Source organism: Emcibacter sp. (assembly GCF_048269205.1).
Taxonomy (GTDB): domain Bacteria; phylum Pseudomonadota; class Alphaproteobacteria; order Sphingomonadales; family Emcibacteraceae; genus Emcibacter.
On the sequence record NZ_JBLXJC010000003.1, the window covers coordinates 172168 to 229838 of the forward strand.

The following is a 57671-nucleotide window of genomic DNA, read 5'->3' on the forward strand; positions in this document are numbered from 1 at the left end:
ACGGCCTTCAGGAACTCCTCTTCCGTGCGGCATCCGGCAACCTCGCACTGCCAGTTGCCCAGCAGGGCTTCCATACCGATCAGGATGGAATTGTCGTTATCCAGGCAAACCACCCGCCTGCCGGCGAAAGTGTCCCACCCGGGCTGGGCATCACTTGCTGTCCCGGCAGTTATCGCGTCTGCACACCCCAGCGGCACAGTCACGGAAAAAACACTGCCCCGTCCATGTACTGACCGCACCCCTACATCATGTCCGAGCATACCGGCCATGCGCCGGACGATGGCAAGTCCGAGGCCAAGGCCCTTTTCCGTATTGCGGTCCAGGAAATCAAGACGCTGGAACTCTCCGAAAATCTGTTCCTGATATTCCTCCGGAATCCCGCTGCCCGTATCCCAGACTTCGATGCGCAGGGCATTCTTTCCTGCCCGACGGCAGCCCATCAACACCTTGCCTTCCCGGGTATATTTCAGGGCATTGGACAGGAAATTCTGCAAAATACGGCGCAGGAACTGCCGGTCGCTGTGCACCACATAAGCTGTATCCGGCAGGCGCAGGTCCAGCCCTTTGTGCGCGAACTGGGGCTGGAATTCGGTTCTCAGACCCGCAAAGACATCTTCCAGGGCAAAGTCGGCAATTTCCGGCCGGATGGCGCCCGCTTCCAGCTTGGAAATATCCAGCACCTCTTTCAGGATTTCTTCCACCGAATTAAGAGAGGTATCCAGGTGATCGATCAGATCCTCGGTCTTGTTGTCGTATGACTTCTGGTCAAGGGCGGACGTAAATATACGTGCCGCATTGAGCGGCTGCAGAACGTCGTGGCTGACAGCGGCCAGGAAACGGGTCTTGCTGCGATTGGCCTCTTCCGCTTCCGCCTTGGCCGTGGCCAGTTCCCGGGTGCGTTCCGCCACCCTTTGTTCCAGGGTCTCGTTGGCTTCCTTGAGCGCCGCTTCCGCCCTTTTAAATTCGGTAATATCCGTATAGCTGGTGACAAACCCGCCGCCAGGCATGGGCTTGCCGCGCATTTCAATCACCGTGCCATCCCTGCGGAACCGCTGGAAAGTATAGGCGGACCCGCCTTCCATATACTCGATGCGCTTCCTGATTTCCTCTTCCGGGTCACTACTCCCGAAATCACCCCGGTCGGCACAGAAGCGGATCAGCTCCGACACATGCCGTCCTTCATAAAGAAACCCTTCCGGATAGCCGAGCATCTCTTCATAGCTTTTGTTCCAGGCCACCATGCGCAGGTTATGATCCACCACGCTGATGCCCGGGCTTACATTGTCCATGGAAGACTGCAGCAGATCACGGTTATATTTGAAAACGCTGGAGGCCTCGTCGACGATACTGACAAAATCATCCAGTTTGATATTGCGGCCCTCAAGCGCCATTTTCAGGACCACCCGGGCCGAGGCCGAACCAATTGCGCCCGCCAGCAGCCGTTCGGTAAACAGGATAGTGGCGCCGTCCGCCTTGTCAGACGGCAGCAGGGCCAACCCCTTGTCACCGGCAAATTTGCGGAAGGCCTCCCGCGCCGCCTCCTCGCCGATGAAACGCTCGGCCAGGATCTGAAGATCGCCGTTATTGACCACTTCCCGAAACTGGCCCAGATCCTCCACTGCGCCACTCTGGTCCTGATCGGTAAAAGTGGCGGCCTGGATATGTTCCAGCAGGTTGGCCCGGGACCTCATCGACACGAATATATAGAGGCCCGTATTGAACAAAAGGCTCCAGAACAGGCCATGACCCACCGTATCCATGAAATCGGCCCCGAACAGCGCCTTGGGTCTGAGCCAGCCCTGTCCGAACAACCCGTGCTCGACTATCTCCTCCGCCCAGATGCCGGAACGGGCAAGTTCGGGAATCAGCAGGGTATAGAAGCAGATGGCAAACCCGGCGGCAAGGCCGGCCATCACACCGCGCCGATGACCCTGTTTCCAGTACATGCCGCCAACCAGTGACGGGGCGAACTGGCCAAGCAGGGCCATGGACAAAAGGCCGAAGCTGGCAAGCTCCGCATAACCGGTAAGCAGGCGATAATAAAGATAAGCCAGACTGATGATCAGCACGATGGAAAGCCGGCGCACCAGAGGTACGATGACGGAAAAATCACGCATCCTGTCCCGGCCGAAAAACGGCAGCCTCAAGAGCAACGGCATGACCACATCGTTACTGACCATGATGCTGAGCGCCACGGTGGAGATGATCACCATGCTGACCGCTGCCGCAAGTCCGCCAAGATAAACGAGTACAGCGAGAAGCGGATGACCGGTGCTGAGCGGCAGGTTCAGGATAAACATGTCCGCATTGGCGTCCACGGGCAGAAGAAGCAATCCGGCACTGGTGATGGGCCAGATAAACAGGCCGATCAGAAACAGAAAAGCGATGAAGATCCAGCGCGCGATCTTGAGATCCTCGACCCGGGTGTTTTCCACCACGATCACGTGAAAGGAGCGCGGCAGGCAGAAAATCGCCAGCGCGCCGAGAAAAATGGAGGATAGAAAGCTGTATTCTGTGGACCGGGTTTCCGCCACGCGGTCATATATTCCGGCAAGTGCCGCCTCATCGATCAGGTCGCCAAGTCCGTCAAACAGCCCGTAAGTGACAAAAAGGCCCGCCCCGATAAAAACCATCAGCTTGAACAGGGAGAGAAAGGCAATCACCAGCATCAATCCCTCGTGCCGCTCGGAGGAGACGATCCGGCGCGTACCGAACAGGATGGAAAAAAGCATCATCAGCACCGCTACAAACAGTGCCGTATCCCGGCCGAACGGGAGTGAGGAAGAGGGCCAGTTCTGTTCCGCAAAACCACCTGTCAGCACATTGAAGCTGCCGGCAAGCGCCTTGAGCTGCAGGGCGATATAGGGGGTAACCCCGACAATGGCGACCAGGGTTACCAGAATGGCCAGCGACTGGGACTTGCCGTAACGGGCGGAAATAAAATCGGCGATGGAGGTGATATTTTGCCGGTGCCCGACAGTGAGCATTTTCTCCACGAAACCGATTGCAAACAGCATCACCAGAATGCCGCCCACATAGGTGGGGCCGAAGATCCAGCCGTTCTGGGCCGACTGACCGATGGTGCCATACATGGCCCAAGTGGTGCTGTGCACCGCGAAACCAAGGCCATAGATCACCGGACGCCAGCGGGACCGGTTGAGGGCCTCCGCCCGCCGGTCCCCGAGCCAGGCCATGAAGAACAGTCCCCCCATGAAGACAAGGGAAACCAGAATGATGCTCCAGTTACTCAGCAGGTCTGCCAACTCGGATGCGCCCTCCCGTCAGCCTGTTATATGCCCTTATTGACCCGGCTATTCTGGTACCGTCAGGCGACTGCCGTCAAATGTAATTTCCATTTTCCCCGGCGTGGCGGAGATGGCGGGCAGTTGCTCTGTGGATAACGGCGGTACCGTCCCGTCCGGGGCCATGCCCCGCTCACCCGTATTCACAAGCTGGTTCGGTGGCAGCGGGGCGCCCTTCTTCAGGTGGTCCCACATCAGGTCCAGGGCCTGCTCGAAATAATAATGCATGGGCACCACCCGGGCGGCGAAACCCGGAAGACCGGCCAAAGCATCGAAATGCTGACCATTGCGGATTTCGTAATAATGCAGATTTGCAGCAGTACCCTCCCTCAACCTGTTGAGGGCCAAATAGGGACGGGAGGAAAAGTTGACATGGATAACACTGTCCCGCCGGCCATGCACAATGATTGCCGGACGGCCGCCAAGATCGCCGCTGTTCCGGACTTCGTCCATGCCTTTGCGGACGGCAGCATCCTCCCGGACCATACGGTCGAGGCACAGGGCGCCAGTGGCATCAAAATCCATCAGACCTGTTTCCGCATTGGGCACAAACATCGCCCGCATCCATCCGGTCGGGGCCTTTCTAACCCAGTTAATGTCATTATTGGGAATCATGCCTGTATTTTTGGCGAAGTTTACATGCCGGCGCTCCATCGGATAGGATTCCTGCAGTCCGGTCTTCGAGGTGGCCGCAATGGCGAGACCGCAAAGCCGGTCTTCGACTCCGAAGCGCCCGTATGCCGCGGCGTAGTCCCCCACCACCGAGGGTCCCACTTCGAGCAGTACGGAAAAGCCGTCCATCAGGCTGCTGTCCTTGAGAATGCCGTAGGCTTCAAGCTGAGCGCGCGCATCCCTTGATTGCGCCTCGGCAGTTTCTCCCTCAACCAGCCCCTTATCTTTCAGGGTCCGGCAACGGTTGCCGAGCGCCAGATCGCCAAGCGGAATAAAGGCCCTGAGCGGCACATTTGCCGGTTCGGTGAGCAGGGCACAGGCCAGCAGCACATTCAGTTTATTGCTGTATTCCAGAAACTGCCGGCCCTCTGCCTGAAGCTCCCGATCACCCCAGGCGATGGAGACCGGTCCCACACCGGCCATATCCGGGGACAGGTTGGGTTCCGAGACCACAATGGCGTCGATCAGCCCGTCCTCATCCTGTTCCGCCGCCTTGAGGCTGCTGTATCCTCCGTTGGATATACTGGACGCCATCACCGTCACAGTGTCTTTGTTATAGTCTTTTCCGCCCTCTTCGGGGCGGTGATATTTATTGAGAATGTAAAAGGCGACCCGGATCGATTCGAGCACGGTCCGGCCCCAGTCCTTCATGCTGTTGTCTTTTGAATGGGCATGTTTCAGGGCGATATGATCCGGATTTTCTTCTGCATAGGCTTTAAGTTCATCCGTTTCCTCAAGCTGGAAGGGCGTGTCTCCCTCCCCGGCTTTGACCAGACGGCCACGCATGTCATAAACCTGCCTGTCGCCAAGAAACTCCATGCCGATGCCGGTGGCCTTGTCCACATAGGCGACAGCACAGCCTTTCGGCAGGGCCCAGCTACCCACGGTGCCCACAGCACCGTAAACCGAACGTCCGCCGGAAGACGGCGCCGTCACCAGACAGGGCGCGGCGGGGTCGAAATGATCAGGCACCTGCACCATATAGGTCACGGGATGATTAAGGCCCTCAATTCGCCCCATGACCAGATATTCATAGCCAGCCACCTTGCCGTCCCCTTCCGGCCCGTACAGGCGGCCGTAACCACCGGCCTCGCTCACATCCACAAGGGCGCGGAAGTTGGCATAAATGGTGAGTCGGCGAATTTCCTCTACTGTAGGCTTTAGCAGATCGGCCGGAAGCGGCTCCACCCCGCGCAGCCCGGCTGTGCCGAGCCCCGCCGTCAGAAGATCATTGTCGGTGCCATCATAATAGGTCCGGGTTTCCGTCCCGATCAGGGAAGCAGTTTTCTGCGATGCTGCCTCCTCCCGGGCACAGGAAGAAAGGATAACAACGCCCGCCAGGCAGGCGAGACGTGCGGTCATCTGGGTCAGTCGTCGGTTCAGCAGCATGATCATTCTCCCTACAGGATAAACAGGGCTATGGCCATTATCAGCCCGATAGTCGGCACAATAACGGTCAGCGCGCCTAGCGGCGCATAGGCGTTTTGATGGGTTTCCTTGCAAATGGCGTGGATCGTGGTCACCACATAGCCATTATGCGGCAGGCTGTCGAGCGCTCCCGAGGCAATGGCCACGACCCTGTGCAGGGCTTCGGGATTAACACCCGCCTCAAGATAATGGGGCGCCAGCAACGGTAAAGCGATGGACTGCCCGCCCGATGCCGAACCGGTCAGGCCGGCGATCACCGTGACCGCCACCGCGGCCCCAACCAGCTCGTTCCCCGGCAGGTTGGTCATGAAGGTCACCGCATCAGCAAAGGCCGGTGTCGCCTGGGCGACGGTACCGAAACCCACCACCGCCGCCGTGTTGGCAATGGCGATAACCGCCCCTGTCGCGCCAATGGCGCAGGTTTTCTGAAGATTGTCAAAGCGGCGGAAGTTCAGAATTATCCCCATCAGAACCCCGCTGAGCAACGCCACAATAAGGGCGGATTCTTTTAATGTATCGTGGAACAGGAACGAGACCCCAAGCACGGACAGAAGCGGCAGCAAACTCAACAACGGATGCGGTTTGGAGGAATAGCTGCGCTCGAACACGTCATCTTCACGGATTTCGAATTTTTCCCCGTTGCGCACGGCCCTCTTCACCATGAAACTGAGCCACCAGTAGCCAAACAACATCATAAACAGCGCCACCACCAGGCTCACCTGCCAACCGGCAAAATGGGTGGTGCCGAGAAATTTGATGGGAATCCAGTTCTGAATTTCCGGCGAACCGGCGGAGGTCATGGTGAAGGTCACTGACCCGAAGGCAAGTGTTGCCGGAATAAAGCGGCGTGGCAGGTCGGCTTCCCGGAACAGACTGAGAGCGATAGGATAGACAGAGAAAGCGACCACAAAGACACTGACCCCGCCATAGGTGAGAATGGCACAGGCCCCGACCACCGCCAGAACCGCATTGCGTTTGCCGAGCTTGCCAATGACCCAGTCGGAAAAACTGTAGGCGGCGCCGGAATCCTCCATCACCTTGCCGAAGACGGCACCAAGCAGGAACATGAAAAACCAGCTGAAGATAAATCTGGTGAAGCCTGACATATAGCTGCTGATATAATTGGCCTCTTCCTCCCCGGCCCACTGGGGCATCAGGGAAAGATCCCCGCTCAATGCCACAATCAGGGCGCAAAGAGGGGCGGCAATCATGATGCTCACCCCCCTGATGGTGAGGTAAATAAGAAGAAGAAGTCCGCCGACCAGACCTGCCATACTCAGCATGATTTTAGTTCAACCTCCCAGTCTATATTTATAACTACTTGATTTTTATCGATTATCATAAAATTGACTCGCATTCTATGAGACGACAGCGGCAGATGGGTATATGGACCTAGGTCTATAGGGCGCAGCCATAAAAGCTGTGATAGGTTTCCAGTCGTCGAGCGGGAAATAATCAAGAAACCCGTCATGCGTATTGGGTTGATGTCTACTTCATCGACCGGGAACCAAAACACTTCTGGGAGGTACTTCTGATGAACAGAACACCGATTAAATCGAAATTTTTACATTCCGTTTCCCTGGCGAGTATCCTTGCCGGTGCCGTCGCTGTGACAGCGCCCGGCTGGGCCAGCGCCCAGGAAGCCGACGAAGGCTTCATGCTTGAGGAAATCACGGTTACGGCCCGTCGCCGGTCGGAAAGCCTGCAGAGCGTCCCTGTTGCTGTAACCGCTTTCAGCGGTGACAGTCTTGACCAGATCGGCGCGCAGGATATCACCTATCTGGCACAAAGCGTGCCCAACACCACACTGGAAGTTTCCCGCGGCACCAACACCACCATCACCGCCTTCATGCGCGGTGTGGGTCAGCAGGACCCGGTGGCAGGTTTTGAATCCGGTGTCGGTATTTATCTGGATGATGTTTACCTGAACCGTCCCCAGGGCGCAGTTCTGGAAATCTATGACGTGGAGCGGATCGAGGTTCTGCGTGGCCCGCAGGGCACGCTCTATGGCCGCAACACCATCGGCGGCGCCATCAAATATGTCACCAAACGCCTGGGTGATGAAACAGAAGTGCGCGTCAAAGGCAGCGTCGGGACCTATATGCAGCTGGACGGCCTTGTTTCCGCCTCCACCCCGATCAGCGACAGCTTTAAAATCGGCGGGTCTGTGGGATATTTCAGCCGCGACGGCTTCGGGGAAAACCTGACCAACGGCAAAGAACATTATGACAAGAACCTGCTCGGTACCCGTCTGACCACCGAATTCACCCCGACTGATAACCTGTTCATCCGGATTATGGGGGATTACAGCAAGGATACCTCCAACGAGAAATCCGGTCACCGTCTTCAGGTCGGCAATCTAACCGGTGCTCCTGTCCTGGATGATGTCTTTGACACCCGGGCCGGGATAGTGGGCGAACAGAAGGTCACCCAGGGCGGCGTCTCCGGCCTGATCGAATGGAACTTCAACGAAGAAGTCACCTTCAAATCCATCACTGCCTATCGTGAAGACGACACCACGACACCCATCGATTTTGACAGCCTGCCGGCTGCCGATCTGGACGTGCCGGCCATCTACAAGAATGATCAGTTCAGTCAGGAACTGCAGGTCCTTTATGAAGGCGAGAAACTTCAGGGTATGGTCGGCTTCTATTACCTGAAAGCCAATGCCTACCACAGCTTCGATGTGGTTCTTGGCGGCCTTGGGGTAACGGCCTACACCCTTGGGGATGTGGATACAGACACATGGGCCATCTTTGCCGACGTCAACTATGACATCAACGAAGAATTCAGCATCAACCTCGGCGGCCGTTATACCAGCGACAAACGCAGCGCCCAGGTACTGCGCCAGACCTATCTTGGACTCAACTCCCCTGCTTTTGGCAATGATGATACGGTCCTGATCGCCCAACCTGCCGATTTCGACAGAAGCCGCACCGATGAGAAATTCACGCCGAAAGTAACAGTGAAATGGCAGCCCGATGAAGACATCAATGTCTATGCGTCCTATTCCCAGGGCTTCAAGGGCGGAAGTTTCGATCCGCGTGGCGATGACCGGGCTGCAGAAGGATTCAAGCCGGAAATCCTGTCCAGCTATGAGTTGGGCGTCAAGTCAACCCTGGCAGACGGTCGCGTCAACATGAATGTGGCCACCTTTTTCAGTGACTACAAAGATGTCCAGATCCCGGGCTCCGTTGCTATCGATACCGACAATGACGGTACAAACGACAGCTTTGTCGGCACCGTGACCAACGCCGGTAAGGCGGAAATCTGGGGTATGGAATTCGAGATGACGGCCCTGGTGTCAGAAAACCTTACTGCAAATGTCGCCCTTGGCTATATCAATGCCGACTACAAGGAGTGGCTGGTTCAGGGTGTGGACATTTCCGATGACAAAGTATTCCAGAACACGCCGGAATGGACCATGAACTTCACGCTCAATCATGCCTCCGACCTTGGCATGTTCGGTGAAGACGGCACCCTGAACATCATCGGCGCCATCTCCTACAAGAGCAAGATCTATCAGTTCGAGGATCCCAATCATTTGCTGGATCAGGAAGGCATTGCCCTGCTCGACACAAGCATCGTCTGGACCTCGGCTGACAGCGGTCTCCGGATCGGGCTACATGGCAAAAACCTGACAAACGATCACTATAAGGTGGCGGGATATAACTTCCCGACCCTTGGCCTCGAAGGGTCCGTTACCGCCTTTTACGGCAACCCGCGGACCTTCACTCTTACGGCAGAATATGCCTTCTAGAACGTTCCTCCCTGAACGATCCGGGAAGGCATGACCCTCCCGGACATCAACCTTCCGATTCTCCGGGGCCCTGTGGCCCCGGTTTTTTTATGTCCTAGAAGGTGCCCGGATAATCGCCGCCGTCAATCAGCAGGTTCTGGCCGGTGATATACCCCGCCCGCGCGCTGCAGACAAAAGCGCAAAGGGCACCGAACTCGTCCGGATCGCCAAGCCGCCCCGCCGGAAAGCTATGGGCAAACATATCAATGGCTTCCTGTTCGGAAATACCGTCCCGGGTCGAAATCATGTCCAGAAGCGACGTCATACGGTCGGTGGCAAAAAGACCGGGCAGGATATTGTTGATGGTCACGTTATGCGCCACGCCGTCCCGGGCAATGCCGGCGACAAAGCCGGTAAGACCGGCCCGGGCCCCGTTTGAGAGACCAAGCGGCTTGAACGGCGATTTGACCGCGGCGCTGGTGATATTGACGATGCGGCCGAATTTGCGATCGATCATGCCGTCAAAGGAGCGGCGTATCATTTCAATGGGCGCCAGCATGTTGCCGTCAAGCGCCAGGTGCCAGTCCTCCCTGTCCCAGTCCCTAAAGTCACCGGCTGGCGGGCCGGCGGCATTATTGACCAGAATATCCGGCGCCGGACAGGCGGCAAAAATCTCGTCCTGACCGTCCGCCGTCGTCACATCCGCCGCAACAGGCGTAACCTTCACAGCATATGTGTCACGAATATATTTTGCCGTTTCCTCCAGCGGCCCCCTGGTCCGGGCATTCAGCACCAGATCCACACCGGCAGCCGCCAGATGTTCCGCGCAGGCCCGGCCCAACCCTTTGCTCGAAGCGCAGACAATGGCCTTGCGGCCCTTTATTCCAAGATCCATCACTCAATCTCCCTGCTTTTCCTGCTATTCATATCAGATCACATGCGGCAGAGAAACATACTCCTGTCAACCGTCTGATTTCCACCCGGTTGACAGAAAAATTAAATTGTGCACAATTTAATTTTTAAACTGCACAGAGGCCACCTGTCATGTCAGAGATCTACAGCATTCCCGTAATACAGAAGAACGGCGAGGAAACCACCCTGGAACCATACCGGGGCAAAACCCTGCTGATTGTCAATACCGCCAGCAAATGCGGCTTCACGCCACAGTTCGAGGGATTGGAAACCCTGTACCAGACCTGGCAGGACGAGGGGCTTGAAATTCTCGGCTTTCCCTGCAACCAGTTCGGAAACCAGGACCCGGGCAGCCAGGATGAAATCGAAAGTTTCTGCAAGCTGAACTATGGCGTGACGTTCCCCATTTTCAAAAAAATTGACGTAAACGGGGAACATGAAGCGCCGCTTTTCGTCTGGCTCAAGTCGAAAGCTGCAGGCCTGTTCGGCAGCCGCAAGATCAAATGGAATTTCACCAAATTCCTGATCGATCCAAGCGGCACCATCGTCAAACGCTATGCCCCCATGACAAAACCGGAAAAGATTTCGGCCGATATCAAGAAGTTCCTGGGTCAGACCAAATGACCGGACTGCCTGAAGACGATAGACTGCTCAAACTGGAAAACCAGACCTGTTTTCGGCTTTATGCCGCTTCGCGCGCTATCACAAAAGTCTATCAGCCGTTACTGGAAACCATCGGCCTGACCTATCCCCAGTATCTGGTGATGCTGGTTCTTTGGGAAGAAACCGGAGGAATCACCGTTCGTCACCTCGGACACCGGCTGATGCTTGATTCAGGCACCCTGAGCCCTGTCCTGAAGCGTCTCGCCACCAGGGGACTGCTCTTGAAATCACGGGGGAAGAAAGATGAAAGGGAGGTTTGTCTTACACTTACCGAAGCCGGAGAATCCCTGAAGGAACAGGCCCGCGAAATTCCGGAGTTCCTGCTATGTCGGGCCATTGAAGGTCAGCTGCCCCTGCAACAGATCAATGAACGGCTCGACGAGCTTCTGGACTTCCTCGGCCGCGGCGGCAGAAAGCAAGCCGTCTGAAAACAAAAAATGCGGCAGGATTTCCTGCCGCATTCTCTTCGAAACAAGTCCGCTTCTTAACTTGCAGAAATTTTCCCTGCTGCCATCCGGCCGTTACGGCCTTCTTCCAGTTCGTAGGTAACTTTCTGACCTTCGTCCAGAGACTCCAGTCCGGCCTGGTGAACAGCGGTGATATGTACAAACACATCTGAGCCGCCATCATCGGGCTGAATGAAACCAAAACCTTTGGTGGGGTTAAACCATTTGACAGTACCAGTTGCCATTTATTCGTCCTTCATATTGATCGTCTATTAACTTCTATGCGCAATACACGCACTTGATTCTCCCCGGTTCATTCCGGGAATATATTAAAAATCAGGAAGTTAGCGTATCTTCAGAAAGCGAATTTTGGCTTATCTTCACTGTATTTTCATACCTGTTGTACTTTTTTTAAACGGTTTTGGCAACCGATCTTAACGCACAAGCCCTTAATAACCCGACGATTTTCACAAAACAGACAAATATTTTTAACAAAAACCGGAAGAACGGGCCGGGATAATTTCCCGCCCGTTCCGGATTTTCTATTCTGCGATATGCCGCGTCTGTTCCGTAAACTCGTCGTAATGTTCCTGCCAGTCCGACCGCTTGTTGGTCCGGCGTATCTGCACCGCTGTCACTTTGTATTCCGGACAGCTCGTCGCCCAGTCACTCAGTTCAGTGGTCACCACGTTGGCCCCGGTGTCTGGCATATGAAATGTGGTATAAACCACACCTGGCTGCATCCGTTCGGAAATATGGGCGCGAAGGGTAGTCTCTCCCATCCGGCTTTCAAGACTGACCAGATCGCCTTCGGCAATATTTCGTTCTTCCGCATCATGGGGATGGATTTCCAGGACATCCTCGTCATGCCAGATGTTGTTCTTTGTGCGGCGGGTCTGTGCGCCCACATTATACTGGCTGAGAATCCGGCCGGTGGTCAGCAGCAGCGGGAAGCGCCGGGTGACTTTTTCCTTGGTCGGCACATATTCGGTAACCACAAAGTTACCCTTACCGCGGACAAAGCCGCCCACATGCATGGTCTCGGTGCCTTCCGGCGCCTTGTCATTGCAGGGCCACTGAATGCTGCCAAGCCTGTCCAGTTTATCAAAGCTGATCCCAGCAAAGGACGGTGTCAGCCGCGCAATCTCATCCATTATTTCAGAAGCGGAATTATAGTGCATGTCATAGCCCATGGCCCGGGCAATGCGGCAGGTGATTTCCCATTCATCCATGCCCTGACCATCCGGACCATTCTTCGGCTGCATGGCCTTGCGGACCCGGCTCGTGCGCCGTTCCGCATTGATAAAGGTGCCGTCCTTTTCCAGAAAGCTGGTGCCGGGCAGGAAAATATGGGCGAAACGGGCGGTCTCGTTCAGGAACAGGTCCTGCACGATCAGGCAGTCAAGGTTTCGGAGCGCCGCTTCCACATGGTGGGTATTGGGATCGCTCTGGGCCACATCCTCGCCCTGGATATACATGGCCTTGTAGCTGCCCTCCACGGCCGCATCGAACATGCCCGGAATCCTGAGTCCCGGCTCGTTATCCAGTTTGACACCCCAGTCCTTTTCGAACAGGCCGCGGGTGGCGTCATCAGAGACGGGACGATACCCGGGGAGTTCATGGGGGAAAGAGCCCATGTCGCAGGAGCCCTGCACATTGTTCTGACCGCGCATGGGATTGACCCCCGCGCCTTCAAAACCGATGTTGCCGGTGGCCATGGCGAGATTGGCCATGCCCATCACCATTGTGGAGCCCTGGCTGTGCTCGGTCACGCCAAGTCCGTAATAAATGGCGGCACGGCCCTCTTTGCCGTCATGGGCGGAAGCATAGAGCCGGGCCGCGGCACGGATGTCCTCGGCAGGCACGCCGGTGATTTCGGCCATGTTCTCCGGGCTGTTTTCATCCCGCAGGACAAATTCCCGCCAGGCCTCATAGGCCTCCATATCACAGCGTTCGCGGATATAGTCCGTCTGTTCCAGACCCTCGCTGACAATGACATGGGCCAGCGCATTGATCATGGCCACATTGGTGCCGGGCCTCAACGCCAGGTGATAGTCCGCCTTGACATGCGGTGTTTTGACAAGCTCGATGGCCCGGGGGTCGACGATAATCAGTTTCGCGCCCTGGCGAAGCCGCCGCTTCATCTGTGAGGCAAACACCGGGTGGGCATCCGACGGATTGGAGCCGATGATCATGATCACATCCGCTTCCATCACACTGTCGAAGGCCTGGGTGCCGGCGCTGGTCCCCAGTGTCTCCTTGAGACCATATCCGGTCGGGCTGTGACAGACACGGGCACAGGTGTCCACATTGTTATTGCCAAACGCGGCACGAATCAGCTTCTGCACCACATAGACTTCTTCGTTGGTACAGCGGGAGGAGGTAATACCGCCAACAGACTTGCGGCCGTATTTCTCCTGCACTTCTTTCAGGCGCTTCGCACTATAGTCGATGGCTTCGTCCCAGCTGACTTCACGCCAGGGATCGGTGATCTTTTCCCGGATCATGGGGCTGGTGATGCGGTCCTGATGGGTGGCGTATCCCCAGGCAAAACGACCCTTCACGCAGGAATGGCCATGGTTGGCCTTGCCATCCTTCCAGGGGGTCATCCTGACCACTTCGCCGCCCTTCATTTCCGCCTTGAAGCCACAACCTACACCGCAATAGGCGCAGGTGGTGATGACGGAATGCTCGGGCTGGCCCATTTCAATGACACTGTCTTCCATCAGGGTCGCGGTCGGGCAGGCATCCACACAGGCGCCGCAGGACACACAGTCACTTTCCAGGAAGGATTGCTCTGCCCCTGCAGAAACATGACTGTCAAATCCGCGGCCGCCGATGGTCAGCGCAAAGGTACCCTGCACTTCCTCACAGGCCCGCACACAGCGGGAGCAGACAATGCATTTGCTGGGATCGAAGGTGAAATAGGGATTGCTTTCGTCCTTTTCAGCCTCGAGATGGTTTTCCCCGTCATAGCCGTAACGCACATTGCGCAGGCCGACCTGGCCGGCCATATCCTGAAGCTCGCAGTTGCCGTTGGCAGAACAGGTCAGGCAGTCCAGAGGATGGTCGGAGATATAAAGCTCCATCACCCCACGGCGTACCCGGGCCAGCTTTTCGTTTTCAGTGGTGACCTTCATGCCTTCTTCCGCCGGCAGGGTACAGCTTGACGGCAGGCCGCGACGGCCGTCCACCTGCACGACACACAGCCGGCAGGACCCGAATGATTCCAGCTTGTCGGTGGCACACAGCTTGGGAATATTGACCCCCGCCTCCGATGCCGCCCGCATGACCGAGGTGCCTTCGGGCACGCTCACGCTGCGCCCGTCAATTTCCAGCGTCACCTGCTTGTCGCTGGTGCGCGCCGGGGTTCCAAAGTCCTTGTCCCTGATCAGAGTCATCTTATCTCACTCCGTTTGTGTCCGTGGTGACCGGAAGTCTTCCGGAAAATACTTCATTGCCGATTTCACCGGATAGGGAGTCATGCCGCCCATGGCGCACAATGACCCGTCTTCCATCACTTCACATAAATCCTCAACCAGTTGCAGATTCTGGTCTACATGTTCGCCGCGGAGGATCTTTTCCACGGTTTCCATCCCCCGGACCGACCCGATCCGGCAGGGGGTGCATTTACCGCAGGATTCCGCCGCGCAGAATTCGAAGGCAAAGCGGGCCTGTTCGGCCATGTCCACGCTGTCGTCAAAGACCACAATGCCACCGTGGCCGACCATGGCCCCTTCCGCGCTGAAGGATTCGTAATCCATCGGCAGGTCAAACTGCTGTTCCGGCAGATAGGCGCCGAGCGGACCGCCCACCTGGACTGTACGCGCGGGTTGACCAGTCAGGGTACCACCGCCGAAGTCTTCCATCAGTTCCCTGAGGGTGACACCGAAAGCTTTCTCCACAAGGCCGCCCTGACGGATGTTGCCAGCCAGCTGGAATGTCATTGTACCACGGGACCGGCCCATTCCAAAATCCGCGTAGGCTTTTCCGCCGTTCGACAGAATCCAGGGTACAGAGGCCAGGGTGATCACATTGTTGACCACCGTAGGTTTGCCGAACAACCCTTCCAGAGCCGGAAGCGGCGGTTTGGCTCGCACCAGGCCCTTTTTGCCTTCAAGGCTTTCCAGCATGCTGGTTTCCTCGCCGCAGATATAGGCACCGGCGCCCTTGCGCACTTCCACGTCAAAGGATTTACCGGAACCCTGAATATCGTCACCCAGATAACCGGCGTCCCGCATCACCTGCAGCGCCTCGTTCAGGATTTCATGGCACAGAGGGTATTCGCTGCGCAGATAGATATAGCCTTTGGTCGCGCCCACAGCCAGCCCGGCAATGGTCATGCCTTCCAGCAGACAGAAGGGATCGCCCTCCATCAACAATCTGTCGGCAAAGGTGCCGCTGTCGCCTTCATCCGCATTGCAGGCAATATATTTCTGGTCGGCTTGCGCCCCCAGTACCGTGTTCCATTTGATGCCCGCCGGAAAGGCCGCCCCGCCACGGCCACGCAGGCCCGAGTCGGTCACTTCCCTGACGATATCGGCCTGATCCATCCCCAGCGCCTTTTCCAGGCCGGAGAGCCCGCCATTGGCACGGTAATCCTCCAGATCAAGTGGATCAATCAGCCCGACTCGGGCAAAGGTCAGCCGTTCCTGTTTCTTCAGGTAGGGAATCTCCTCGGTCAGGCCCTGCTTCAATGGATGGTCGCCGCCCTCAAGAAAATTCGCCTCAAACAATGACTTTACGTCCGATTCCGTTACGGGTCCGTAAGCAACCCGCCCTTTAGCGGTTTCCACTTCCACCAGCGGCTCCAGCCAACTCAGGCCCCGGCTGCCGTTGCGAATCATTTCCACCTCAAGCCCCCGGTCGGTGGCCTGGTCGAAAATAGCCACAGCCGCCTCGTCGGCGCCAAGGGACAGTGCTGTAGTTTCCAGCGGGATATAAATCTTTACCACGTCACTCACAGCTGAGCCTCCTTCAGCAGTGATTTCAGACGATCCGCGGTTACCCGGCCATATACCCGGTCGTTCAGCATGACGTTGGGGCTGACGGCACAGTTGCCCAAGCAATAGACCGGCGCGAGGGTCACTTCACCGTCTTTGGTGGTTTCCCCGAAATCAATGCCCAGCATGTCCCGGACTTCTTCGGTAAGCTTGCGGGACCCCATGGCCTGACAGGCCTCTGCCTGGCAAATTTTCAAGACTCGCTTGCCGGTCGGATGGTCATGGAAATCATGATAAAAACTGACGACGCCGTAGACTTCAGCGCGGGAGATATTGAATCCATCGGCCAGAGAGGTATAGACGGCCTCGTCAATATAGCCGAACTCAGCCTGAAGCGCATGCAGCGCCTCAAGCAGCCCGCCGGCTACTTCGCTATATTCTTCAATGATTTGGCCTGCTCTCTGCGAGTCCCAAACTTTTTTCATTACCCAACCACTCCCATAATTGCATGCAATTCCGTATAAGGCAGAATTTTAATAGGCATAAATTATGTTTATAATACCGCATCTTGGCGTAAATTCTGAAATCTAATTACACTTTGATTGCATGCAACATAGCATAAATTATAATTATGGGAACGGTCTATGGCGTCTATTTTACAATAAAAAATAAAATGCCCCGCTTCCCAGCGGCAAGGGGGCATTCATTAAAATCATAAATTACCCCAGAAGTTGCGCGTGGTGCGACAAATGGTCGTCCATAAAGGTCTGGATGAAGAAATATCCATGATCATACCCGTCATGCCGCCGCAGGGTAAGCTTCTGACCGACCCCGGCGCAAGCTTCGTCAAACAGTTCAGGCTTCAATTGCTCCTCCAGAAACGGATCGCCCAGTCCCTGGTCAACCAGGATTTCCGGACGGGAAGAGGCATCGCCAAGCGCCTTCATCAATTCACAGGAATCATACTGCCTCCAGCCTTCCCTGTCATCCCCGATATAGCCTGAGAGCGCTTTATGCCCCCAGGGACAATTCATCGGGGACACAATCGGCGCATAGGCGGAAACGGATTTATAGATATCCTGGTTCTTGAGATAGATGGTCAGTGCCCCGTGACCGCCCATACTGTGACCGAAAATACCGAGCCGGGACGAATCCAGCGGGAATTCCCGAAGCACCAGTTCCCTGAGCTCACGTGTGATGTAGCTGTACATCTGGAAATGAGGCTTCCAGGGCGCCTCGGTGGCGTCCACATAGAAGCCCGCGCCCTGGCCCATGTCGTACCCTTCGTCATCGGCGACATCCTCACCGCGGGGGGAGGTATCCGGCGCAAGGATGGCAAGCCCCAGTTCGGAGGCCTTGCCATAGGCCCCGGCCTTGGCGGTGAAGTTTTCCTCGGTGCAGGTCAGGCCGCTGAGCCAGGTCACCAGTGGTACCGGTCTCTTTTCCGCCGCGGGCGGCAGATAAAGGGAAAACCGCATCTTGCAATTGGTAACTGCTGAAGTGTGTTCACAATAAAGCAGCCGGCCGTCAAAACAGCGGTGTTCGCCGACGATCAGTTCAGACACAGTTTATCCCCTTTAGTAAAGTACGACGCTGCGGATGCTTTCGCCGTGATGCATCAGGTCGAAACCCTTGTTGATGTCTTCCAGCGGCATGGTGTGGGTGATCAGGTCGTCGATGTTGATCTTGCCGTCCATATACCAGTCGACAATCTTCGGCACATCGGTGCGGCCACGCGCGCCGCCGAAAGCTGACCCGCGCCACACGCGCCCGGTCACCAGCTGGAACGGACGGGTGGAGATTTCCTGGCCGGCACCGGCCACGCCGATGATTATGCTTTCGCCCCAGCCCTTGTGACAGCATTCCAGCGCCTGACGCATGGTGTTCACATTCCCGATACATTCAAAGCTGTAGTCGGCGCCGCCGTTGGTCAGGTCGAGGATGGCCTCGATCAGATTGTCGCATTTGGTCGGGTTAATGAAATCGGTCATGCCGAATTTCTTCGCCATTTCCACTTTGCCCTCGTTAATGTCGATGCCGATAATCTTGTTGGCGCCAACCATGCGCGCGCCCTGGATCACATTCAGGCCGATTCCGCCGAGGCCAAACACCACCACATTGGAACCGGGCTCCACCTTGGCGTCATAGACCACGGCGCCAACGCCGGTAGTAACCCCGCAGCCGATGTAGCAGACCTTCTCGAAAGGCGCGTCTTTGCGGATTTTCGCCAGCGCAATCGCCGGCAGCACCGTATAGTTGGAGAATGTGGAACAGCCCATATAATGCAGGATCTTTTCCCCGTTGAGGGAGAAACGGCTGGTACCGTCCGGCATCACGCCCTGCCCCTGGGTTTCGCGAATGGACTGGCACAGGTTTGTCTTGGGATGCAGGCAGTAATCGCATTCCCGGCATTCCGGGGTATAGAGCGGGATCACATGGTCACCAACGGCAAGGGAGGTCACACCTTCACCGACTTCGACCACGACACCTGCACCTTCGTGACCAAGGATCGCCGGAAAGGCCCCCTCAGGATCATCGCCGGACAAAGTGAAAGCGTCCGTATGGCAGATGCCGGTGGCTTTCAGTTCAACCAGCACTTCGCCCTTGCGCGGGCCCTCGAGCTGGACAGTTTCAATTGACAGGGGTTCTCCGGCCTTAAAGGCCACGGCTGCACGGGTTTCCATGACATCAGTCTCCTAAATTTGATTTCTTTTGCCAGTAAATTACATTGATTTCATAGGAGCTACAATTTATTTATAATTCAACAGAGTGTTTCCATATAGAAACAATTGAGGCAAAATGGACTATCGCTGGACCGGCATAATCGAATTCGTCAATGTGGTGGAGAAGGGCTCCTTCTCCGCCGCCGCCAAGGCTTTGGATGTGTCCAAGTCCCACGTCTCGAAACAGATCCGGGCGCTGGAAAACAGCCTTGGTGTGCAGCTTCTGCACCGAACCACCCGAAAACAGACCCTGACCAACCAGGGGGTAGATTTCTTCATGCGCTGCCAGAAAATCCTGCAGAACCTGGACGAGGCCCGCAACGCCCTGGGCGAGGAGCTGACGAATCCCCGCGGCCTGATCAGACTGACCGCCGCCGGGGCCTTTGGAGAGGACTTCCTGTCGCCGATCCTCGCGGACTTCCTCATCCTCTATCCGGAGGTCACGATCGAGGTCAATTTCACCAACCGGCTGGTGGATCTGCACGAAGAACATTTCGACCTGGCGATTCGGGCCGGACTTCCCGAGAAGGGCCATCTGTCCGGCGACAAACTCTGCAGCTACGGGTTGGTCACAGCGGCAAGCCCGGCTTATCTGAAAAAACGGGGAATGCCCAAAACACCTGCTGATCTCGACGATCATAACTGTCTTGTGGGCACTCTGCCTTACTGGCGTTTCAGGGAGGGAGACGATATCCGCGAATATATCGTGCGCGGCAACTGGAAATCCAATAACGGCCGGGCATTGATCAAGGCTGCCGAAGCCGGGCTCGGCATCCTGCAGGTACCCGAATTCTACCTGGATTATGCCGCCCCGGACAGCCTGGTGCCCCTGCTTCAGGATTACTCCCTCGACACGGTGACCATGTGGGCCATGTATCCCGGCCAGCAATATGTGCCGCGCCGCATTTCCCTGCTTATGGAATATCTGAAACAGTCCCTGAAAGAAAGCCGGGGACTGCGGACAGAAATTTAGGCCGTATAGAGCTTTCTCAGCAGATTCTTCTGCACCTTGCCCATGGTATTGCGCGGCAACTCATCCATGAAATGATAAATCTTCGGGTGCTTGAAACGGGCGAGCTTCTCACCCACCACTTCTTTCAGCTTTGCTTCTCCGATCTCCCCGTCAGGGACAATAACCGCCACCACCGCCTCACCGAAGTCCGCATCGGGAATACCAATGACGGCGCTTTCCCTCACCCCTTCGACCGCATCAAGGCAGGACTCGATTTCCTTGGGATAGATATTGAGCCCGCCGGAAATAATCAGATCCTTGGCCCGGCCCTCCAGGGTGAGCCGGCCTTCCTCGTCCAGGCTGCCCACATCGCCGGTGATGAAAAACCCGTCGTCGCGGAATTCCTCCGAGGTTTTTTCCGGCATCTGCCAGTAGCCCTGGAAGATATTGGGGCCCAGCGCCTCTACCACACCTGTTTTCCCGGGTGGCAGGATGTTACCCTCTTCGTCAGTAACCCGCACGTCCACCCCGGGCAGAGCAAATCCAACCGTACCGGCAATACGCTCGCCATCATAAGGGTTGGACGTGATCATGCCCGCCTCGGTCATACCATAGCGTTCAAGTATCCGGTGACCTGTGCGGTCTTCGAATTCCCGATGCACCTGGGCCGTCATGGGGGCGGAACCGGAAATAAACAGCCGCATGGTGGCGCAGTCCTCTTTCCCGAAATCCTCTTCCGCCAGCAGGCGGGTATAAAAGGTCGGCACACCCATCAGGATGGTGCTTTCCGGCAGATATTTGCGGATCAGCTTCACATCAAATTTTTCCAGGAAGATCACTTTGGAGGCATTGAGGAACGCCGTATTCAGTGCCACAAACAGGCCGTGCACATGAAACACCGGCAGGGCATGCAGCAGTACGTCGCCGTCCTCAAAGGCCCAGTAGTCCAGCAGGGTCAGGGCATTGCTGGACAGGTTACCGTGGCTCAGCATGGCCCCCTTGGGTTTGCCGGTGGTCCCTGACGTATAAAGGATCGCGGCCAGGTCATCCTCTTCATAATCTTCGATGTCCGGGTCGGGATCGGCTTGCAGGGCCTCGGCCCAGAAGCAGTTATCCGGTGTGGTTCCCATCAGCTTGAGAAACGGAACCCCTGCCCCGGCGGCCAGCCGTTCCGCCGCTTCCTCCCCTTCCGGGCGGCAGACAAAAATCTGCGGCCGGGCATCTTTCAGGAAATAGTCCACTTCGTCGTCGGTATAGGCGGTATTGAGGGGGATGAAGATAGCCCCGGCCCGAAGCGCGCCAAGATAAAGCGCCACAGCGCCCACCGACTTATCCACCTGCATCACCACCCTGGCCCCGGGGCTCACGCCATAGCGCCGCAGCAGTCCCGCAAACCGGGCGCTCAGGTCATCCAGATCACCATAGGTCCAGAGCCCGCCTTCCGGCGTGACAATGGCCGGTCGATCCCTCTTGTCCCCGAAACGGTTTTGCATGATTTCATATAGATTTGCAGACATGTGACAGACGCCTCCCGACTTCAGCTTTCCGGCCCGAGACTAGCCTCCAACCCGGATCACGGACAAGCGCTAAAACAATTATTCGCCTCTGCTGGCGCGCAACTCGAAGGTGACTTTCACATCAAGGCCCACCCACTGTCCGCTGGACCACATATTCTGACCAACTTCATAGTCTGAACGAACCAGAGTGAGACCGCCGATGGCAATGGCTTCGTCGCCGTTGATATCCATCCGGAACGGCAAGGTCACCTGTTTGCTGACCCCCCGGATTGTCAGGGTTCCCGCGGCCTCATAGTGATTGTGGTCGAGATGAGTGACCCTTGCAGACTTAAATATAGCCTTTGGGAAACGGCTCACATCAAACCAGTCCGCTCCGGGCAGGGCCTCGTTACGCTGCTTGTCGAAGGTATCGACGGAAGACATGTCAATTTCAACGTTTATGGCCGCTGTGGAGAGGTCTTCCGGATCAAGCGAAATATGCGCGGCCCAGCTTTCAAATATACCGGTGAAAGCGTTGCCGGTCTGAAGCCCGGAAAACCCGAGCCGGCTCTTGTCATAATCCACGATCCATTCCGCCGCCGACACCCTGACCGGCAGCAGCGCCATAAAAAGAAATGTCAGAAAGACACCCGTTACCTTTTTCACTGTTTTTTTCCTGATTCTTCCCGCGGTTTCACCACAGGCAACATATGACACAAAACATTGTCCCTGTTGATAAAATGATGTTTCAGTGCCGCTGCAACATGAAGCACCAGAAGAAACAACATGCCAAAAGCAAGGAGCTCATGCACTTCCTTGAGCATCCCTTCCACGGCCTTTTTGTCGGCTACTGTGGAAAAATACGGCAGATGCGGCCAGTCGATCGCGCCAAACAGCACCGTCGGCAGATTCCAGGGAGAGGCCGACACCATGGCCCAGCCGCTTAAAGGTATGCCTATCATCAGTCCGTAAAAGGCCCAGTGCGTCGCTTTCGCCGCAAACCGCTCCCAGTCCGGCATGTGACCCGGCAGGGATGGCGGCTTGTGGGTAAGCCGCCAGATGAGACGGACCAGGGAAAGAAACAACACTGTAACCCCGAACGACTTGTGCAGCTGGTATAGCTCGAACTTTTCGCTCATCCGTTCATCGGGCAGGCCGGTCATATAAAGACCCATGCCGACCATCCCGACGATCAACAAAGCGATCAGCCAGTGCAGCAGAATGGCAATGGTGCTGTAGCGTTCCGTCATGACTATGCGGACGGCATGAATTCCACTTCGATGGTCATGATGATTTCATCACCAACCATCGGCACCGCATACCCCACGCCAAAATCAGACCGCTTGAAGCTGCCGGTTGCGGAAAAACCAAGCATCGGCTGTCCGCTCATGGGGTGTTTAGCCGCTTTATTGAGGGTCACATCCAGCGTGACCGGTTTGGTCACCCCCTTGATGGTCAGGTCGCCGGTCATTTTGCCTTTGCCTTCACTTGTCTGTTCCAGCTTTGTCGCAACAAAAGTGATTTCCGGATATTTTCCAGCATCCAGAAACTTCGCGTCATTGGCCAGTTCCTCATCGAATTTCGGAAGGCCCGAATCAATGCTCTTTGGGTCGATGGTGACTTTCAGTTTGCTGCTTTCCGCATTGCCTGAATTGTAATGCAGGGTGGCATCAAAATTGCGGAACAGAATGATCGGATGCGACGCTCCCATATGGCTATAGGAGAACTGAAGATAGGCATGTTTTTTCTCAAGAATATAGATGCCGGACGGCACATCACTTGCCGCGGCACCGCTAAGTGTTGCCCCCGTCATGAGGATCATCGCCATAAAGCATAACGCCAGTTTTTTCATATCCATTCTCCTTTCGCTGACCTTTTAGTCAATCATGGTTAACGGCAACAGTATGTCTGTTTCCTTGCGATTAATAAAGACTATAAGTAAAACTGCATTGTTCCATTTATTTGAAAGAGTATGACAATCAAGAAACATTCATCCGGCAAATCATTGATGTTCCAGGGCACGGGGTCGGACGTGGGCAAGTCGCTGATGGTGGCAGGGCTTTGCCGCGTCTTCCATAACCGCGGCCTCACAGTGCGCCCCTTCAAGCCGCAGAATATGTCCAACAATGCGGCGGTGACGAAAGATGGAGGCGAGATCGGAAGGGCCCAGTGGCTTCAGGCCCGGGCCGCAAAGATCGAACCCACTGTGCATATGAACCCGGTGCTTCTTAAACCCCAGAGCGACGTGGGCGCCCAGATTGTGGTCCATGGCAAGATATACGGCACCGCCGGGGCCACAGACTATCAGACCCTGAAAGCCGACCTGCTCGCCGCCGTCATGGACAGTTATCGTCACCTGCAGACCGACGGCGACCTGGTGCTGGTGGAAGGAGCCGGCAGTCCGGCGGAAGTGAACCTGCGGGCCAACGACATCGCCAACATGGGTTTTGCCCGGGAAGCCGACTGCCCGGTGGTGCTAGTCGGGGACATTGACCGGGGCGGCGTGATCGCCAGCCTGGTGGGGACCGCCGAACTTCTGGAACCGGAAGACCGGGCCATGGTGTCGGGCTTCCTGATCAACAAGTTCCGCGGCGACCTCAGCCTGTTTGACGACGGCAACCGGATCATTGAGGAACGTACCGGCTGGCGCGGTTTCGGTACCCTGCCTTTCTGGCGCGATGCCGGCAGGCTTCCCGCCGAAGATGCCGTCGTTCTTAAGCAGGCCGCGGCCGGGGAAAAGAATAAAATCCATATTGCCGTACCGATGCTCAGCCGTATCTCCAACTTTGACGACTTCGACCCCCTGAAGGGGGAAGGTGACGTGTTGCTGGAATTTATTCCGCCAGGCCGGCCCCTGCCCCGCACCGCCGATGTAATCATCCTGCCCGGCACCAAATCAACCATCGCCGATCTGGAATTCCTGCGCACCCAGGGCTGGGACAGGGACATTGACGTCCATCTGCGCCATGGCGGGCGGGTGCTGGGTATTTGCGGCGGTTTCCAGATGCTGGGACGGGAACTCTCTGACCCGGAGGGACTCGAGGGTCCGGCCCGCAATTTGACGGGCCTTGGTCTGCTGGACATTGAAACCATCTTCACCAATGACAAAAAACTGGTGGAGGTCAAAGGAACCCATCTTCCCCTGAACAAGGCCATACACGGCTATGAGATACATATGGGCCGCACCAGCGGGCCGGATTGCGACCGGCCGCTGTTGCAGCTTGCAGGTGAGCCGGACGGCGCGCGCTCGAAAGACGGGCTGGTGGAAGGCTGTTACCTGCATGGCCTGTTTGCCGATGACGATTTCCGTACGGCCTGGCTTGGTGCACTCAGGGAAGACCGTACCGGCGGGACGAATTATCAGGGACAGGTGGATCGGCTACTGGATGGCCTTGCCGACCATATGGAGAACTGGCTCGATATCGACGGGTTACTGGCGGCCGCCCGCTAGGGCCATGAATTTTTCCATCATGGCGCGGAGAACAGGCCTCAGATCCCTGGCCAGATCATCCCGGAAGCCATAGGGCGGCTGCTCATCCATATAATTGACCTGGGATATTTCCATCTGCACCGCATGGATATGCCGTGAAGGGTCTCCATAGTGACGGGTGATATAGCCGCCCTTGAATCGGCCATTCATTACGGTTGAGTAATTACTTGTCTCACCGATATCCATCAAGGCATCCGCAATATTATCGGCACAGGCCGAGCCAGCCCCGGTACCGATATTCAGGTCCGGCAGGTGCCCGTCAAAAAATCTGGGGACCTGACTGCGAATGGAATGAGCATCCCACAGCAGGGCATATCCATATTCATTACGTATGCGTTCCAGTTCCTGTCCGAGCCGATCGTGATAAGGCCGCCAGTAAAGCCCGATCCGGGCTGAAATCTCTTCTGTCTCCGGCACAGCATTTTTATAAATGGGCAGATGATCAAAGGTACTTGTGGGACAGACTTCAGTCTCGCTTTGTCCGGGATAAAGGGCGCCACCTTCCGCATCCCGGTTGAGATCCACCACATATCGGCTGTAACGGGCTTTCAGGACCGGAAGTTCCATATCCTCCAGAAAGTCATAGAGCCGGTCCACATGCCAGTCCGTGTCAGGGACCTTCTGTGCCTGTTCCGTCATCTGCCCGGCAATTTCCCCGGGAATTTCCGTGCCCACATGGGGCATACTGACCAGAAGCGGGCCGGACCCGGGCGTGAAATGATAAAGCTCGTCCTCCATCAACGCCCCTCCGCCCCGGGCATCAGCCGTTGCGCCACCGCCGCAAAGTTCCCGGCCAGCACCATGCTCGTAATTTTTTCCAGATCCGGGGCAAAATGACGGTCCCGGTCATAAAAATCCACGGCTCCGCGGATTAGGTCATGATAAACCTGAAGCGCAGGTGAGGTCTTATAGGGCTGATGAAAGTCTATGCCCTGGGCCGCCGCCAGAAGCTCGATGCCCACGACCGTGGCCGCATTGACCGCCATCTCCCCGGTACGCCGGGCACCATAAGTGGCCATGCTGACATGATCCTCCTGATTGGCAGAGGTGGGCAGGCTGTCAACGCTGGACGGATGGGCCATGGTCTTATTTTCCGAGACCAGTGCCGCCGCCGTCACCTGGGCGATCATGAAACCGGAATTGAGGCCGCTGTCCTGCACCAGGAAGGCGGGCAGGCCGCTCATCTTCGGATCCACAAGAATGGCCGTGCGCCGCTCGGAAATGCTGGCAATTTCCGAGACCGCCATAGCCAGCATGTCGGCGGCGAAGGCCACCGGTTCCGCATGGAAATTACCACCCGAGATCACATCCCCCTCGCGGGAGAAAATCAGCGGATTGTCGGTCACCGCATTGGCTTCCCGGTAAAGCGTTTCCCCGGCCTGCCGCATCAGGTCGAGACAAGCGCCCATGACCTGGGGCTGGCAGCGCAAGCTGTAGGGGTCCTGCACCTTGGAACATTTTTCATGGGAAGCAAGAATACCGCTTCCCTCAAGCAACGGCTGGTAAAGGGTCGCCACATCCTGCTGACCCGCCTGTCTCCTGATCCGGTGGATGCGGTCATCAAAGGGCGCCACACTGCCTTTCAGGGCATCGACGGACATGGCCCCGGCCACAACCGCCGCACCAAAGACTTTCTCGATGTCAAAAAGCGCTTTAAGCGCCAGCGCCGTCGATACCTGGGTGCCGTTGAGGATCGCGAGTCCTTCCTTGGCCCCGAGCTGAAGCGGTTTCAGACCCGCCTTATCCAGCGCCACCGGCGCCGGCAGGCGTTCCCCGTCCAGACGGATGAACCCTTCGCCCAACAATGCCGCCGCATAATGGGCCAGCGGCGCCAGATCACCGGAGGCACCGACCGACCCCTTTTCCGGAATACAGGCAATGAGCCCGGCATTATGGAAGGCGATCAGATGTTCCACAAGTTCCCGCCGCACCCCGGAATAGCCCTGGGCAAGACTGGAAATTTTTAAAACCGAGATCAGCCGCACTACGTCGTCCGGCAGGTCTTTTCCCACACCGCAGCTATGGGACAGGACCAGGTTTCTTTGCAGGTCCTCAAGCTGATGCGGCGGGATGCCCGTATTGGCCAGAAGTCCGAAGCCGGTATTAATGCCGTAAGCGGTATCGTGATCGGCAATAATGCCCTCAACCACCGCGCGGGACCGTTCAATATCCTTCCAGGCGCCTTCAGAAAGTTCCAACCGGCAGGGGTCGGCGACCACCCGCCGAAGGTCGTTAAATCCCAGATTTCCCGGGGTAAGAGTGAGAGTTGACGTCATGGCTTCAGTCTCCCGTTCCGGTCAGCATGGGCAGCTTCAGGCCTTTCTCCCGGGCGCAGTCGATGGCGATCTCATACCCTGCATCCGCATGGCGCATCACGCCCGTAGCCGGATCGTTCCACAGTACCCGGCCGACTTTCTCCGCCGCCTCGTCCGTGCCGTCACACAGCACCACAACCCCGGAATGCTGGGAAAAGCCCATACCGACACCGCCGCCGTGATGCAGGCTGACCCAGGTTGCCCCGCTTGCCGTGTTGAGCAACGCATTCAACAACGGCCAGTCGGACACCGCATCGGAACCGTCCTTCATGGCCTCGGTTTCCCGATTGGGACTGGCGACGGACCCTGAATCCAGATGATCGCGGCCGATCACCACCGGGGCCGACAATTCGCCGTTTCTGACCATCTCGTTAAAGGCGAGGCCAAGCCGGTGCCGGTCACCAAGCCCAACCCAGCAGATTCGTGCCGGCAGGCCCTGAAACTGAATGCGCTCCCGCGCCATATCCAGCCAGTTGTGCAGCTGCGGATTGTCGGGGATCAGTTCCTTCACTTTCTGGTCTGTCTTGTAGATATCCTCTGGATTGCCGCTCAGCGCCGCCCAGCGGAACGGACCAACACCGCGGCAAAACAGCGGACGAACATAGGCCGGCACAAAACCCGGGAAGGCAAAGGCGTTATCCACCCCTTCCTCGAGCGCCATCTGGCGGATGTTGTTGCCATAGTCAAAGGTGGGGATACCCATGTCATGATAGGCCAGCATGGCCTGCACATGGATTGCCATGGACTTGCGAGCTTCGCGCTCCGTGGTCTTGGGGTCGCTCAGGCGCATCCGCTCCCACTGCTCCACGGTCCAGCCCAGCGGCAAATAACCGTTGACCGGGTCATGGGCAGAGGTCTGGTCGGTAACCGCATCGGGCTTAATGCCCCGCTTGACCATTTCCGGAATAATTTCCGCCGCATTGCCAAGCAGGCCCACGGACAGGGCCTTTCCTTCGGCACAGGCCTTGTTGATTTTCTCCATGGCCTCGTCCAGGGTTTCGGCGCGCTCGTCGAGATAACCGGTGCGCAGGCGGAAATCGATCCGGTCCGACTGGCATTCAATGGCCAGCATAGATGCGCCGGCCATGGTCGCCGCCATCGGTTGGGCTCCACCCATGCCGCCCAGGCCCGCCGTCAGGATCCATTTTCCGGAAAGACTGCCGTCATAGGACTGCCGCCCCATTTCAACAAAGGTTTCATAGGTGCCCTGGACAATGCCCTGGGAACCAATATAGATCCAGCTACCGGCGGTCATCTGGCCGTACATCATCAGGCCTTTTTTATCGAGCTCGTTGAAATGATCCCAGGTCGCCCAGTGGGGCACCAGATTGCTGTTGGCGATCAAGACCCGCGGCGCGCCTGCATGGGTGCGGAAAATGCCGACCGGTTTGCCGGACTGCACCAGCAGGGTTTCATCTGCCTCCAGGGATTTCAGGCTGTCCACGATACCGTCGAAACAATCCCAGTTGCGGGCCGCCTTGCCGATACCGCCGTAAACCACAAGTTCTTCCGGATGTTCCGCCACGTCCGGGTCCAGGTTGTTCATCAGCATCCTGAGCGGGGCTTCGGTCGCCCAGCTTTTGGCATTCAGGGTAGTGCCCGTCGGGGCCTTGATCAGTCTCGCGTTTTTTGCGTTCATTTTTCTATACCTGTCTATACAAGTTAAGTTATGCTATTTCCCCATCAGGTCCTTCTGACCGAAAGCTATACGGATTTAAGGTCTGAATTTACCTGACAATTCATATCGTGAGCCCGGATGCCAGAGCCGGGCAATGGTCACAACCCTGTCATTTGACCAGGTTCGACGTGCCACCCGAAGGCAGGGCTCGTCCTCACTCATCTCCAGATACCGCCGCGTAGACTCGTCCGGCATAACCGCCCGAACCACGTGTTCCGCCTTCAGCAAGGGGGCTTCGGACATGAGATATTCGTAGGGTGTTATTCGGCTGAAATCTTGGGCCATATAGCCCGGCACCACCTCCGGATTGACAAAGCGGTCCTCGAGCTGGATCGCCCGGCCTTGTTCAAAATGAACAATGCGGGAATGAAAGACCGGCGACCCCTTCTCCATTTCCATCCAGTTGGCGGTTTCCGTGCCGGCCCGCACCTCTTCCAGTTCCAGAACCCTGGCGCTGTACTCATGGCCGCGATCACGGATTTCATCAGCGATATTATGGATTTCCAGCGGATGGCTCTGGGCCTTGACCTCGGCAACAAATGTGCCCACACCGGCGACCCGTACCAGAACCCCTTCATCGGTCAGTTCCCGAAGCGCCCGGTTGGTGGTCATGCGCGACACGCCGAACAGTTTCACCAGTTCATTTTCCGACGGCACCCGGCTGCCCGGCGCCCAGTCACCGCCGGCAATCCGCTCCAGAATATGCTTTTTGATTTTCTGATATAGGGGTCCCACTTCATCCACCATTTTATGCATTGGTCACCTGATCTGCCAGCAGGCCATCCATCACCTGCCGGAAGTCTCTGTTGATGTCATCTTCCTGGGGATGCCGCCCGTCTTTGAGCACCCATTTGCCGCCCACCATAACGCCTTCAATCATCGGCTCACCAGAATTGAAAATAAAACCGTCGAGGAGTTGTTCGTCCGGAAGCCCGGCAAGCGTGAGATTATCTTCCTTCAGCACCATCAGGTCCGCGCGGTACCCCGGCGCAAGTTTACCAGTATGAAAACCACTGACTTTGGCTCCGCCTTCAAGGCAGGCATCAAACAGCCGACTGCCGCAATGAGGTGACTTTTTGTTGGCTGAAACTGTGCGCCGGCCTGCTTTCAGCCGCTGTCCATATTCCAGCCACCTGAGTTCCTCCCGCATATCCCGTGAAACATGACTGTCAGAGCCGATGGCGATTTGTCCACCACGTCCCAGATAAGTTTCCAGTGGAAACAGACCGTCGCCCAGATTGGCCTCTGTGGTGGGGCACAGGCCCGCCACCGCCCTGCTGTGCGCCAGAGCCCTGGCTTCCCCGTCATCCAGATGGGTGGCATGAACCAGACACCATTTTTCATTCAGCTCCACATGATCCATCAACAGCTCGACGGGTCGCCTGCCGCTATGTATCAGACAGTCTTCAACTTCCTTTTGCTGTTCCGCAATATGGATATGGCGGGGAGCGGTCGGCGCAAAATCCTCAAACTCCCGGATCACATCCACCGGCACTGCCCGAAGACTGTGGAAGGCCAGCCCAAGCGACTGGTTCGGCCCACATTCCTTTTCCAGAACCCGCCAGAAAGATTGATAACCATCGGGCGTATGCTGAAAGCGTTTCTGACCCTCAGACAAAGGCGCCCCTCCAAATCCACCAGCCATATAAAGTACCGGCAGGTGGCAGATGGCAATCCCCACATCCTCTGCCGCCCGCATCAGCGCCAGCGACATTTCCGCCGGATTGTCATAAGGCATGCCATCCTGATGATGATGCAGGTAATGGAACTCGCAGACGGCACCATAACCGCCCTTCAGCATTTCCAGATATAGCTGCCGGGCAATATGATAAAGACCCTCGGGGGTCATTTGTCCGGCACAGCGATACATCACCTCGCGCCAGGTCCAGAAACTGTCTTCCCGGCTTGAGGCATACTCCGCCCGACCGGCCATGGCCCGCTGAAACGCATGGGAATGCACATTGACCATGGGCGGCAGGACAAACCCTGCAATCTTTTCCACGTCCTCACGCCCGTCATAGGGATCGAGGCGCTGAATCAGACCGGCCGAATCCACCTCCAGCAGGAGATTGTCCTGCCAGTGGCCGTCCACATAAGCCTTACTGATCAAAAAGTTAGAAGTATCCGTCATTTTTCATTACCTGTATAGACAGGTTAAGTCTATGTGTTATAATGTGAAAGTCAACAATAATTCATTGGATGAAGCCATGCAGGACGAAATCTGGGAAAACTGCAACCTGGTCACCCTGGATCCGGCACAACAGGCCCCTTACGGCCTGATTGCCGATGGCGCCCTAGCTATCCGGGACGGCAAAATTACCTGGGTCGGCCGCCGGTCGGACCCGGCCTGTCCAAAGGACCTCCCCCGTCGCGACGGCGAGGGATTTTACCTGACACCCGGTTTCATCGACTGCCATACGCACCTGGTTTATGGCGGCAACCGGATCGATGAATTCGAGAAACGCCAGCAGGGCATGACTTATGCCGAGATTGCCAGAGCCGGCGGCGGTATCCTGTCCACGGTCCGGGCCACCCGGGACGCCAGCGAACAGGAACTCTATGACAAGGCCGCTACACGGCTCAGGAGGCTCACCCTTGGCGGTGTCACCTCCCTGGAAATAAAGTCCGGCTATGGTCTGGACCTTGAAAATGAACTGAAAATGCTCCGTGTGATCCGAAAACTGGACAGCAATTTCCCACAGGATATCCGGGCCACATTCCTGGGCGCCCATGCCCTGCCGCCGGAATATGCAGATAACCGGCAGGCCTATATCGATCTGATTTGCAACGATATGCTGCCCGCCATCGCCCGTGACAAGCTGGCCGACGCCGTCGACGGTTTTTGTGAAATCATCGGCTTCAGCGCCAGGGAAATGGAAAAGATTTTCGAAACGGCAAGTACCCTCGGTCTGGACCTGAAACTGCATGCGGAGCAGTTATCCGACTGCCGGGGTACAGAGCTTGCCGCACGCCATAAGGCGCTGTCGGCGGATCATCTGGAATATGTTGAGGAAGGGGCCGTAAAAGCCATGTCGGAAGCGGGCATGGCGGCCGTGCTGCTGCCCGGGGCCTTTTACTTCCTGAAAGAGGAGAAAAAACCACCCATCGAGCTGTTCCGTAAATACGGGGTGCCCATGGCGATTGCCACGGATCATAATCCCGGCTCCTCCCCCTGCCTGTCACTCCCCCTGATGATGAATATGGCGGCGATCCTGTTCGGACTCACACCGGAAGAATGCCTCAGGGGCGTCACCGTCAATGCGGCCCGGGCCCTCGGCCTTGATGACCGGGGCACCCTGACGGTGGGATCAACAGCGGATTTCGCCTTGTGGGATATCGATCACCCGGCCGCCTTTGCCTGTGAGTTCGGTAATCTACAGTGCCGTCGGCTGGTCAAGGACGGTCGGGAAATCCCCGCCCGACAGGATGTGAGCTAAAGAACTGCCGGAGCCTCCATGGTTTTTGCCAGTTCCAGCGCCTGTTTCAGGACTTCGGCATCCCCGACCTGGTTGGCCAGCACAATGATCAGCCGGGCATTGAGCTCCTGGCTTTCCTCATCGCCAAGACCCTCATGGGCCTGGATCAGGGCATGGTAAAAAGAATCGGGATCCTTGATATTAGCCTTCATGTTCAGGGTCATGACACTACTCCTTGCCTGTGGCCCGGTTAAGGGCGGCTTGAATTTTTGCAGGGTCGGCCTGTTTCCAGCGACCGGCAACATACTGATCGGGGCGGATCAGGTAAAATGAACCCGTTCCGGCATCGTAACGTTCGGCCACAAGACCGGTATCATCGACGATATCCACGCCCCGTGCGCCTTCGGGCCCAACCACCAGGGTTTTCACCGGGAAAGCCGCTGTAACATCCTCGCTGCATCCGTCGTCACCGACAAAATACAATCCGAGGAATTCAGTACCGAGCTGGATCTGCAGCCAGTCCCTGCCGTGATTAACCGGCGCGTCCAGCACCGGACAGCCGGGGGCAATTCCGCCCGTCCAATTGTCCTCGTCTTTGGTATTCAGCGAACTCTCCGGGAAGCTCACCGGTGTCGACAAACGGCCGGAATTTATCAGCGGGCGGGCGAAATCAAATTTCTCCGCCAGTTGCAGAACCGCATTGCGGAAGCTGCGGCTCGCCTCTGACTTGGGCGTGATAAAATCGGTGGAGCGGGTGGAATTGAGGATATTCTCGTCGGCTGTAATAACCTGTTCGTAGTTATAGCTTTCCAGGAGCGAGGCCGGAGCCTCACCCTTCAGCACCATATCCAGTTTCCAGACCAGGTTGTTCACATCAGCCACACCGCTGTTGGCGCCGCGGGCCCCGAAGGGGGAGACCAGATGGGCCGCATCACCGGCAAAGATCACCCGGTTGTGCAGGAAGCGGGCCATTCGGCGGCACTGGAAGGTATAGATGCTGCGCCATTCCCATTCGAACTCCACATCCTCGCCCAGCATGCCGTGAATGAAGGGTCTGACGTTTTCTTCCTTGATGGCTTCGGCCTTGTCCACATCCCAGCCGACCTGGAAATCCAGCCGCCAGACATCATCCGGTTGCTTGTGTAAAAGCGCACTCTGGCCCGGGAAGGTGGGCTCGAACCAGAACCAGCGTTCGGACGGCCGTTCCATCTGGAATTTGATGTCGGCAATCAGGAAATTGTCCTCAAATACCCGGCCTTCGAAATCGAGGCCCAGCATGGTGCGCACCGGTGACTTGTTGCCGTCACAGGCGATAAGATATTTGCAGTCGATTTCATAGGTCCCGTCCGGCGTTTCCACCGTGGCGGTTACCTTCTCGTCATCCTGTTCCAGCGCCACCAGCTGATTTTTCCAACGAATTTCCACATTGTCGAGACTTTCCAGCTCGTCAATCAGAAATTCTTCCAGATAATATTGCTGCAGGTTCACAAAACCCGGATTTTTCTGGTTCTTGACCGGCAGCATGTCGAATTCATAGATTGGATCGGGACGGTCGCCCCAGAAGACCTTGCCCACATTCCAGATCACGCTTTTGTCCATGACCCGCTCATTCACGCCAAGCCGGTCATAAACATCCAGCACCTGCTTGGCGAAACAGATCGCCTTGGAACCGTCAGCCAGAATGTCCATCTGGTTGAGGATGACAACATTATAGCCCCGGCGGGCCAGATCCAGCCCGGCTGTCAGGCCGATGGGGCCACCGCCGACCACCAGGACCTCAAGCTCTTCCCGACCGCCCTGATCAAGGACGGCGGGACGCCGGTAGGTATATTGCTTGCGGACAGGTATCCCCGCCTGCGAAACAGGCTGAATTTTCGCAGTCATCAAAGTCTCCCTTGTTTTTCTTTTAACTAGTCCTGCAGCTGGTCCCAGACCTCCAGGTCACGCTCGGCGGTCCAGATACGCGGCCAGTCTATGCCGTCGAACTCGTCCCACAGGCGCTGCACATCAAAGGGCAGGCAGTGTTCGAAAATGGGCCAGTGGCCGAATTTCGGCGCCAGCGCTTCATGGGTGGCCTGGAAAGCCTCCTTCAGGCTGCCGCCGCGTTTGTGCACCTCACCCACCTTGTCGATCATGGTTTTGAGAAATTCACGGGTCTGTTCCACGGCCGCATCACAGGCCTCGCGTCCTTTCGGAATGGTGCCGCGTCCGCCCATGATGGCTTCGGCGCCGTAAGATTTAATCTTGTCCAGAGTGCCGCTGGCCCAGTCCATATGGAAGGCATCACCGGTATAAAGGGCGGCTTCCGCCTCGATCAGATCACCAGCAAACAGGATTTTGTGTTTCGGCAACCAGGCGACGATGTCACCGGCGGTATGGCCGCGACCACAATATTCCAGCACAAGCTGGCCCCGATCGCCGCCAAGATCGATTTCCAGACGATCATTAAAGATGATATCCGGATGTGTCAGGCCGGGAATGCTGTCCGGGTCCTTGAACAGGCGAGGCATACGGCCATATTCGCTGTCCCAGTCTTCCTTACCGCGCTCGTCAATTAGGAATTTGGTTTTTTCATGGGCGATGATGCTTTCCGCCTCAAAAGCGGCCGCGCCGAGAACCCGCACCGCGTGATAATGGGACAGCACCAGATATTTGATTGGCTTGTCTGTATGTTCGCGTAATTGCTTGAGCCAGGCCTGGGCTGCAACCGGGGTTGCCCGGGCTTCAAAAGCGACAATGAAATCTTCGCCTTCAATGGCGCCCACGTTGGGATCGCCCTCGGCGGTCAGGGCATAAACGCCGTCTGCCAGTATTTCCAGTTTTTCGACTTTTTCGCCAAGATCGGCCGAGGATGCAAAAGCTTTTGCCATAAGTATTTTCCCTGATTTGTACAGAATTCATTCCAGTCTGAAGAAAGTATACTGTAGCACAGCTGGCGCTGTCTGTCCCCATACCGGGGGACAGCCGCACAGGCGATATAGTGTTGAGAATCCCAATGAAATGCGCATATATTATGGACAATTCAACGCCCTTTCCGTTATTATAACGGCATGGATAAGACAGATGAGAAACTGCTGGAACTTCTGCGGCTGGACAGCCGGGAACCGACCGCCTCGCTGGCCCGCAAGCTGGGCCTGTCACGTTCCACGGTGCAGGATCGCATAAACCGGCTGGTGGAAAAGAAAATCATTTCCGGCTTCACGATCAAGTTTCATGAGGAATACCGCCAGCAACAGATCACCGCTCATGTAATGATCTGTATAAACCAGCGCCATGCGGCAAACGCCATCATTCAGATGAAGAAAATGGCCCGCATCCGCAGCCTGCATGTGGTCAGCGGCTCCTATGACATGATCGCCGTCATCAAGGCCCCGACCATGGGTGAGATTGATGAGACCCTGGACGACATCAACGCCATCGACGGCGTGGAAAAAACAACCACCTCCCTGGTGCTGAGCACCAAGATTGACCGGTAGGCCGCTATTCGATCGGCAAGCCGTGCATTTTCAGGAAGCTGAGTTTGTCCCAATAGCCGCGCTGAAATTTGATCAGCCCGCCCTCGATCTGGAAGAATCCGCAGCCGCGCAGGCCCAATGGATCACGCCACTCCAGGATCGCCCAGTCGCCGTCTTCGAAAATATTTTCCACGATACAGGTCATGTCGACAGCAGCGAACTCTTCCTCGAACATCTGCCCGATGGCGAGCCGGCCCACCACTTCCTCATTGGCCACCTGATGATTGATGGCTTCTTCCTGATAAAGACCGACCAGCCGCTCCACATCAGCGGCATTGAAGGCCTCCACCCACTGGATCACCAGTTCCTTAGGGGTCATGATCTTTCCTTTCCTGCCTGCAAACAGGAAAAATAGCACCGGCCTGTGACGCTTTGGTGAAAAGGGGCCGGCGCACCAGCAGAACATGAGACAAATCGTTACGAAAGGAGAATAAAACAATATCCACCGTCACCGCCGGGTGGGGATGGTCATATATATAGGGCATTCACTTTATGCCCAGTCCGGAGACGGAAAAGCCTGGTAGGCGGCGCGCAGAGCCTCTGACCATCGGGATGACAGGTCCTTGAAATAGGGGTCATCCTCCTTGATCCTGACCTTGACCCCCACCTTAAGCTCGTCTTTCCGGTAAATCACCAGATCCAGCGGAAAGCCCACCGTCAGATTGGAACGGATCGTGGAATCCATGGACAACAGCGCAAGCTTTGTCCCTTCCGTCAGAGAGGTTCCCCCATAGTCCAGCGCCCGGTCAAGGATCGGTTTGCCGTATTTATGTTCCCCGATCTGCAGGAAGGGTGTGTCCTCCGTGGCGTTAATGAAATTCCCGGCGGCATAAACCTGGAACAGGCGCATGCCGCGCCCCCTGATCTGGCCACCAAGCAGGAAAGACGCGGAAAAGGTTGTGTTTTGCGCCTCCATCGCTTCTGCATCTTCAATGTAAACCTGGCGTACCGCCTGACCCACAAGCCGGGCCGCCTTGAACATGGTGGGTACATTATACATCGTGTGGATGTCGCCGTCAGGATGTTCTTCAGGCACCAGTCCTTCCTCGATAAGGGCGACCACGGCCTGGGTCACCGCAAGATTGCCGGCGGACATCATCGTGATGGTCCGCTCGCCGGGGTTTTCCCAAATGAATGTTTTGGAATAGGTGGAAATATTGTCGACACCCGCATTGGTGCGGGTGTCCGCAAGCATTACAAGGCCTTCTTCAAGATAAAGTCCCACGCAATATGTCATTTCGGTCTTCTCACGCTATCCGGCAGTCCCATCGGATCGAGGCCGGCAAATTACTGTTGAGCCGCGCCGTCTGCCCGGGCCACCCGGACAGCCACCGAAAGTGCCTCTTCTCCGCCGCCGCGGCGCATGCCACGCACCGGAGAAGCCTCCCAATAGTCGAGTCCGACGCCGACTCGGACATAATTATCCGTGGCGCAGACCCGGTTTGCAACGTCAAATCCAACCCATCCCAGATCGGGCACAAGCGCCTCTGCCCAGGCGTGAGCGGCCTCGGTTTCCTCACCCGTATCCGTATGCAGCAGATACCCTGAAACATAACGGGCCGGAATACCAATGGACCGCGCCCCGGCAATAAACACATGGGCATGGTCCTGGCAGACCCCGGCCCCGTTGGCCAGCGCCTCCACCGCCGTGGTATGGGCATGGGTTTCCCCGGTCTGGTAATCAACAGCATCCCGGATACTGTTCATCAATATATGCAGACATTGAAGATCATCTCCCTCCTCTGCTGCGGTACGCGCTGCACCGGCAAGCGCCCGAATGGCGCCATCGGGGCGGGACTGCGGCGTTTCCCGGAGATAAAAGAATGGCGGGAAAGGTTCCAGCGCCCCGGCAACCAGTCCGTTGCTCTCAAGCGTATCCACTATGCCGCGGACCCGGATCACCACCTCCTCGTGCGGCCGGTCAATCACCAGGGTATGCGTGAGATTTCCGAAACTGTCGGTAAAGGCATGCAGGAAGCCCGCCCCCGGGGCTTCGATCTCCCAGGTGCGAACCACCTGGCCGTCATAGGGTTGCGGAGTGAAACGCAGGCTCTGAATGGTATAGCTGACCGGCGTCTCGTAAGTATAGATGGTTTCATGTTCCACAGTGATCCGCATAACCGCCCTCCTAGACGAAATGGTAATTGCTGGCTATTTCATCGCCGAGCGTATTATTCCTGGCCAGGAAATCAGTGAGATATTCATGCAGGCCGCTCTGAAAAACATCCTCAATGCTGGCATATCCGAGCTGGGTATAGAGTTTTCCCGCCAGCCGGTGACACGCATGACGTTTGCCGTGACTGACGGCAATCATGTCCAGATAACGCACCACCTGGCCCAGAGTATAAACCAGGGAACGGGGCATTTCCTCTCTGAGAATCAGAAGTTCCGCCACCTGCCAGGGCTTTATGCTGTCCCGGTACAGCCAGTGATAGGAGCCGAGTGCCGAGACCGACCGCAGGATCGTTGCCCACTGGTAATAATCAACTGACCCGCCAAGGCTTTCTCCCGGCGGCAGCAGCACATGGTATTTCACATCCAGAATCCGGGCCGTATTGTCAGCCCGCTCCATATGCATTCCCAGATTGACAAAGGCAAAGGCCTCGTCCCTGAGCATTCCGCCCTGGACGGCACCCTGAAACAGGTTCGCGCGGATTTTCACCCAGTCCAGGAAATTCAGCAGATTGTCCCGGTTCAGGGTGCTGCGCCAGCGACCGTTAAATTCCAGCCAGGTATGGTTCAGGAAATCCCAGGTATCGGCCGTAAGGGCCGTACGCACAGCCTTGCCGTTGGTGCGTGCACTTTTCAGGCTGCACAGAATGGAAGAGGGATTTTCCTCGTCCAGGCCGATATAGGCAATAACGCTGTCCAGATTGGCTTCGCCGTGTTTCTCGATCAATCCCTGTTCCGCGCCGGCGGCGATGACGGTGGAACGCCATTCATTGCGGGGACCGCCGCTTTCCCATTCGGGAAGCTGGTTCATGCGATATCCCACCTCGATAATCCGGGCGAGATTTTCCGCCCGTTCCATATACCGCCCCATCCAGTAAAGGCAGGCTGCTGTGCGACTAAGCATTGCCAGACCTTCCTTTCTCGATAATCCAGGTGTCTTTTGTACCGCCACCCTGGGAGCTGTTGACCACCAGAGAGTCCTTTTTCATGGCCACCCGGGTCAGGCCACCGGGCACAAGCCGCACCTTGTCGGATCCCACCAGCACAAAGGGCCTCAGGTCCACGTGACGCGGGGCAATCCCTTCTTCCACAAAGGTGGGACAGGTCGACAGAGCAAGTGTGGGCTGAGCGATGAACTCGCCGGGAGCGGCCTTGATGCGTTCCGCATAGGCAGCAATTTCCTCCGCTGTTGATTTCGGCCCCACCAGCATGCCATAGCCGCCGGAACCATCCACTTCCTTGACCACCAGTTCCGCCAGATGATCCATTACATATTTGTAATCCTCTTCCCGGGCGCACCAGTAGGTCGGCACATTCTTGAGAATTGGCTCCTCACCCAGATAAAAGCGGATCATGTCAGGCACATACATATAGATCGCCTTGTCGTCGGCGATCCCGCCGCCCACCGCATTGGCAAGAGTTACGCCCCCGGAACGATATACATTCATCAGGCCGGGCACACCGAGAGTACTGTCCGGCCTGAATGTCAGCGGATCAAGAAAGGCGTCGTCAATGCGGCGGTAAATCACGTCCACCTTTTCCGGCCCCCGGGTCGTGCGCATGAAGACTGTATTGTCCTGGACAAACAGGTCCTGCCCCTCCACAAGCTCCACACCCATAGTGTCGGCCAGGAAACTATGCTCATAATAGGCGGAATTATATATCCCGGGAGACAGCACCACAACTTTGGGCTCCCCTTCGCATCTATGGGGGGCCACGGTGACCAGACTGTCTCTCAGGTCATCCGGATAGCGCTCTACCGGGGCAATGGCATGACGATTAAACAGATCGGGAAACAGGCGCATCATCACTTCCCGGTTCTGCAGCATATAGGACACCCCCGACGGTGTACGGGTATTGTCCTCCAGCACATAGAAATCATCCGGACCGGTGCGCACCAGATCAATGCCGGCGATATGGGTATAGACTCCACCGGGAACCTGCACTCCGCACATTTCCGGCAGGTAAGCCTTGTTCATCAGCACCAGCCGTTCGGGGACTATGCCGGCGGCTATGATCTCTCGCTTGTGATAGACGTCCTGCAGAAACCTGTTGAGCGCCGTGACCCGCTGCACCAGGCCGCGGGAAAGAAATTCCCATTCCCGGGCCAGCAGAATACGCGGCAGTATGTCAAAGGGAATCAGTCGTTCCGGGTCACCCCCCTCCCCATATACGGCGAAGGTAATGCCGATACGCCGGAACAGGGCCTCGGCTTCCGTCTGGCGCACCCGGAGCATTTCCGTCGGCGCCTCGTTCATCCAGTGGACAAATTTTTCCATGCCTTCCCGCGGGCTGCCGTCAGGGAGCCGGAGTTCATCAAAAAATTCATTTAGTTCGAAATCGTCAGAAGTCATGGGTCTGTTGCCCTTCCTCACATAGTGAGTATAAAGCAAACCCTGTGCCGTTTCAAAAAAATCGCAGAATTCCACGGGCTATCGGCCGAGGGCACTGTATCTGCAGCGTGAATGTTGCTTAATTTTTAGACTGCAGATGGTTTATGCATATAATTTAGACGACACCTGCCAGACAGGGAAAGAACAGGCTATTGATTTTCCAGCTTTTCCATTAAATGCCGCCGGGCCTCGGCAGCATCGGTCATCAGGGGAATACGCCGCAGGTGGCGCACTTCATCCCCGTTGTAAGGCTTAAAGTCTTCTGGCAGATTTTCCGGATCATAAGTGGCCAGCATCCAGTTCAGCAGGTCCGCTGTCTGCTGGTCGGAAAGGGGGGAAAAAGCGACACCGGGCACCCGGGCCAGATATTCCCGGCCACCTTCAATGGTCAGAAATTTTGAGACGTAACCGTTCATGGACGGCACTTCTCCGTCAACCCCGGAGGCGTCAGGCTTGTGACAACCCTGACAATTAAGCATCCAGTTGACCTTTGGCGGCATATCGCCCGCAACAGACGATACTGCACCAAGCCCGGCCATAAAACAGCCGAGGCTCAAGAGCATAAACATTCTATGCAGGCTGGTGAACATCACGTGCTCTCCTTCATTGACCGCCAAAAACTTCGGCCCGCTTTTTCATCACATCCCGGGCACGGACTTTCGGATTATTCTCGAGAATGGCCACAACCTCTTCTTCAGTGAAGGGCGTCCAGCTGTCTTCGCCTTTCAGGCCATTCAGCTCCTCCATGACATAGTTGAGGACGGCAGCGATACCGTCAGTCTTGAGGGCAGCGGCCTGGCCCGGCATCATGCTGCTGTAGGTCACACCCTCCACGGTCATGGGCCCCATCAACCCCGCCTTCAGCACCAGCACCAGATATTCCCGGCCTGACTCGCTGGAAGCCAGGGGCTGAAGCCGTCCGGCGATGGCCGGATAAGCCCCGGGAACACCCGCGCCGGTATTCAGGTGACAGGCGGAGCAGCGTTTATAAAGCTGGGCCCCGTCCTTTGCCAGGGCAGAAGAAGCCGTTATCGCCAGCCCGAGGCAGGCAAAACCTGTCAGAAGTTTCCGCATGTTATTGCTCCAGCGCCAGACCGATGATCACCGCTGTAGAGCAGGTATAAATGCTGCTGGACGTACCGAGACACCAGTTGGTATCGTTATTGGCCTGGGGCCGATACATGGGACGGTCGCCCTCGTTGCGGTTACACATACAGCGCCCACAGCTGGTCTTGCCGCAGCAATCATTATAGGAAATGATATAATTTTTACCGTCGCCCGGATTCTGGCAGGTGCCGATCCAGGTAATGGGGCTCATCTCGGTGCCCGGCGGACAGGCGCTCTGGCTGCCGCCGCAACAGCTGCAGAGGAAACCGTCAATGGCGCAATAACGCCAGTAGTCACAGCTTGTGGGATCGCCCGGATCCTCGGGATTTCCCGTGGACTGACCGGCAACGCCCGGATAGCCGCCACTGGCGCCAGTGGACGCCCGGGCCACCGGCAGAACCGGAAAGGCCGTCGCCCCCACAAGAGCCGTACCGAACCCGGCCAGAAAACCGCGACGGGAACTTTTCTGAGCCACTTTGCGGGCCATTTTCTCAGTAAGTTTATCAAAAATACTCATGTTTCCTCTCCAACTCCCTCGGTCAATGCCCTAGGCCGGTTCACGTTTGTTGAGATAATCCTGAATGGAATGTACGCCTTCCTGCTTGGCGACAAACAGGCTGTCCAGATGTTCGCGGCTGTTGACCAGCCCCATGGAGGCAATCTTGCCGTTTTCGTCAATCAGAACACTATAGGGCAGCTTGGCGATGCCGAACTGGCGGCCGAGAACTTCCGAATTCACATAGGGGAATTCCTCGAGCCCCTGCGCCTTTACATAGTCCTGGTGTGCCTTGTCACTGCCGTCACTGGCGAAGACAACATCCAGCCAGTCACTTTCCGCCTTGCTGATTGATTTCACCGCCGGCAGCAGGCTTTTACAGACCGGACAATCCGGTGACAGGAAGAACAAAAGCTGGCTGCGTTTTCCGTCCCGCGTACCGCCAATTTCCTGCAATGTCCCCGTCAATGTCGGTAGGGACATGGCTGGCGCGTCTTCACCGGGCTTCAGCACCTCGTTCATGGACAGCGCGCCCGCCGGGGCAATGCGTTCGTACAGTACGCCGATCTGGCGAGTCAGGGCAAAACACAATACCCCGAGCCCGATGACGGCAATCCAGAGAAAGATCTGGGAAATCACCAGAGCCTCAACCATGAAGATGCTCCTTCTTTAAAATATAGTTCAGATAATGGGACCTGTTGGACAGCAGTTCCTCGAGACACATATAAAGGAGTCCAAGAAACAGCACCCCGCCCGCGATGTTGATAAAATCCGCCAGAACAAATGACCGTTCCACAACCGGAACAACTGGCAGTAAAGCCAACAGGGCAAGGACCAGATTACGCGGGATCATCCAGAAACTGAGCCGGCTTTCCCGCTGGCCGAAATGACAGCCGCAATCAATTTCGAGCTTGCCCCGATAGAGGGACACAGCAATCAAAAAGCCATAGGCGATGAACAATCCGGCTGCAGGATAGGCCGCCACCGCGGCCGTTGCCGGAACAAGCAGTCCAAGACCGGCCAGGGCTTCCACCAGCGGCAGAATGAATACCGGAACGGCCTCAAGCGCCGTCGGCACAAGTTCATATCCCCGGATTGCCCGGCGAAAATCATCCAGATGGCGCACCTTGTGCAGGGCCGAGACGATCAGCAACAGCCCGGCAAAAAGGCTTCCGGTGGATATGAAAACCGGATCGATCATTACTGTTTTTCCTCTACCGCATACATGATGAAAGGCGTTGCCGTGTCACTTACAGCGATATTGCGAATGAACTTGCCTGAGGCGGCATCATAGACATCAAGTCGGAAATCCGCATTGACCACCGCCAGCTGCGGCTTTTTGCTATTGGTCACCTCGATGGAGATGCCCCAGGTGGCAAGCTTGATCCGCTGCACCCGTTTCTTTTTCTTCACATCATAGACCCAGACTTCGGAACCGCCGTTTTTGTGGCTGCCTTCCATGCCGTCCTCATGCACCAAGACGTAAAGGTGGCCTTTCTTGTCGTCGGCCACCAGATACCAGCCGCCGGGGCGCCAGTTCCTGGCCTTGTCTTCCTCCGGAATCAGTGACCAGGACGGCAGGTTTTTCGCTGTCTTGCCACTCAGGTCAACCGGCACCACATCACCCTTGAAGGTGGGGAAATAGGCGACACCGTCAATCAGGCCCATTTTCATGAACATGGCATTGTCATCGATATTATTGAAGGCGCCTGTCACTGCCTGCTCGGCGATCTGGCCTTTATCATCCAGCACCAGGCTCATCATGGTGCCATTGCCACACATGGAAGAAAAACCACGCTTGCCGGTGGGATAAATCATGCTGCAGCCGGGGACCGGAATTTCATTGACGATCTTGCGCGCGGCAATATCGATGACAGAGACCGAAGCGGCAGGGGTGAAATTGAAAAGCAGCACAAATTTGCCGTCATTGGTCTGCTGCATAGAGCCCTTCTGGGGCATAAACTGACCGCGCTTGCCACCGGGAAGTATAATCTCCTCCACAGGCGCCAGATTCTCCTTGTCATGGATCACCAGTACATCGGTCCGTTCCCCATAGGTGCCGCGACTGTAGAAGGTTTCGGCAACATAGAGTTCCTTGCCGTCCTTTGACTGCAGGAAAGAGCCGAACATGGCCGCACCGAAGGAGCCTTTGTAATGCTTATTTTCGGAGGCGACATCCATCAAGACCACCTTGCCGTCGACCATGGCATTGAAATTGCCGTCGGCCACAAACAGCCACTCCGCGGGATAGTCAGACGGGAGTGTAGCCACATTGGGAATCTCCTCGATTTCAAGTTCCGCCTGAACTGCGGCCGGCCAGATAAAAGCTGCACACAGGGCACCAATCAGCGATTTCCTCATCATTTCCGACTCCCGAAAATTTATAAATATAAATTAGTACACTCGTCCTAAATACCAAAATACCCCGAAAGTGTCAATAATACTAAAGCGTCACCATGGCCTGTCCGATCCCGGGTTCAGGGCGCCCGCTCGTAGGTCCGCACGAGATCGAGAAAGTTCTTCACCGCCAGGTCGATAACACCCGCGCTCCTGCTGTTCCAGCCCTTCTCATGGCCGATAAAAATAGTATGCCCTTCAATGGCGGCGGAAATATAGAGCGCCAGTTTTTTACAGTCCTCACCATCCAGATCGGGACGCACCTTTGAAATCAGCTGATCGATAAGCCCCTGTTCCCGGTCATAGAGGTCCTGCACCTCCCGGTTCACTACCGGATCGTGATTGGCCATGGCCCAGAGTTCCGGAAAGAAGCGGGTGGTTTCCCGGGTCATCAGGTCCTGCATGATATAGACCAGCGCCTGTTCAAGCTGCTGTTCACCAGACAGGCGGGTGTCGGCCATAATTTCCCGGATATCATCGGTATATCCCTCCAGGGCCACATCCAGCAATATATGCACCAGATCCTGCTTGGCGCTGAAATAATAGGTCAGGTTCCCCACCGTCATGTTACAACGGGCCGCCACCTTGCGCATGGAGAGGCCGGCATAACCCTCCTCGATCAGCAACGACTGGGTCGCCTCGAGAATCTCCAGCACCTTGGCCGCCTTCTGGTCTGTCAGGTCCTGGAAATCGGGATGGGTGAGTTTCAGTTTGCGCATTTATTCCTGTCGCCTTGTCAGCATTTGATCATTGTTTCTTTTATTCAGAGCGCAGGCAAGGAAAAAGCGCGACCCGGAGGCCGCGCTTCTCTTGGCATAATTTCTAAGGGATCAGAAATTATAGGTCAGGTTGACACCCCATGTTCTGGGCATGCCGTAATATTTCTCGATCAGACCGAACAGGCCACCGTTGCTGGGGCTGCCGCTTAGATCAAAAGTCTGCACTACATAATTTTTGTCTGTAATGTTTTTCACAAACGCGCGCAGGCTCCAGGCTTCATCCGCTGAATAATAAGTGACGGAGGCATTGCCGATAAAATAGCCACTTTCGGTGGAAGCCGGAAGATTGGTCAAAGTAAAGTAATGTTTGTCGCGATACTGACCATCCGCCTGCAGGGCAAGACGCCCTTCACCGGCATCGAACTCGTAACGGATCAGGCCGTTCAGGTTCCACTTCGGGGTCTGAACCGGGCTTACTTCTGTTCCAGCAGGGAAAATACCCGGCACGTCAGTGACACCGTCACCATCCGTATCCACATCAAGGGTCAGACCCGGCACATCGGAAACTTTCACGTCAGTGTAAGCAATACCGAAGTTGAGGTCGAGACCGTCAACCGGGTTGGCCTGGATTTCGATCTCGAAGCCCTTGTTTTCTGCCTGGGCGTTCAGGGTAGAAGTGTCCAGCCCGATGATGGAGAAGGCCTGGTAGTTGTTGTAGTCATAATAATAAGCGGCCGCATTCACACGCAGGCGACCGTCCAAGCCATCCCATTTGAAGCCCAGCTCATAAGCATCCAGCTTTTCCGGATCATAGGTCATAAAGACCTCTTCAACAGCAAACGGGCTTGGCAGCAGCGGTGAGTTATACCCACCGGACTTCACACCCCGGTTCCAACTGGCATACACCAGCAGGTCGTCGCTGGGGGTGAAGTTGACCTGCGCCCGGGCAGACCAGTTACTGTCGCTACGGCTGCCGTCATAAGGCACATTGGGAAGCGCCGGTGCGATCACTTCCGCATTGGGGTCAAGACCACTGCTGGATGTATCCGGATACATCATCAGAAGGTTATCATAATGATGGGATTTGTCTTCCTCGATCCAGCGGAAACCGCCGATCAGAGCCAGCTGGTCAGAAACTTGATACTCAAGCTGGGCAAAGACGGACCAGGTTTCCGTATCCGTTTGATAGGGGTTGTAAATCCCGTTAAAGCCGAGATCCTCAACTGGACCGAAGACGGCCTCAACTAACCCGGGGATAATACCCCCGTTAGAGTCATCAACTTTCAGGTCCATATAATAGAAACCGGTCACCCATTTCAAATTGTCGGATTCACCGTTCAGGCGCAGTTCCTGAGAGAACTGTTCCGCATCAGTGGTCAGGAAGAAGTTGAAATAGTTGGCGGGGGAGGCATCTGAATCCTCGATATAGTCACGCTTCACGGCCTGGAAGTCAGTGATGCTGGTCAATGAACCCCAGTCCTGGTCCCATTTAATGGTGGCTGTATAGCCTTCCGTATCCAGGATATTATGACCCTGGCGATCATAATCACCGGCAAAATTATCACCATCCGTATCCACATAACCGCCGAGGTCCGGGTTCGGCACGCCCGGTGTGGCTTCGCTGGTCGGCAGGATAGCAGACTCAAATTCGAAGAAACCGGTACGGATATCCTGTTTGCCGAAACGGGCGTTAAGCAGGATTTCCAGTTCGTCGGACGGCTGGAACAGGGCCTGCAGACGCCCGGCTGTTTCGTTGGCGTTGTTCAGTTTTGAATCCGGCTTCAGGCGGTTGGTCACATAACCGTCACCCTGGTGGGTGGCCACAGAAGCACGAAGGGCAAATTTGTCGGTCACCGGAATGCCGACGGCGCCCTGGAATTTCATGCGCTCGAAACTGCCGTAAGAAATGCTGCCATAACCGTTGAATTCCTCAAGGTCCGGTTTGACGGTGACATAATGCACCAGACCACCGGTGGCGTTACGGCCGAACAGGGTACCCTGCGGACCGCGCAGAAGTTCCACACGGTCAACGTCAAAGAGCAGGAAGCCTGCGCCGGACATCTGACTGATATAAACCTCGTCAACATAAACGGCGACCGGGCTTTCCACGTTGGTGGTAAAATCATTGTTGGCCACGCCGCGGATGCCGATAGAATAGTTGGCTTCACCGTTGGGCTGCAGGGTGGCAACACCCGGCGCCAGGGAAGTCACTTCCTGGGCGTTTGTATAGCCGAGCGCCTTGAGCTGGGAACCTGACAGGGCGGTAATGGCAATACCCACATCCTGTGCGCTTTGTTCGCGTTTCTGGGCGGTAATCACAATTTCATCCATAAAGATGGATGAACGTTTTTCTTCTTCCTGAGCGTATGCGCCCGTTGTCGCCAGCGCGGCAAAGGCCGTTGAGGCTGCCAGTGCGGCTTTGAAGGCATGTCTTGCGGTGTCGGATTTTCTAAACAGCATATGTCTCTTCCCTTAAGTCGTTGTGGGATGGATAAAAAGAAATGACCTCCCTCTGGGCATTTCTTCATCCCGTCCGTTGATGGACTTTATGTACGGAGACCGTAGTCTCTCGCTGGAATTATAGCGACTGAGGGCAGTCTTTCACCAGTAGACAAAGGGATCAAAAACCGTCCGGGGCTTAATACTATAGTATCAAACCCCGTTTTTCCCCGCGCCGCCATAAAACTTCCTTCTATTTTACAATATGTTAGGAACATCATCAATAACTCATACCGCTTATTTTCCTGATCCCAAGGTCTAGTTTTCCGCCCCGGCCAGACATGGAATAATCCGTATAGACAATCTGACCCTGCACCGCGGATTCCAGACCCCCGGAACAGCAGAGTCTACGGGAGCCGCCTGGGAACAAGCCAAGAGGAATGGAGAAACAGAAAGATGGACGCAATCGTTGACAGCAAAGCCGCACTGGGAGAACAAGCGAGAAAATTTGTATCCGAAACCAGAAAGATGCTGGTTGACGGCAAGTGGGTAGCCGCCGCCTCCGGCAAGACCTTTTCCACGCTGGACCCCGCCACAGGCGCCCCCATCACCGAAGTATGCGAAGGCGACAAGGAAGATATCAGTCAGGCCGTCCTGGCGGCGCGCCGGGCCTTTGAAGACGGTCCCTGGCCGAACATGACCCCGAGCGAACGGGAACACCTGATGCACCGCCTTGCGGACCTGATCGAGGCAAATGCCGACGAACTTGCCGAACTGGAAGCGCTGGACAACGGCAAGAACAAGGCCATCGCCCGCATGGTCGACATCAACCTCGCCATTGAAACCTTCCGCTATATGGCCGGCTGGCCAAGCAAAATTTCCGGCGACGTCTTGCCGCTGAGCACCCCGAGAGCACCGGATCAGCAGTTTTTCGGCTATACCCTGCGTGAACCCGTCGGCGTGATCGGCCAGATCATCCCCTGGAACTTCCCGCTGCTCATGTGCGCCTGGAAGCTGGCGCCGGCATTGGCCTGCGGCAACACCATCGTGCTGAAACCGGCCGAGGAAACCCCGCTGACCGCCCTCAGGCTCGGCGAACTGATCTGCGAAGCAGGCTTCCCCGACGGGGTAGTGAATATTGTTCCCGGATACGGTCATACGGCAGGGGCGGCGCTCACGGCCCATCCGGAAGTGGACAAGATCGCCTTCACCGGTTCCACCGAAGTGGGCAAAATCATTGCCCGGGAAGCCGCCGACAGCATGAAAAAGGTTTCCATGGAACTGGGCGGAAAATCCCCTGCCATCATCCTGCCTGATGCGGACCTGGACATTGCCATCCCCGGTGCCGTCAGCGCCATCATGTTCAACCAGGGCCAGGTCTGCTGCGCCGGCTCGCGCCTCTATGTCCCGGACAATCTCTATGATGCCGTGATCGAGGGGCTGGCGGAAAATGTTTCTGCCCTCAAAATCGGCTCCGGCCTTGATCCTGAAAATATGGTCAATCCGCTGGTTTCCGAAACCCAGTTTCAGCGGGTCATGGGCTATATCGACATCGGCCGCGAGGAAGGCGCCAGCGTGATCACCGGCGGCAAGCGCCGGGGGGACAGCGGCTATTTTGTGGAGCCCACCATCCTTGCCGATACCAACCAGGACATGAAAGTGGTCCAGGAGGAAATTTTCGGACCGGTGCTCTGCGTACAACGCTATTCCGATGTCAGTGAAATCACCAGACTCGCCAACGACACCATTTACGGCCTTGGCGCCAGCCTCTGGACCCGGGATGTGGGCAACATCATGCGCTTTGTCCCGAAAATCAAGGCCGGCACCGTCTGGGTCAACTGCCACAATATTCTTGATGTCGCCATGCCTTTTGGCGGCTTCAAACAGTCCGGCTACGGACGCGAGCTGGGTAAAGATGTTCTTGAACTCTATACCCAGACAAAATCAGTCTGCATCATGGCATAATTGTTCACGCCTTGTGCAGACTGGGTCTCCCGAGACCACCTCACGACCTTAAACTACTGGAGGTCCTTTCCCCGCGAAAGGGCCTCTTTTTTCTGGCGATCCCGCCGGAACCGGATAAAATCGGCCCATGAGCGAGAAACAAGCAGTCATGACAAACGATAGCGAAACAGAAATTAAAAGAGCCTTTTCCCTGTCCCGGGACGAACGGACGGCGGTTCGGGAGTTCTTTGACGGTCTTTGCATCGAAAAGGAAAAACCCGAAGCGGTCATTTTTTTCTGCTCTCCCGACTATGATACGGTCAAGCTGGAGAAAGAACTGAACAGGCAGTTCGGGGATATTCCCCTGATCGGCTGCACCACTGCCGGAGAGATCACACCGGAAGGGTATCATGCCGGCTCTATCACCGGGGCAGTCCTCAGCCGCACTCATTTTACCTGCGTCAGCAAACGCTATGACATGATCAGCAACTTCAATATCCAGGACGGTATCGAATTCGGCCGCAGCCTGAAACAACAGCTGAACAGGGTTGCAGACAATGCCAGCGGCTCCAACAGCTTCGCCTTCATGCTGATTGACGGCCTCAGCGGCGCCGAGGAACGGGTCACCGCCTCACTCGGCAGCGAGCTTGGGGAAATCAATCTGATCGGTGGCTCCACCGCTGATGATTTCAAACTGAAGCAGACACAGATTTTTCACGACGGCCGCTTTCATACGGACAGCGCGGTCGTGGTCATGGTTCATACGGACCTGCCGTTCCAGGTTTCCTATACCCATCACTATGTGGCCAGCGACGCCAAGGCGGTCATCACCGAAGCTGACCCCATCACCCGGGAAGTCCTGGAAATCAACGGCCTGCCCGCCACCCGGGAATATGCCCGGCTGTGTGGAGTCGAGGAAAAAGACCTCGATATCGTGGTCGCCAGTAAACATCCGATCATGGTCAAGGTAGGCGGTACCTATTTTTCCCGGGGCGTCATGGGCATCAATCACCAGAACCAAAGTATCAAGTTCGCCTGCGCCATCGACAAGGGGGTGGTCTGCAGTATTGCCCGCCCCGACGATCCGAAACAGAATCTGGAAAAGCTGTTCCGGGATATGGAAAATGAAATCGGTCCGCTGGCGCTGGTTATCGGCTGCGACTGTGCGGCCCGGAAGATGAATTTCCAGATCCAGGGCATCCTCGATGATATGTCGCAAATCTATGCGGCCAATAATGTGATCGGTTTTGCCTCCTTCGGGGAGCAGTTCAACAGCCTGCATATGAACAACTCCTTCTCCTGCGTTGCCATCGGCAGCAAGGCGCGCGCCCATGACTGAACGACCAAGCCGCCTGACGGATAAGGAAATCGAACGCCTGGTGCTGGAAAACGCCCGGCTCAACAAAACCGTTCAGGCCCTGATGGAACGGGTCGAGAGGGATATGGACCAGCAGCGGGACAGCTTCTCCCTGTTCCAGACCGCCATTAACCTGGAAAAAACCGTGGAGCTGAGGACCCGGGAACTGAAAATCCTCAATGCCCGTCTCAGGGAAGAGCTGGATGTGCGCGAAAAGGTGGAAGATGCCCTGCGTATCGCCAAACAACAGGCCGAAGAGGCCAACCTCAGCAAAACCAAATTCCTGGCCACCGCCAGCCATGACCTGCGCCAGCCCCTCAACGCCGCCCGGCTGTTCCTGGAAACCCTGGAATCGGAAACCGACGACAAGAACCAGGAAACCGTCATGCGGATCAGCACCTCGCTGGATGCGCTGGACGATCTGCTTGGTGTACTGCTCAATATTTCCCAGCTTGATGCCGGCGGGATCAAGCCGAGGTTTACTCATTTCCGGGTCCAGAACCTGCTGGACCGGATTGTGCCCGAATATATCAAGACCGGGGAAACCCGTGGCCTGAAAGTGAAGATGGTGCCCTGCGCCGCCGTCATCTATTCCGATGAAAGACTGCTGGAAACCATCATCCGCAACTTCCTCAGCAACGCTGTCCGATATACCAAACAGGGGCGGATCCTGGTGGGATGCCGCCGCAGGGACAACGGTATCATGATCTGTGTCCATGATACCGGCATCGGCATCCGCGAAGACAGGCTGGAGGCCATTTTCGAGGAGTTCACCCAGGTTCATGAAGACCGCAGCATCGGCACCCGGGGCATCGGTCTGGGTCTGTCCATCGTCGACCGCATCGCCCGTCTGCTCGGACTTCCGGTCCATGTCGCGTCCACCGAACAAAAGGGATCCAGATTCGCCGTTACCGTACCGACAGGCAACGAGCAGGATATTCGTACCGGCGAAATCGACCGGCCGGCCGTCTCGACACTGCCGGAACTGGCCGGATCCCGGGTCATTGTGGTGATCGACAATGACCCCCAGGTCCTGGAAGGTATGCAGGCCCTGCTCGGAAGCTGGGGATGCCAAACCGTGGCCGAGGCGTCGGCTGAGGCCTGCCTGGTCCGCCTGATTGGAAACGACCAGGAACCGGCCATGATCATCGCCGACTATCATCTGGACGGCGGACTCACCGGCCTGGATGCTGCCACAGAAGTCCAGGCGGAATTTGAAAATTCTCTGCCTGTGCTGATCATTACCAGCGACCGGGACAAGGATCTTGCCGACCACATCGCCCGTCAGGACATTCCCCTGCTGTACAAGCCGGTCAAACCGGCCCGGCTGTCCAGCCTGATCAGCCACGCCCTGAGCGAACCGCAGACCCGTCGTCCGGACTGATCAGGATTCAGCGATCAGGTTCTTGGCTGCAATCACCGCCTGAAGACGGTTATTCACCTGCAGCTTGCGAAGGATGGCGGAAACATGGGCCTTCACGGTGATTTCCGAGATCTCGAGTTCAAAGGCAATCACCTTGTTGGGCTTGCCTTCCGCCAGTAGTTCGAGAACCGCCATTTGCCGGGGGGTAAGACTGGCCTTCTCCGCGTCCATAACAGGCGCTGCGGCGCCGGGACCCGGAGCGGGTTCGGGGGAACGGCCTCCCCCCCTTCCCAGGGCCTGGGACGGAATATAGCTGTTGCCGCTGCGCACAAGTCTCAACGCGTTGCGCATCACTTCCCGGGAAGACGACTTGGGCAGATAACCCATAGCGCCATAGGAGAAACTCTCCCGCACCGTTTCATCATGATCGGTGGAGGAAACAATAACGATGGGTGTGGCCGGCAACTTGTTCCGCAGGCTGATCAGACAGGAAAATCCCTCGGCGCCGGGCAGCAAAAGATCAAGCAGAATCATATCGAAGATGTCGCCGGCATCGGTCGCCTCCAGGGTTTCGGACGCGCTGCAGACTTCGACACAGTCCACCTCGTCTTCATAGACAGAGCGTACAATATCGCCCAACGCTTCCCTGAACAGCGGGTGATCGTCCGCGATCAGTACCCTGCTTTCCGTCATACCTGCTTCCCGACTGTTAAATCCTCACGGGGGGAGCTTACGTTATTCTAGTCACGCAAACAATCCTTATAGGTTTCGCGCAGGGTGATTTTCTTGATTTTCCCGGTCGCCGTCAGGGGCATTTCATCGACAAAAAAGACCCGGTCCGGCATCCACCATTTGGCGATCTTGCCATCAAGGAATTCCAGGATTTCCTCTTCCGTCGGCGCCATGCCCGGCGCCGCACGAATAACCAGGACGGGACGCTCCTCCCATTTGGGATGATAGACCCCCACAACACCGGCCTGCAGGACCTTGGGATGCCCCACGGCCAGGTTTTCGACATCGATGGAGCTGATCCATTCGCCGCCGGATTTGATCACATCCTTGGCCCGGTCGGTGATCTTGATATAGCCGTACCGGTCCAGGGTCACCACATCCCCGGTCGGGAACCAGCCGTCCGCATCCAGAAGATCGCCGCCTTCGCCGCGGAAATATTCCGCCACAACCCAGGGGCCGCGGACCCAGAGATCGCCGTAGGTTTCCCCGTCCCGGGGCACAGGATTGCCCTGGTCGTCAACCACCTTGACCTCAAGGCCGTACTGCACCCGGCCCTGTTTGCTGAGGACCTGCTCTTTCTGGTCTTGCTGCAGCTTATCCACCTCCGGTGTGGAACTGGCCACCGTTCCCAGCGGACTGGTTTCCGTCATGCCCCAGAGCTGCAACACCCTGACGCCATAGCTGTCGAGAAACTTTTCCGTCATGGCCCGGGGAACGGCCGAACCGCCGATCATGGTACGGCTGAGGCTGTCCACCCGCTTGCCCGTTTCCTCCAGATACTGGAACAGCATGGTAAAGACCGTGGGCACGGCGCAGGAGAAGGTGACCCCCTCGCTCTCAACCAGGTCCTGGATGCTTTCCCCGTCCATTTTCGGTCCCGGGAATACCAGTTTGGCGCCGAGCATGGGGGCGATATAGGCCAGACCCCAGGCATTGCCGTGATACATGGGCGCTATGGGCATGATCACATCATAGACCGACAGGCCGAAAGCGCTGTTCTGGGCCGCCGCCATGGCGTGAATGATGGTCGAGCGATGGGAATAGAGCACTCCCTTGGGATTTCCTGTTGTTCCGGATGTGTAACAAAGAGACGAGGCGCTCCGCTCGTCAAATTCCGGCCACTCCAGTTCCTCACTCGCATCGGCGATAAGCTCCTCATAACAAAGGACATTCTCTAAGCTTGTTTCCGGCATATGCTCCCGATCGGTAAGGATCACGATCCCTTCCACATGGCGAAAGGAGGCCGCCAGCTTCTCAACCATGGGCACAAAATCCAGGTCGACAAAAAGATAACGGCCCTGACCGTGATTGACGATATAGCTGATCTGCTCCTCGAACAGGCGCGGATTAGCCGTATGCAGTGCACAGCCGATGCCGGACACCCCGTAAAAAAGTTCAAAATGGCGATGGGTCGTCCAGGCCAGGGTGGCAATCCGGTCGCCGGATTTAACCCCCAATGTGCCGGTCAGGGCATTGGCCAGCTTTTTGGCCCTCCTTTCCGCCTCGGCGTAGGTATAGCGATGAATTGGCCCCTCAACGGTCCGCGTGACGATTTCGGTCGTGCCGTGATATTCCGCTGCGTAACGGATCAGGGAAGAAATCATCAGCTCGTTCTGCTGCATCAGTCCCGGTATGGTCATCTTGATACTCCTGTGGCCTGCGGTCAGGCGGTTTTCTGTTCCCTGAGGCCCAGGTCTTCCATCATTTGATCACGCATGATGAATTTCTGAATCTTGCCGGTCACGGTCATGGGGAACTCGTCGACAAAGCGGATATAACGGGGAACCTTGTAATGGGCGATCTGGCCGGAACAGAATTCTTTTATCTCTTCTTCGCTGGCCTCCAGGCCCTCCTTGAGGCAGATCCAGGCGCAAAGTTCCTCGCCGAACCTGTCGTCGGGCACGCCGAACACCTGCACGTCGAGGATTTTTTCGTGCCGGTAGAGGAATTCCTCAATCTCCCGGGGATAGATATTCTCGCCGCCGCGGATCACCATATCCTTGACCCGGCCGACGATATTGCAGTAACCGTCCTCGTCCAGGGTGGCAAGGTCGCCGGTGTGCATCCAGCCGGCCTCGTCAATGGCTTCGTCCGTGCGCTCCGGATCGGCCCAGTAACCTTTCATGACGCTGTAGCCCCGGGTCAAAAGTTCACCCTGCACCCCGGCCGGGGTGACCTGGCCCTGCTCGTCCACGACCTTGACCTCCACATGGGGATGGATACGGCCGACGGTGGAGACGCGCTTTTCCAGGCTGTCGTCCCGGCTCGACTGAAAACTCACGGGGCTGGTTTCGGTCATACCGTAAGCGATGGTCACTTCCGACATATACAGCTGGGAGACCACCCGCTTCATCACCTCGATGGGGCAGGAAGCTCCGGCCATGATGCCGGTGCGAAGGCTTGATAGATCAAAACTTTCCCGTTCCGGATGATCCAGCTCGGCGATAAACATGGTCGGCACCCCGTGCAGGGCGGTGCATTTCTCCGCCGCCACCGCCTTCAGGGTCAGCAGCGGATCGAACCCGTCGTTGGGATAAACCATGCAGGAGCCGTGGGTGACACAGGTCAGATTGCTCATGACCATGCCGAAACAATGATAGAGCGGCACCGGAATACAGAGCCGGTCCTGCTCGGTAAAATTCATCGCCTCGCCGACGAAATAACCGTTGTTGAGGATGTTGAAATGGCTCAGCGTCGCCCCCTTGGGTGAGCCGGTGGTGCCGCTGGTGAACTGGATGTTGATGGCGTCATCGGGATCGAGCACCGTTTTCAGTTCCTCCAGCCGCTGAAAATGACTGTCATCGGCCAGGGAGGCGATGTCGGCAAAATTAAAGCAGCCGGGTGTTTTCTCTTCCCCCAGCCGGATCACCGCCTCAAGCTCCGGCAGCCGTTTGGCCTTGAGCGCACCCGGTTTGCAGGTCGCAAGTTCCGGCGCCAGATCATTAATCATGGCCATATAATCACTGCTCTTGAAGCTGGCCGCGGTGACCAGCGCCCGGCAGCCCACCTTGTTCAGCACATATTCCAGTTCCGCCCGGCGGTAGGCCGGGTTGATGTTAACCTGGATAATCCCGGCCTTTGCTGTGGCGAACTGGGTTATGACCCATTCGGCGCAGTTGGGCGCCCACACCCCGACACGGTCGCCGGGCTCAAAGCCCAGCGCCAGAAGACCTGCGGCAAAGTCATCAACCTGTTTTGAAAACTCGCTGTAGGTCCAGCGAATATCCTGGTGACAGACCACCAGTGCCTCCCGGTCACCATACAGCTCAACCGCCTCGTCAAAGGCCTCGCCAATGGTTTGATACCTGAGCGGCTTGTCGGAAATCCCGTTGACGTAGCTTTTTGCAAGCTTTTGCATCTTATATACCTCCACTATAGACTGGAATTCTAGCCTCTCGGGCGCCGCCGGTCCATAGGACCAAGGGTTAGACTCCCTCGCCGGGAAACATCATTCTTTAGTATCAGATCATAAATCGGCCTGCAGATGACCCGCTTATTGATCTTTTTGGTCCGGGGACAGTATAACAAGGCCGGACAAACCTGAAAAAGAGTGCAGATGACAGACGCCAAAAAGATATCCATTTACATCGACGCCGATGCCTGCCCGGTCAAGGAGGAGGCGCTGAAAGTCGCCTATCGCCACGGGCTACCGACCTTTCTGGTCAGCAATCAATGGCTCAGGATAGAAGTGGGGCCGCAAGTACAAAAGATTGTTGTGTCAGACGGTGCCGACGCCGCCGACGACTGGATCGCAGAGCATATTACCGAAAAAGATATCGGCATTACCGCAGACATTCCGCTCGCCAAACGATGCCTGGACAAGGGGGCAACAGCCCTGGGCCCAACCGGCAGGCTTTTCTCCGAAGAAAACATCGGCATGGCCATGGCCATGCGCGACCTGAATGCCCACAGACGGGAGACCGGTGAAAGCCGGGGATTGAACCCCACCTTCAGCAAGGCTGACCGCTCAAAATTTCTCGAAATGCTGGAAAAAATCGTACAGGAGAAACTGCGCGCGCCCTGACCTATTCCATCCGCTCGATCAGTGTGCGCAGCACACGCTTGAGGACCTCTTCCTCTTCCGCGCTGTAAGACTTGAGGATCTGCGCCTCATGCTCTTTTGATTTCAGCAAAAGGTCGGAGACCATGTCCCGGCCTTTGTCGGTAATACGGATCAGGGTGGAGCGCCGGTCATTGGGCGCATTATGCCGCTTAACCAGATTATCCGCCTCCATCCGGTCCAGGATCTTGGTCAGGGTCGGCTGTTTCATCAATACCGCATTGGCGAGCTTGCCGATGGGCATTTCCCCGCCGTCGCTGAGCGCCGCCAGAATACGCCAGCGCCCGCGATCAAGGCCGGTATCTTTGAGCACTGGCGTGAAGTCCTCCGCCACCAGATGGCTGGCCCGGGCCAGCAGGTGGGAAAGATAATCATCAAGGAAACCTGACTGCATGGGTTTGTCCATTACATACCTTTGTATGAAATTTCATAATTTTACTTTTCATGTATTTTAGCCTGTGTTAGGCTTCTTGTCTATTGATTCAGGGAAATAAAATGAAAACTGTTTACGACGTTTTTGCAAAAGCGGTGAAAGACCATGGCGACCGCCCCTTTGTCCATATCCCCCTGTCGGCGGCAAAAGGCTATAGCGCAACTGACGTAGATTACACATATGAGGAGGCCGCACGGGAAATAGAGTTGCGCCGCACGGCCTATGAAAGAGCCGGATATGGTGTCGGTCACCGGATCGCTATTTTGCTTGAAAACCGGGCCGACTTTTTCTTTCACTGGCTGGCGCTGAACGCGCTCGGTGTCGGTATTGTGCCCTTGAACGGCGAAGCCAGCCCCCAGGATCTGCAGT

The 57671-nt window shown here is 56.5% G+C and carries 51 protein-coding genes (2 of these 51 only partly in view); 12 read left to right on the forward strand and 39 right to left on the reverse strand.

All coding sequences use genetic code 11. The annotated features are described in order from the left end of the window. The 3 genes in view from ACN0YD_RS13145 to ACN0YD_RS13155 are tightly spaced (at most 48 nt apart) and all read right to left on the reverse strand, a layout consistent with a single transcriptional unit that may run on beyond the window. Window positions 1-3263 carry the 5' portion of a NahK/ErcS family hybrid sensor histidine kinase/response regulator gene (locus ACN0YD_RS13145; protein WP_417320504.1) on the reverse strand. It extends 244 nt beyond the left edge of the window, so the window shows 3263 of its 3507 coding nt (coding positions 1-3263); it begins with the start codon at window positions 3261-3263; its stop codon lies off the left edge, out of view. A 48-nt stretch (window positions 3264-3311) separates the two neighbouring features. Continuing rightward, window positions 3312-5363, reverse strand: coding sequence for a 3-hydroxybutyrate oligomer hydrolase family protein (locus ACN0YD_RS13150; RefSeq protein ID WP_417320506.1), 2052 nt, complete (start codon window positions 5361-5363; stop codon window positions 3312-3314). Window positions 5364-5374: 11 nt separating this feature from the next. After that, window positions 5375-6685: a GntP family permease gene (locus ACN0YD_RS13155; protein WP_417320508.1), complete on the reverse strand. Its 1311-nt coding sequence runs from the start codon at window positions 6683-6685 to the stop codon at window positions 5375-5377. Window positions 6686-6936: 251 nt separating this feature from the next. On the opposite strand from ACN0YD_RS13155, the gene ACN0YD_RS13160 reads away from it, so the two are divergent. After that, the gene (locus tag ACN0YD_RS13160; RefSeq protein WP_417320509.1) at window positions 6937-9162 is read left to right on the forward strand and encodes a TonB-dependent receptor; all 2226 of its coding nucleotides are present in this window, start codon (window positions 6937-6939) and stop codon (window positions 9160-9162) included. A 94-nt stretch (window positions 9163-9256) separates the two neighbouring features. On the opposite strand, the gene ACN0YD_RS13165 is transcribed toward ACN0YD_RS13160, so the two are convergent. Beyond that, on the reverse strand, window positions 9257-10036 hold the full coding sequence (locus ACN0YD_RS13165; RefSeq protein ID WP_417320511.1) for an SDR family oxidoreductase: 780 nt from the start codon (window positions 10034-10036) through the stop codon (window positions 9257-9259). Window positions 10037-10185: 149 nt separating this feature from the next. Here ACN0YD_RS13165 and ACN0YD_RS13170 point away from each other — a divergent pair, with 149 nt between their 5' ends. Together ACN0YD_RS13170 and ACN0YD_RS13175 are read left to right on the forward strand one after the other, a co-directional pair. After that, window positions 10186-10677, forward strand: a complete 492-nt coding sequence (locus ACN0YD_RS13170; RefSeq protein WP_417320513.1) for a glutathione peroxidase — start codon at window positions 10186-10188, stop codon at window positions 10675-10677. Then, a complete protein-coding gene (locus ACN0YD_RS13175) occupies window positions 10674-11144 on the forward strand; it encodes a MarR family winged helix-turn-helix transcriptional regulator (protein ID WP_417320515.1) in 471 nt (156 codons plus the stop codon). Before ACN0YD_RS13170 ends, ACN0YD_RS13175 begins: the two co-directional genes overlap by 4 nt. Before the next feature lie 56 nt (window positions 11145-11200). Here the strand turns inward: ACN0YD_RS13175 and ACN0YD_RS13180 are convergent, their stop codons facing one another. The 6 genes from ACN0YD_RS13180 to ACN0YD_RS13205 form a co-directional block, all read right to left on the reverse strand. Further along, window positions 11201-11407, reverse strand: coding sequence for a cold-shock protein (locus tag ACN0YD_RS13180; protein WP_417320517.1), 207 nt, complete (start codon window positions 11405-11407; stop codon window positions 11201-11203). Between the two features lie 297 nt (window positions 11408-11704). Beyond that, window positions 11705-14563 carry a formate dehydrogenase subunit alpha gene (fdhF, locus tag ACN0YD_RS13185; RefSeq protein ID WP_417320519.1) on the reverse strand — a complete coding sequence of 953 codons (2859 nt, stop codon included), beginning with the start codon at window positions 14561-14563 and terminating at the stop codon, window positions 11705-11707. 6 nt (window positions 14564-14569) lie between these two features. Next, window positions 14570-16126, reverse strand: coding sequence for a formate dehydrogenase beta subunit (locus ACN0YD_RS13190; protein WP_417320520.1), 1557 nt, complete (start codon window positions 16124-16126; stop codon window positions 14570-14572). Next, window positions 16123-16590, reverse strand: coding sequence for a formate dehydrogenase subunit gamma (locus ACN0YD_RS13195; RefSeq protein ID WP_417320521.1), 468 nt, complete (start codon window positions 16588-16590; stop codon window positions 16123-16125). The genes ACN0YD_RS13190 and ACN0YD_RS13195 overlap by 4 nt, the downstream gene beginning before the upstream one ends. A gap of 234 nt (window positions 16591-16824) precedes the next feature. Further along, window positions 16825-17670, reverse strand: a complete 846-nt coding sequence (gene fghA / locus ACN0YD_RS13200) for an S-formylglutathione hydrolase (protein WP_417320523.1) — start codon at window positions 17668-17670, stop codon at window positions 16825-16827. A 12-nt stretch (window positions 17671-17682) separates the two neighbouring features. Beyond that, window positions 17683-18789: an S-(hydroxymethyl)glutathione dehydrogenase/class III alcohol dehydrogenase gene (locus ACN0YD_RS13205; protein ID WP_417320525.1), complete on the reverse strand. Its 1107-nt coding sequence runs from the start codon at window positions 18787-18789 to the stop codon at window positions 17683-17685. A gap of 115 nt (window positions 18790-18904) precedes the next feature. Here ACN0YD_RS13205 and ACN0YD_RS13210 point away from each other — a divergent pair, with 115 nt between their 5' ends. Next, a complete protein-coding gene (locus ACN0YD_RS13210; RefSeq protein WP_417320527.1) occupies window positions 18905-19801 on the forward strand; it encodes a LysR family transcriptional regulator in 897 nt (298 codons plus the stop codon). Here the strand turns inward: ACN0YD_RS13210 and ACN0YD_RS13215 are convergent. From ACN0YD_RS13215 to ACN0YD_RS13230, 4 genes are all read right to left on the reverse strand, one after another. Continuing rightward, window positions 19798-21297: an AMP-binding protein gene (locus ACN0YD_RS13215; protein WP_417320529.1), complete on the reverse strand. Its 1500-nt coding sequence runs from the start codon at window positions 21295-21297 to the stop codon at window positions 19798-19800. The genes ACN0YD_RS13210 and ACN0YD_RS13215 overlap by 4 nt on opposite strands. Before the next feature lie 78 nt (window positions 21298-21375). Then, entirely contained in the window at window positions 21376-21942 is a 567-nt protein-coding gene (locus ACN0YD_RS13220; RefSeq protein ID WP_417320531.1) for a YceI family protein, read from the reverse strand. Continuing rightward, window positions 21939-22526 carry a cytochrome b gene (locus ACN0YD_RS13225; protein WP_417320533.1) on the reverse strand — a complete coding sequence of 196 codons (588 nt, stop codon included), beginning with the start codon at window positions 22524-22526 and terminating at the stop codon, window positions 21939-21941. The genes ACN0YD_RS13220 and ACN0YD_RS13225 overlap by 4 nt, the downstream gene beginning before the upstream one ends. Before the next feature lie 2 nt (window positions 22527-22528). Further along, window positions 22529-23128, reverse strand: coding sequence for a YceI family protein (locus ACN0YD_RS13230; protein ID WP_417320535.1), 600 nt, complete (start codon window positions 23126-23128; stop codon window positions 22529-22531). Window positions 23129-23248: 120 nt separating this feature from the next. Between ACN0YD_RS13230 and ACN0YD_RS13235 the strand changes: the two genes are divergently transcribed. Then, window positions 23249-24727: a cobyric acid synthase gene (locus tag ACN0YD_RS13235; protein WP_417320537.1), complete on the forward strand. Its 1479-nt coding sequence runs from the start codon at window positions 23249-23251 to the stop codon at window positions 24725-24727. Here ACN0YD_RS13235 and hutG read toward each other — a convergent pair. The 5 genes from hutG to ACN0YD_RS13260 form a co-directional block, all read right to left on the reverse strand. Beyond that, complete coding sequence (gene hutG / locus ACN0YD_RS13240) at window positions 24707-25504, reverse strand: N-formylglutamate deformylase (protein ID WP_417320539.1); 798 nt, start codon at window positions 25502-25504, stop codon at window positions 24707-24709. The genes ACN0YD_RS13235 and hutG overlap by 21 nt on opposite strands. Further along, window positions 25504-27042, reverse strand: a complete 1539-nt coding sequence (gene hutH / locus ACN0YD_RS13245) for a histidine ammonia-lyase (protein ID WP_417320541.1) — start codon at window positions 27040-27042, stop codon at window positions 25504-25506. Before hutH ends, hutG begins: the two co-directional genes overlap by 1 nt. Before the next feature lie 4 nt (window positions 27043-27046). Continuing rightward, window positions 27047-28720, reverse strand: a complete 1674-nt coding sequence (gene hutU, locus ACN0YD_RS13250; RefSeq protein ID WP_417320543.1) for a urocanate hydratase — start codon at window positions 28718-28720, stop codon at window positions 27047-27049. A gap of 75 nt (window positions 28721-28795) precedes the next feature. After that, window positions 28796-29515: a histidine utilization repressor gene (hutC, locus tag ACN0YD_RS13255; RefSeq protein ID WP_417320545.1), complete on the reverse strand. Its 720-nt coding sequence runs from the start codon at window positions 29513-29515 to the stop codon at window positions 28796-28798. Beyond that, complete coding sequence (locus ACN0YD_RS13260) at window positions 29508-30890, reverse strand: formimidoylglutamate deiminase (RefSeq protein ID WP_417320547.1); 1383 nt, start codon at window positions 30888-30890, stop codon at window positions 29508-29510. Before ACN0YD_RS13260 ends, hutC begins: the two co-directional genes overlap by 8 nt. A 76-nt stretch (window positions 30891-30966) precedes the next feature. On the opposite strand from ACN0YD_RS13260, the gene hutI reads away from it, so the two are divergent. Further along, complete coding sequence (gene hutI / locus ACN0YD_RS13265) at window positions 30967-32196, forward strand: imidazolonepropionase (protein ID WP_417320549.1); 1230 nt, start codon at window positions 30967-30969, stop codon at window positions 32194-32196. Here hutI and ACN0YD_RS13270 read toward each other — a convergent pair. The 3 genes from ACN0YD_RS13270 to ACN0YD_RS13280 are packed head-to-tail and all read right to left on the reverse strand — an operon-like array spanning window position 32193 to window position 35045. Continuing rightward, window positions 32193-32399 (reverse strand): DUF2783 domain-containing protein, encoded by a 207-nt coding sequence (locus ACN0YD_RS13270; RefSeq protein ID WP_417320551.1) that lies wholly within the window; start codon window positions 32397-32399, stop codon window positions 32193-32195. The two genes, hutI and ACN0YD_RS13270, sit on opposite strands and share 4 nt — an antisense overlap. Before the next feature lie 4 nt (window positions 32400-32403). Beyond that, entirely contained in the window at window positions 32404-34059 is a 1656-nt protein-coding gene (locus ACN0YD_RS13275; protein ID WP_417320553.1) for an FAD-dependent oxidoreductase, read from the reverse strand. Window positions 34060-34085: 26 nt separating this feature from the next. After that, window positions 34086-35045, reverse strand: coding sequence for an MBL fold metallo-hydrolase (locus ACN0YD_RS13280; protein ID WP_417320555.1), 960 nt, complete (start codon window positions 35043-35045; stop codon window positions 34086-34088). Window positions 35046-35225: 180 nt separating this feature from the next. Between ACN0YD_RS13280 and ACN0YD_RS13285 the strand changes: the two genes are divergently transcribed. Further along, window positions 35226-35651 carry an Lrp/AsnC family transcriptional regulator gene (locus ACN0YD_RS13285; protein WP_417320557.1) on the forward strand — a complete coding sequence of 142 codons (426 nt, stop codon included), beginning with the start codon at window positions 35226-35228 and terminating at the stop codon, window positions 35649-35651. Window positions 35652-35655: 4 nt separating this feature from the next. Here ACN0YD_RS13285 and ACN0YD_RS13290 read toward each other — a convergent pair whose 3' ends face one another. The 13 genes from ACN0YD_RS13290 to ACN0YD_RS13350 all read right to left on the reverse strand — a co-directional run bounded on the left by ACN0YD_RS13290 (window position 35656) and on the right by ACN0YD_RS13350 (window position 47434). After that, window positions 35656-36009, reverse strand: coding sequence for a nuclear transport factor 2 family protein (locus tag ACN0YD_RS13290; RefSeq protein WP_417320559.1), 354 nt, complete (start codon window positions 36007-36009; stop codon window positions 35656-35658). A 171-nt stretch (window positions 36010-36180) separates the two neighbouring features. Then, on the reverse strand, window positions 36181-36927 hold the full coding sequence (locus ACN0YD_RS13295) for a peptidase (RefSeq protein ID WP_417320561.1): 747 nt from the start codon (window positions 36925-36927) through the stop codon (window positions 36181-36183). Window positions 36928-36977: 50 nt separating this feature from the next. After that, the gene (locus tag ACN0YD_RS13300) at window positions 36978-37808 is read right to left on the reverse strand and encodes a transglutaminase family protein (protein ID WP_417320562.1); all 831 of its coding nucleotides are present in this window, start codon (window positions 37806-37808) and stop codon (window positions 36978-36980) included. 10 nt (window positions 37809-37818) lie between these two features. Further along, window positions 37819-38766 carry an alpha-E domain-containing protein gene (locus tag ACN0YD_RS13305; RefSeq protein WP_417320564.1) on the reverse strand — a complete coding sequence of 316 codons (948 nt, stop codon included), beginning with the start codon at window positions 38764-38766 and terminating at the stop codon, window positions 37819-37821. Then, window positions 38759-40216 (reverse strand): circularly permuted type 2 ATP-grasp protein, encoded by a 1458-nt coding sequence (locus tag ACN0YD_RS13310; protein ID WP_417320565.1) that lies wholly within the window; start codon window positions 40214-40216, stop codon window positions 38759-38761. Before ACN0YD_RS13310 ends, ACN0YD_RS13305 begins: the two co-directional genes overlap by 8 nt. A 188-nt stretch (window positions 40217-40404) precedes the next feature. Beyond that, the gene (locus ACN0YD_RS13315) at window positions 40405-40848 is read right to left on the reverse strand and encodes a cytochrome C (RefSeq protein ID WP_417320567.1); all 444 of its coding nucleotides are present in this window, start codon (window positions 40846-40848) and stop codon (window positions 40405-40407) included. A 10-nt stretch (window positions 40849-40858) separates the two neighbouring features. Next, window positions 40859-41329 carry a c-type cytochrome gene (locus ACN0YD_RS13320; protein ID WP_417320569.1) on the reverse strand — a complete coding sequence of 157 codons (471 nt, stop codon included), beginning with the start codon at window positions 41327-41329 and terminating at the stop codon, window positions 40859-40861. 1 nt (window position 41330) lies between these two features. Then, window positions 41331-41879: a methylamine dehydrogenase light chain gene (locus ACN0YD_RS13325; protein ID WP_417320571.1), complete on the reverse strand. Its 549-nt coding sequence runs from the start codon at window positions 41877-41879 to the stop codon at window positions 41331-41333. A 30-nt stretch (window positions 41880-41909) separates the two neighbouring features. Further along, window positions 41910-42512, reverse strand: coding sequence for a redoxin family protein (locus ACN0YD_RS13330; RefSeq protein WP_417320573.1), 603 nt, complete (start codon window positions 42510-42512; stop codon window positions 41910-41912). After that, entirely contained in the window at window positions 42505-43059 is a 555-nt protein-coding gene (locus ACN0YD_RS13335; protein ID WP_417320575.1) for a MauE/DoxX family redox-associated membrane protein, read from the reverse strand. Before ACN0YD_RS13335 ends, ACN0YD_RS13330 begins: the two co-directional genes overlap by 8 nt. Further along, on the reverse strand, window positions 43059-44222 hold the full coding sequence (locus ACN0YD_RS13340) for an amine dehydrogenase large subunit (RefSeq protein WP_417320577.1): 1164 nt from the start codon (window positions 44220-44222) through the stop codon (window positions 43059-43061). Before ACN0YD_RS13340 ends, ACN0YD_RS13335 begins: the two co-directional genes overlap by 1 nt. A 113-nt stretch (window positions 44223-44335) precedes the next feature. Further along, window positions 44336-44974: a TetR/AcrR family transcriptional regulator gene (locus tag ACN0YD_RS13345; protein WP_417320579.1), complete on the reverse strand. Its 639-nt coding sequence runs from the start codon at window positions 44972-44974 to the stop codon at window positions 44336-44338. A gap of 111 nt (window positions 44975-45085) precedes the next feature. Beyond that, a complete protein-coding gene (locus ACN0YD_RS13350) occupies window positions 45086-47434 on the reverse strand; it encodes a TonB-dependent receptor (protein ID WP_417320580.1) in 2349 nt (782 codons plus the stop codon). A gap of 435 nt (window positions 47435-47869) precedes the next feature. On the opposite strand from ACN0YD_RS13350, the gene ACN0YD_RS13355 reads away from it, so the two are divergent. The 3 genes from ACN0YD_RS13355 to ACN0YD_RS13365 all read left to right on the forward strand — a co-directional run bounded on the left by ACN0YD_RS13355 (window position 47870) and on the right by ACN0YD_RS13365 (window position 52098). Further along, window positions 47870-49378, forward strand: a complete 1509-nt coding sequence (locus ACN0YD_RS13355; RefSeq protein ID WP_417320582.1) for an aldehyde dehydrogenase family protein — start codon at window positions 47870-47872, stop codon at window positions 49376-49378. A gap of 127 nt (window positions 49379-49505) precedes the next feature. Beyond that, on the forward strand, window positions 49506-50696 hold the full coding sequence (locus tag ACN0YD_RS13360; RefSeq protein ID WP_417320584.1) for an FIST N-terminal domain-containing protein: 1191 nt from the start codon (window positions 49506-49508) through the stop codon (window positions 50694-50696). Further along, window positions 50689-52098 carry a NahK/ErcS family hybrid sensor histidine kinase/response regulator gene (locus ACN0YD_RS13365; protein WP_417320586.1) on the forward strand — a complete coding sequence of 470 codons (1410 nt, stop codon included), beginning with the start codon at window positions 50689-50691 and terminating at the stop codon, window positions 52096-52098. The genes ACN0YD_RS13360 and ACN0YD_RS13365 overlap by 8 nt, the downstream gene beginning before the upstream one ends. Here the strand turns inward: ACN0YD_RS13365 and ACN0YD_RS13370 are convergent, their stop codons facing one another. Genes ACN0YD_RS13370 through ACN0YD_RS13380 form a run of 3 tightly spaced genes read right to left on the reverse strand, consistent with a single transcriptional unit; the run spans window position 52099 to window position 56167 of the window. Continuing rightward, window positions 52099-52770 carry a LuxR C-terminal-related transcriptional regulator gene (locus ACN0YD_RS13370; protein WP_417320588.1) on the reverse strand — a complete coding sequence of 224 codons (672 nt, stop codon included), beginning with the start codon at window positions 52768-52770 and terminating at the stop codon, window positions 52099-52101. It abuts the gene before it with no gap. A gap of 47 nt (window positions 52771-52817) precedes the next feature. Then, window positions 52818-54443, reverse strand: coding sequence for a long-chain-fatty-acid--CoA ligase (locus ACN0YD_RS13375; RefSeq protein WP_417320747.1), 1626 nt, complete (start codon window positions 54441-54443; stop codon window positions 52818-52820). 29 nt (window positions 54444-54472) lie between these two features. After that, the gene (locus tag ACN0YD_RS13380) at window positions 54473-56167 is read right to left on the reverse strand and encodes an AMP-binding protein (protein WP_417320589.1); all 1695 of its coding nucleotides are present in this window, start codon (window positions 56165-56167) and stop codon (window positions 54473-54475) included. Window positions 56168-56365: 198 nt separating this feature from the next. Here ACN0YD_RS13380 and ACN0YD_RS13385 point away from each other — a divergent pair, with 198 nt between their 5' ends. Further along, window positions 56366-56833, forward strand: a complete 468-nt coding sequence (locus ACN0YD_RS13385) for a YaiI/YqxD family protein (protein ID WP_417320591.1) — start codon at window positions 56366-56368, stop codon at window positions 56831-56833. A 1-nt stretch (window position 56834) separates the two neighbouring features. Here the strand turns inward: ACN0YD_RS13385 and ACN0YD_RS13390 are convergent, their stop codons facing one another. After that, window positions 56835-57263 carry a MarR family winged helix-turn-helix transcriptional regulator gene (locus tag ACN0YD_RS13390; RefSeq protein ID WP_417320593.1) on the reverse strand — a complete coding sequence of 143 codons (429 nt, stop codon included), beginning with the start codon at window positions 57261-57263 and terminating at the stop codon, window positions 56835-56837. A gap of 101 nt (window positions 57264-57364) precedes the next feature. Between ACN0YD_RS13390 and ACN0YD_RS13395 the strand changes: the two genes are divergently transcribed. Beyond that, window positions 57365-57671: the start of an AMP-binding protein gene (locus ACN0YD_RS13395; protein ID WP_417320595.1), read on the forward strand. The gene runs 1316 nt beyond the window's last position; only the first 307 of its 1623 coding nucleotides appear in the window; it begins with the start codon at window positions 57365-57367; its stop codon lies off the right edge, out of view.

What these genes read in the sequence shown, in the direction of transcription:
- ACN0YD_RS13330 (WP_417320573.1), bottom strand. Translation starts at nt 42,512, where the DNA reads ATGGTTGAGGCTCTGGTGATTTCCCAGATCTTTCTCTGGATTGCCGTC.
- ACN0YD_RS13155 (WP_417320508.1), bottom strand. Translation starts at nt 6,685, where the DNA reads ATGCTGAGTATGGCAGGTCTGGTCGGCGGACTTCTTCTTCTTATTTAC.
- ACN0YD_RS13370 (WP_417320588.1), bottom strand. Translation starts at nt 52,770, where the DNA reads ATGACGGAAAGCAGGGTACTGATCGCGGACGATCACCCGCTGTTCAGG.
- ACN0YD_RS13305 (WP_417320564.1), bottom strand. Translation starts at nt 38,766, where the DNA reads ATGCTTAGTCGCACAGCAGCCTGCCTTTACTGGATGGGGCGGTATATG.
- ACN0YD_RS13360 (WP_417320584.1), top strand. Translation starts at nt 49,506, where the DNA reads ATGAGCGAGAAACAAGCAGTCATGACAAACGATAGCGAAACAGAAATT.
- ACN0YD_RS13300 (WP_417320562.1), bottom strand. Translation starts at nt 37,808, where the DNA reads ATGCGGATCACTGTGGAACATGAAACCATCTATACTTACGAGACGCCG.
- ACN0YD_RS13270 (WP_417320551.1), bottom strand. Translation starts at nt 32,399, where the DNA reads ATGACCCTGAACATGAAGGCTAATATCAAGGATCCCGATTCTTTTTAC.
- ACN0YD_RS13390 (WP_417320593.1), bottom strand. Translation starts at nt 57,263, where the DNA reads ATGCAGTCAGGTTTCCTTGATGATTATCTTTCCCACCTGCTGGCCCGG.
- ACN0YD_RS13170 (WP_417320513.1), top strand. Translation starts at nt 10,186, where the DNA reads ATGTCAGAGATCTACAGCATTCCCGTAATACAGAAGAACGGCGAGGAA.
- ACN0YD_RS13165 (WP_417320511.1), bottom strand. Translation starts at nt 10,036, where the DNA reads ATGGATCTTGGAATAAAGGGCCGCAAGGCCATTGTCTGCGCTTCGAGC.
- ACN0YD_RS13225 (WP_417320533.1), bottom strand. Translation starts at nt 22,526, where the DNA reads ATGACGGAACGCTACAGCACCATTGCCATTCTGCTGCACTGGCTGATC.
- fdhF (WP_417320519.1), bottom strand. Translation starts at nt 14,563, where the DNA reads ATGACTCTGATCAGGGACAAGGACTTTGGAACCCCGGCGCGCACCAGC.
- ACN0YD_RS13285 (WP_417320557.1), top strand. Translation starts at nt 35,226, where the DNA reads ATGGATAAGACAGATGAGAAACTGCTGGAACTTCTGCGGCTGGACAGC.
- ACN0YD_RS13335 (WP_417320575.1), bottom strand. Translation starts at nt 43,059, where the DNA reads ATGATCGATCCGGTTTTCATATCCACCGGAAGCCTTTTTGCCGGGCTG.
- ACN0YD_RS13260 (WP_417320547.1), bottom strand. Translation starts at nt 30,890, where the DNA reads ATGACGGATACTTCTAACTTTTTGATCAGTAAGGCTTATGTGGACGGC.
- hutG (WP_417320539.1), bottom strand. Translation starts at nt 25,504, where the DNA reads ATGGAGGACGAGCTTTATCATTTCACGCCCGGGTCCGGCCCGCTTCTG.
- ACN0YD_RS13215 (WP_417320529.1), bottom strand. Translation starts at nt 21,297, where the DNA reads ATGTCTGCAAATCTATATGAAATCATGCAAAACCGTTTCGGGGACAAG.
- ACN0YD_RS13385 (WP_417320591.1), top strand. Translation starts at nt 56,366, where the DNA reads ATGACAGACGCCAAAAAGATATCCATTTACATCGACGCCGATGCCTGC.
- ACN0YD_RS13350 (WP_417320580.1), bottom strand. Translation starts at nt 47,434, where the DNA reads ATGCTGTTTAGAAAATCCGACACCGCAAGACATGCCTTCAAAGCCGCA.
- hutC (WP_417320545.1), bottom strand. Translation starts at nt 29,515, where the DNA reads ATGCATAAAATGGTGGATGAAGTGGGACCCCTATATCAGAAAATCAAA.
- hutI (WP_417320549.1), top strand. Translation starts at nt 30,967, where the DNA reads ATGCAGGACGAAATCTGGGAAAACTGCAACCTGGTCACCCTGGATCCG.
- ACN0YD_RS13160 (WP_417320509.1), top strand. Translation starts at nt 6,937, where the DNA reads ATGAACAGAACACCGATTAAATCGAAATTTTTACATTCCGTTTCCCTG.
- ACN0YD_RS13150 (WP_417320506.1), bottom strand. Translation starts at nt 5,363, where the DNA reads ATGCTGCTGAACCGACGACTGACCCAGATGACCGCACGTCTCGCCTGC.
- ACN0YD_RS13295 (WP_417320561.1), bottom strand. Translation starts at nt 36,927, where the DNA reads ATGACATATTGCGTGGGACTTTATCTTGAAGAAGGCCTTGTAATGCTT.
- ACN0YD_RS13210 (WP_417320527.1), top strand. Translation starts at nt 18,905, where the DNA reads ATGGACTATCGCTGGACCGGCATAATCGAATTCGTCAATGTGGTGGAG.
- ACN0YD_RS13355 (WP_417320582.1), top strand. Translation starts at nt 47,870, where the DNA reads ATGGACGCAATCGTTGACAGCAAAGCCGCACTGGGAGAACAAGCGAGA.
- ACN0YD_RS13275 (WP_417320553.1), bottom strand. Translation starts at nt 34,059, where the DNA reads ATGACTGCGAAAATTCAGCCTGTTTCGCAGGCGGGGATACCTGTCCGC.
- ACN0YD_RS13310 (WP_417320565.1), bottom strand. Translation starts at nt 40,216, where the DNA reads ATGACTTCTGACGATTTCGAACTAAATGAATTTTTTGATGAACTCCGG.
- ACN0YD_RS13175 (WP_417320515.1), top strand. Translation starts at nt 10,674, where the DNA reads ATGACCGGACTGCCTGAAGACGATAGACTGCTCAAACTGGAAAACCAG.
- hutU (WP_417320543.1), bottom strand. Translation starts at nt 28,720, where the DNA reads ATGAACGCAAAAAACGCGAGACTGATCAAGGCCCCGACGGGCACTACC.
- ACN0YD_RS13280 (WP_417320555.1), bottom strand. Translation starts at nt 35,045, where the DNA reads ATGGCAAAAGCTTTTGCATCCTCGGCCGATCTTGGCGAAAAAGTCGAA.
- ACN0YD_RS13345 (WP_417320579.1), bottom strand. Translation starts at nt 44,974, where the DNA reads ATGCGCAAACTGAAACTCACCCATCCCGATTTCCAGGACCTGACAGAC.
- ACN0YD_RS13180 (WP_417320517.1), bottom strand. Translation starts at nt 11,407, where the DNA reads ATGGCAACTGGTACTGTCAAATGGTTTAACCCCACCAAAGGTTTTGGT.
- ACN0YD_RS13230 (WP_417320535.1), bottom strand. Translation starts at nt 23,128, where the DNA reads ATGAAAAAACTGGCGTTATGCTTTATGGCGATGATCCTCATGACGGGG.
- ACN0YD_RS13380 (WP_417320589.1), bottom strand. Translation starts at nt 56,167, where the DNA reads ATGCAAAAGCTTGCAAAAAGCTACGTCAACGGGATTTCCGACAAGCCG.
- ACN0YD_RS13290 (WP_417320559.1), bottom strand. Translation starts at nt 36,009, where the DNA reads ATGACCCCTAAGGAACTGGTGATCCAGTGGGTGGAGGCCTTCAATGCC.
- ACN0YD_RS13340 (WP_417320577.1), bottom strand. Translation starts at nt 44,222, where the DNA reads ATGATGAGGAAATCGCTGATTGGTGCCCTGTGTGCAGCTTTTATCTGG.
- ACN0YD_RS13235 (WP_417320537.1), top strand. Translation starts at nt 23,249, where the DNA reads ATGACAATCAAGAAACATTCATCCGGCAAATCATTGATGTTCCAGGGC.
- ACN0YD_RS13365 (WP_417320586.1), top strand. Translation starts at nt 50,689, where the DNA reads ATGACTGAACGACCAAGCCGCCTGACGGATAAGGAAATCGAACGCCTG.
- ACN0YD_RS13205 (WP_417320525.1), bottom strand. Translation starts at nt 18,789, where the DNA reads ATGGAAACCCGTGCAGCCGTGGCCTTTAAGGCCGGAGAACCCCTGTCA.
- ACN0YD_RS13195 (WP_417320521.1), bottom strand. Translation starts at nt 16,590, where the DNA reads ATGAAAAAAGTTTGGGACTCGCAGAGAGCAGGCCAAATCATTGAAGAA.
- hutH (WP_417320541.1), bottom strand. Translation starts at nt 27,042, where the DNA reads ATGACGTCAACTCTCACTCTTACCCCGGGAAATCTGGGATTTAACGAC.
- ACN0YD_RS13320 (WP_417320569.1), bottom strand. Translation starts at nt 41,329, where the DNA reads ATGCGGAAACTTCTGACAGGTTTTGCCTGCCTCGGGCTGGCGATAACG.
- ACN0YD_RS13325 (WP_417320571.1), bottom strand. Translation starts at nt 41,879, where the DNA reads ATGAGTATTTTTGATAAACTTACTGAGAAAATGGCCCGCAAAGTGGCT.